Origin of the sequence: Pedosphaera parvula Ellin514, from assembly GCF_000172555.1 — a bacterium.
Taxonomy (GTDB): Bacteria; Verrucomicrobiota; Verrucomicrobiia; order Limisphaerales; family Pedosphaeraceae; genus Pedosphaera.
On the sequence record NZ_ABOX02000011.1, the window covers coordinates 1 to 57,671 of the forward strand.

The window sequence follows — 57,671 nt, forward strand, 5'->3', positions numbered from 1 at the left end:
TTGCGATTTTAAGCTCGCCACAAGTCTGCCAAAACAAGGTACCGTGTCAACAACAAAGTGCCATACACACGTATCATTCTTTCATCAACCCATCAGGATGTGTCGTTGGGTCACCCCTTTTCGGCTGGAAACCAACTGCCAGCTACCATCACGAGACAACAACAAGTTCGCATCCCCTTGCTCACAGAGCCATTGATAACCCCAAGCCGGCTCACAAAACGGCTCAAGCAACCCGTCGCCCCGATCCCATCCGTCCCCGGCGGCGGACCGCGATTTCTTGACGGACGCGCGGTTTTTGTCAATGTGCACAGACATGGCTTCGCAGAAAACCGTCAAACTCCTTTTCGCCCTTCTGGTCCTCGGAAACGTCCTGTTTGCAGCCGTTATTCTCCTGGGAGGCATCAAACCCTCGACCCCTACAAAATCCGTAATGCCAAATCCAAATGGCTTTGATAATTTCGTACAAGCCACCCATATCCTTCCAACTGCAAGTTATTCCGAATTTAACGACCTTTCCGTTGATCAACTTAGGACGTTAGTCAGTAATGCCACGCCCGCCCTCAATATCCTCCGCCAAGGACTCACCAACGAATCCAGATTTCCTGATGACTACTCCGTCGATTACATCCAAAAATACATGTCCACCATCATCTCCTTTAGACAGATGGGCCAGGCTCTTGTCGCCGAAGGCCGGCTGGCTGAACTCGAGGGCCGCGCCAATGAAGCCGCACAAGCGTACCTGAATACCATTCATTTCGGCCAAAAATCCAGCCAGGGAGGCGTTATGGTTTATAAAGGTGTGGGCACGGCCATCGAAGCCCTTGGGCGGGATCATCTCTGTCGTCTCATCAATTCGGTCGATGCCCAACACTCCCGCCAAATTGCCAGGAGCCTCGAAATGGTCGACTCTCAAGAACCACCGGTCGATGAAAATCTCCGACAGGAAAAAATCTGGTCGCTGAAGACCACCCGTTTGATCGATCGACTTAAGGATCTCTGGAATTACAAAGAGCAGAACGCAATTAAGAGCAATTTCGTCGCCAGAGTCCACTCCACCCAACTCCGCCGCCGCCAAACCATCCTGGACTTCGCCACCCGAGCCTACGAACTCGACCACGGCAAACTACCCCAATCCCCTTCCGACCTTGTCACCAACTATGTCATCGCCATTCCCAGAGACCCCATCACCGGAACTAACCTCTCGATCCCCACCTCCACGCGGTAGTGGGAAAGTCCAACATTCAGGTATGTCCCCTGTTTCTCTCTACTTTTCGGTTGATTGCCCATGCAAACCTCTGCAAATTATTTACACCAAGATGAAAAACTCGTCTCTTCCATCCCTTCTGCTTTGCCTTTCCCTTTTCTCCGTTTCCATCCAGGCTGCGCCGCCACAGGTCAAGCTCACAGGCATCATCAACATGCCCGATTACAAATCTGCCTTGCTGGAAATCACCGACACTATAGATCATACCGAGACTACAATTCTCACCGAAGGCCAGGCTGAATCATTCAGTCCAAAACTCCGTCTGGAAATCATTCAGGTCAATCCGGTCAAACGCACAGCGAAGCTCAACCTTACCGCCAACCAAACCAACTCCATCATCACTCTCGCCCTGGATAACGAGACCAAGTCGTCCGCCGATGCTCCCGCCATCCAATTCCGCAACGCCGACCTGAACCAGGTCCTGCGTCTCTATGCTAAATTCTCCAACCGCACCGTCCTGCACCCACCCCTCCCCTCCATTGAGATGAGTTGCAACGCCAACGCCACCAACGAAACCGACGCCGCCGAGGCCCTTGCCAAAGCACTTAATAAAAACGGATATACCAACATCCTCGACGGAACCAAATTCGTCATGGTACTGCGATCCGACCGTGCCTCTATGGCTCACCCCCGTTCTGCTGAAATCAAATCCTCTGCACCTGCGCCCGATCCCCCTAGTACTCGCACGAACATAATTCCAGCAGGAGAAATCAATTTTCCGGGCGTTGATCCCTACCAGGTCGCTCATATTTACGCCGAGCTGATAGGAGGCCGCAAATTCGACTTCAACACGCGGTTTCCACACTACGTTGACCTCATTCACTTCGTCAGCCAAACACCCCTCTCCAAGGAGGAAGTCATCTACGCCCTCGACACCCTCTTCGCCTGGCAAAACATAAAACTCATCCCCATCGGCAAAGACCTCGTCCAAGCCGTTGAAATTAAACCGGAGTAACCGCATCCCATTAAATTAAGAATGCAACTGCAGGATCCACGCATTTAAATCCCGAACCATTTAATAGGTTTTTTCGCGAATATGGCTGTACAGACAACACCAACAAAAGGCAATGAGGCAATCTGTCCGGTCCAAAGCGTTAGCAATCATCTGGATTGAAAGCACGACCAACTTACCAGCTTCCATCATGAGACAACAAAAGATTTGCCGCCCCTTTCTCACAGAGCCATTGATAACCTGAACTCGGTTCAAGAAACGGCTCCAGGCAATCAAACACCCGGTCCCATCCTTCACTTGCCAGCACCACCTCAAACCCATTCTTCCCGACACCAACAACTCCTCGATCGCTGTTTCCTCGCACAAACGCCAGTTCCACACCGCCAATCGACGTGACTGGGACAATATCCTTCAGCTTGAACCGTGAAACGGAACCATCAATCAAACGCATCACCGCAGCCCGGAGCTTCTGAATATCCGCACTGCTGAACTCATAAAGCCGAATCAACGGACAATCCTCCGAACCATTTTCCAGATATTCCAGTTTCACAAATTCTTTGTTTTAAATTTTCATGACCTTCATCACGGCACTTTGGAGAGCATTGAGGTAAATCTTAATCCTTCCTGATTCCAGGCATGCTTTAGTTCAGGAATGCCATACCAAACATTATGCCGCTTGAAAGTCGGAAAATCAGTGAGAAGAATCTGTTCTATTTCAGAATCCCGGTACCAGACCGGCTCCATTGGCAGCCGGCCTTTTGAATCCGGTTTCAAATGTTGAAACCGGGTGATAATCTTCCCTGCAAGCTCTCGGCTTGTATTCAGAGCAAAGGTAAAGTCAACCAGGTCGCAGTAAATCCTGTGTTCATGGCCCCAAAAGCATTCCTCCAGACTAAGCGCGGAACCGAGCCAGTTAACATAAAGATCTGATTTGCTGACTATCATCCCCCTACACCCGATCCAGGTATAAGGAATGTACCACCAGGAATCAGTTTCCTTGACCTTCCCAGCATCATATTTCAGCTGACCTTTAAAATTGTCTTTCGCGAACCTGCGACGAATCGCCTCCTCCGCATCAACCAATGAGTATTTGGCTTTCATTTAATAATATTTCAAAGCTTCCACGACTAATTCGTCCCTCCGTTTAGAGCCTTGAACTGCACCCACGTTGGTGCACTCACATTTCTCGCACGAGCCATCACCACTTCAGTCGTTTCAGTCCTGACCCACTCATCAATGCTCGCCTCCAATTTCCCGATAGCCGCAAAATCGATGACCGGTATTTCCTTGCTATCATCACATACTATACCCAACGCAGGTCCAAAACCTCCGTGACGACACTGTGCAATTAATTCGATCTCTAAACCAGCCGTCCAGGGAACAATGGTTGGGAGATTAAGCCGGATATATTCGAGACATTGGAGTATCAGGTCCTGATCCGGCCAAAGACTTTCCCAGAAAGTTGGCTCGATTAACGTATACCCTTTTGTACTCATGCTCGCCTCTTCACTATATATTCTCAACTTCTACAATCGCTTCAAACGATAAAATTTCGTGGGAGGCACAGCATTCGTATCCGTGACAAACGCATCAAACCCATTTCCCGAAATCGTCCCAATCGGCAGTTCAGCCCAACCACCGTCGATGAAATTGGTCGAGCATTCCACTCCATACTGCTCACCAGCAAAAGTCCGGAGACCGAAGGTCGCAGTATGGTTCGTTACTTGCAACGAAGTAAATTGCAGGCCCACTGGAATGGCCAAACTGTAACTGCGATACCGTGAGTTGCTGAAATCCACGCTACCACCGACTGCGATGAAGGCAACTTTGCCTAATACAACTGGAACATTCGTCTGCCCTTCGGAGTTTCCACCCCACGCGATAACTTGTCCATCTGCCCTCAAAGCGACGCTGTGATGTTTGCCAGCAGCGATCGCGACGATATTTGTCAATCCATTCAGCCCGGGAACGTCGCCCCAACTCACTACCGAACCGTCGGCCTTTAACGCAAGACTGTGAGCCCCACCGGCAGAAATGGCGATTACATTAGTGACGGTTGGAGGAACGTTGGTTTGACCGGCGCTATTGCTGCCCCAGGCGATGACGCTACCATCCTGTTTCAAGGCAAGTCCATGCGTACCGCCCGCCGCGATCGAAGTTACATTACTCAACCCTGCAATGACATTGGTTTGCCCGTTGAGACCAAGTCCCCACGCAACCACAGTGCCGTCGCCCTTTAGCGCCAGACTGAATCCACTGCTGTAATCCAATCCACCAGCAGCAATGCCAATAACATTCATCAACCCGGTTGGCACGTTGGTTTGGCCATTCTGATTCAATCCCCAGGCAGTCACGGAATGGTCGTTTCTGAGGGCCAGTGCATGGAAAGAACCGGCTGAGATGGCGGTAATATTGCTTAAACCGTTAGGTAAAGGCAGCAGGCCCCAACCGGCAACAGTTCCATTCTTCCTGAGTGCCAGGGTAAAGTTGCCACCACCTGCAGCTGTAACAACATCGTTCAACGCACCCGGTGCGTTTGCGGAGCCGAAATCATTGTTGCCCCATGCCACAATTTTTCCATCACTCGTAAGGGCAACGCAGTGGCTGAAGCCGGAGGCGATGGAGACCACGTTGCTCAAACCGGGAGGAACATTTGTCTGGCCCTTTGAATTGTCCCCCCATGCAACCACGGTGCCGTCCCTTTTCAATGCCAGACTGTTGGATCCACCAGCAGCGATGGCGATCACATTCGTCAGGCCGGACGGGACATTGGTTTGGCCGGATGCAGTGTTTCCCCACGCGATGACGGTGCCATCACTCTTGAGAACCAGATTGTGAGTTCCCCCGGCGCTGATGGCGATTACATTGCTTAAACCGGCCGGAACGGTTGCCATGTTAAACGAATTGTCCCCCCAGGCGAAAACCGAACCATCGTTCGCCAGTGCCATGGCGTGTCCCCCGCCATGGGTCCAACCTCCACCAGCAGAAATGGCGACAATGTTGCTCAGTCCTGTTTGGGAACCAATGCTGCCCCATGTAACGAGAGTTCCGTCACTTTTCAGCGCCAGGCTGAAATCCAGTCCGGCGGAAATCGAAACAACATTACTCAGTCCCGCCGGGACATTGGTTTGCCCAACGTAGCCGTATCCCCATGCCACCACGGTTCCATCACTTTTGAGAGCCAGCGAATGGCCAAAGGTGTCAACCGTGTAATCGCGTCCGCCGGCAACGGCAACAACATTGCTGAGGCCATTCGGAATGGCCACCTGCCCGGAATCATTGCACCCCCAACCGAGAACCGTGCCATCGTTCAGAATACCGAGGTTATGATGGCCCCCCGCGGCAATATTGGTGAATGATTTCCCCGGAGGCAGATAAGGCAATACAACAGTGCCCCAACTGACCACTTGTCCGGCAGGTAACCCGCTGGCAAATGCTGATTCTGAAAGAAACAAGCCGACGACGTACAACACGTGTGTAAGCAGGCGAACCCTTGTCATAAATTGAACAGTAAATCTGGAGCCGGCTTTGTAAACAAAATTCTCTTTCCATTCTGCATCACGCAACGCGTAAAACAATTCCACGACCACCATCCCTCTCCGAAGGATGTTATAGGCCCCTTCAAGTTTGGTTCCTCCACTGTCCGTGGATTAACAACCATTTGAATTTTTCACCCATGGATAAAGTCTATATGGTTGAACAGCTACGAGTTGCTGTTCTGTAAGGGTCGGGCCAGTCTCAGTTCGAGGCTGGCCTTTTGTTTCGCTGAACAAAGTGGGTCGAAAATCAGTCGCCTTTGAAGAATACCATAATACCTAACTTGCTTTGTTTCTGCTTCTTGGATAATTTTAAAAAGACTGTTTAAAATTGACTCGAAACGATGACAAACCAGCTTAAGCTCGCTCCAAAGCCGGGGTGCAAAATCATCCACAGTCTGCGTGACACACCTGCGGTGCTGCAAGCTCCAGACCTGAAGCCTGATTACCAATGAACGGCCCCCCCCAAAAGCAGGAGCAAGACGTTGAGCAGAGGATTGCCGAGCTCGTCGCCAAAATGCGCGAGACACAACAGGAGTTACAATCACTTACCGGTAGGCAGTCACTCGCCGTCGACGTCCTGCAAAACGAGGATCAGCAGCGAGAAGCAGAAGCAGCGCGGGAAAAATTGGGATGGAACGCAACTCTGCAGCGCATCGCTGGCAAGGCCGCACGCCTGGGTGGATGGGCGATCGAACTACCCGAATACAAACTCACCTGGTCGGATGAAACCTGCGTCATCCACGACTTGCCGCCCGGGTACCAGCCAACTTTTGAAGAGGGTGTCAGCATGTTTCCTGTCGAGTATCGGGACGAAGTCATCCGGCTTGTCAAAAATTGTGCACAGGAAGGCACGCCTTACGATTTCGAGGTTCCAAAAATGACCGCCAAGGGGCGGCGAATCTGGGTACGTTCCATGGGCGAAGCCGTACGTGATGCTGAGGGAAAAATTATCCGTCTGCAGGGAGCGTTTCAGGATATCACCGAGCGCAAACAGGCCGAGCTGGATTTGTGCAAGTCAAACCGGGCATTGCGGATGCTCAGTGCCTGCAGCGAAGCCCTCACCCGGATCTCTGATGAAAAGCAGCTACTCGCAGAAGTTTGCCGTCTGGCAGTGGAAATCGGAGGCTACCGCATGGCTTGGGTGGGCTATGCTCAAGATGATGAGTCTCGCTCCATCATCCCGATAACTCATGCGGGCGAGGAGCAAGGCTATTTGAGTGGGATTAAGACCAGTTGGTCCGAAGATAATATAACTGGCCGGGGACCCGCCGGACAGACCATTCGCAGCCGACAGGCCGTGGTCTATGAGGATATCACCAGTCATTCTGACTTTCTTCACTGGCGGGAAAACGCTCAAGCGTGCGGCTTTCGTGGCGTCATTTTTCTGCCCTTGCGCGATGAACACCGCGCGTTCGGTTTGCTCGGGCTTTATGCCGGCCAGGTTACCCAACCCGGGCGGGACGAGCTCAAACTGTTGCAGGAACTGGCCGATGATTTGGCTTTTGGCATCAACAGTCTGCGCGCGCGCGCAGAACACCGCATCGCCGAGCAAAAAATGGCACAGCAGGCGGCATTGCTTGATAAAGCCAGAGATGCAATTTTCGTCCGCGACCTCGCAAATCTGGTCTTGTTCTGGAATAAGGGCGCCGAGCGCGTTTATGGCTGGAACGCAGTTGAGGTACTCGGCCGCTCAACCAGCGAGTTTTTGTCTACCGACCAGCGCACTTTTTTGCCAGCCGTCCAGGCGTTGCTGCAAAAAGGCGAATGGGCTGGCGAACTTCAGAAGAAAACCAAAGCCGGTCATGTCATCACTGTGGACTGCCGTTGGACACTGGTGCGCGATGAGCGCCAGGAACCCAATTCAGTCCTCTGCATCGAAACGGACATTACCGAGAGGAAGCAACTGGAAGCCAACTTCCTCCGCGCTCAGCGTATGGAAAGCATCGGCACCCTGGCCGGTGGCATCGCGCACGATCTCAACAATGTGTTCGCGCCGATCCTGATGTCTGTCGCCCTTCTCCGGATGAATATGCCGGACGAGGAGTCAAAAGATTTGCTCCATACCTTGCAAACCAGCGCGCAGCGGGGAGCCGAGCTGGTGAAGCAAGTGCTTTCCTTCGCCCGCGGCGTCGAAGGCGAGCGCATCGAAGTCAATCCCGTCCATCTCATGCGTGAAATCTTGAACGTGGTGCGGGACACTTTCCCCAAATCCATCGTGTTTAATTTTTTGGATAAACAGGATCTCTGGAACGTGACGGGTGACCCCACCCAGCTGCATCAGGTTTTCCTGAATTTATGTGTCAATGCCCGTGATGCCATGCCCAATGGCGGCGATCTAACCCTAAAGTTGGAGAACGTTGTGCTGGACGCAACTTACGCCACAACGAACCCCGACTCCCGTCCCGGTGCCTATGTGGTCGTGCAAGTTGCAGACACAGGTGCCGGCATCCCTCCGGAGATTCGGGATAAAATCTTTGAGCCATTCTTCACCACGAAGGAATTCGGCAAGGGCACCGGCCTCGGCCTCTCCACCACCCTGGCGATTGTGAAAAGCCACGGCGGCTTCATCAAAGTTTGCAGCGAAGTTGGCCAAGGCACAAATTTCGAGGTCTATCTGCCCGCCAACACCACGGAGGCGGCGGCACATCAAGCCGCCGTTGAACCGACCAGGCTGCCGCTCGGCAATGGGGAGCTGATTCTGGTGGTAGACGATGAGGAAGGCCTTCGCAAAATTGCCCGGCGCACGCTGGAGCGTTTCGGTTACCGCGTCCTGCTGGCCGCCCATGGTGCGGAGGCCGTCGCCCTGTACGTCCAACATTCACAGGAAATCGCAGTTGTTCTAACCGACATGGCGATGCCAATCATGGATGGTCCCGCGCTGATCCTTGCTCTTAAGTCGCTGAATCCCCAGGCCCGCATCATCGGCTCCAGCGGCCTCACCTCCGCTGACGGCTTGGCCAAGGCGGTTGGTGCGGGCGTCAGCCATTTCGTGCCCAAACCTTATACCGCCGAACTCATGCTCAAGACTCTGCATGAGGCGTTGAACGAACGACCAGGCGGTAAAAAGAAATAGGATTTTTTAATGGGGCCATCGAACGGGTTGAAATTGCGCACCTAAGCCGGATCAAAGCATTATGAGGATTTGTCGGCAAAGCCCTCGCTCCGCCAGCCTTCACACAATCGCCCGGCCCAGCCCGATGCCCGTTGCTCCAGCCGGTACATCAGCTCCAACAAATCCATGACGCAACTCTGTCTTGCTTGTAGGATGTACCGACGCGTCTGATATTTTTAAAAATTTCATTGGCAATCGCTCATGAGCAAGTCGCGAAATTTCGCAAACAGCCTGATCGAAAAGATCACTCTACGCCCCGACGTAAGCCGGGCTCTGCGCTCGACCGTGGCGTTTACGATTCCGCTGATCGTTTGTCACTGGCTCGGTCGGCCCCAGGAGGCCGTCTTCATGGCCATGGTCGCGCAAAATCTATCGCTCCAGGATTTGCGCGGAGCTTATCCCGTCCGTTTTAGCATTCTGGCCGTGATGGCCCTTGTGGCCGCCGGTTCGACCCTGCTGGGCGTCCTGACCGCGAACAGCACCCTTTCCGCCACCTTGGCGATGGGAGCCATTGCCCTGCTCGGTGGTTGCTGGCGGCATCTGAGCGCTGATTACGGCCCCAGTGCCGCAATCTTTTCCACCCTCATGTTCCTGCTCGGTCTTTCCCAGCCCGGTGGCTGGCCTGTCGGTATTCATCTGCTCGGATTGGTGGCCCTCGGCGCTGCAATCGCCACGGTGATGCAGGTTGGTTTCTGGCTCTTCCGCCCACAACATCCCTCACGTTACGCCGTTGCAGAAACCTGGGTGGCCTTGTCCGATCTGATTGCCAGCATGCAACCCAGTGCAAAAACCAACGATCCTCTTCGCAACGAGCCCTTCGCCGCCCGCGAGCGGGAACTCAGGGTTTCTTTGGATCGCACGTTCCTGATTCTCGGTGCTGCGGAAAAACATCTTCAATCACCGCTCCTTAAGCATCTGGAGGCAATGCGGCGCGAGGTCGTGCATTTCGCGATGCGCATTCTAGCCCTCAACACCTCGCTCGAACCGATCATCAACCGACCGGACTTCGCACGAACCCTTCCCGTTCTAGACTCCGTTTTGAAGACTCTCAGCGAAACCACACGCTCAGTAGCTGTTACTCTCATTGTATATCGTCAGGAAAATTTCGCCGCCAGTCGGGTGCGCTTGCGGCGTTGTCAGCATCTCATCCGGGTACTCGATGAACAAATCGCGGCGATTTCGACAGACAGTGACATCAGCCAACTGCGCGTCAGCCTGGAGCAGATCGCCCGGGTTCTCCCCCGCGTTAGTGCTGCTCTGGGTGAAACCGTTGACCACAGCCCCGCGCGCCTGCGCTTTCCTTCAGCACTGCCCGAATTGAGCTCCCGCTCGATTCACTCCCTGGCAGGCTGGATCAATCCAGCGACGCAACTGGACCCCGTGTTGTTGCGCCATTCCGCCCGCATGGCCGTGCTGACCATGTTTGCTGTGGCACTCTACAAGGGATTTGCCATCCATCGCGGCTATTGGATTGCCTTTACGATTATGGTCGTGCTCCAGCCCGATTACGGTTCAACCCGCCAGCGTGCCGGGGCGCGCATAGGCGGCACAGTCACTGGCGTTATTCTGGCCAGCTTGCTGTTCTGGATCCAACTGCCGCTTTTCCTGCTCGATGGGATGGCAGCCTTGATGTCCTTCGGATTCGCTTACTTTTTAAGGCGCAAATACTGGGTCGCAATCTTCTTTGTCACCATAATGATTGTCATCCTCACCGATACCACGGGACCGGTTCATGCCGATTTCACCATCGCCCGACTCCTCTCCACCTTGCTCGGTGGCGCTCTCGCCTTGGTAGCTGCCCTGCTCTTCTGGCCAGATTGGGAGCGGGAAAAGTTTCCAGCCCTGCTGGCTGCGGCAGTCCGCGCCAACCGCAACTATATTGATGCCATGTCCGTCTGGTTGGGTGTGGCTGAGTCTACAAAGACCACTCCGCTAATGGCCAAACGACGGGCGGAAAATGCCAACCGCTTTGCCGCCGCCTCACTGGAACGGCTCCTGGGCGAGCCTGCCCGTCTCAATGAAAACCGGGAACGCGCCGCAGCGCTGGCCACCTACAACCAGCGGGTGACCCGCACACTCACCACCCTTGCGGTCCATCTGGAGGACGGCGCCAGAAGCAATGCTCCGGGCATCTCGGAAATCATTCGGCAGATCAACAACACGTTGGAAAGTCTGGCGCATGCCATCGAGAGTGGTCTCCAGGACTCTGCAATCGCTGAATTGACCTCGAACCTGCGGCAATTGGAATCAGTCGTTGCCAACGCCAACGTGGATGCTTCCAAAGAACTTGGCCTCACACCATCCCCCGAAAAGCTGATTTGGACTCAAATCGCTAAAACAGTTGCTGAGATTCAGGCCATGGTGCTGGCACTGGACATGCCCAACCACCAACAACTCGCGTCACTCGCTATTTAAAATGAACGACGCGGTAATAGCCCGGCCCTTGATGTCCGTCAACATGAATGAAAAGGTCTTGTCCTGTTTGACACTTTCGGGCATTCATATTCCGCACTCACTATAGTCAGATGGCCATTAATTTACGCTCCTTGAGCGCAGCGCCTTCGGACGCGGATGAGCAGGTATGGATGAACAAGAAACGAATATTTTGAAAGGACACTCATGAGCCAAAATCTTTTTCCAAAATTGCACAACGCCATGTGGCCCGGTCTCGTCGGCAAAGGCAGCCCCGGTGCTGAACCTTCCATCGATCTCGATACCATGCTTGACCTCACCGCCAAGGCCGAAGTCAACGGTGTCAAATTCGATGGCGTCGATCTCTTCCTCTTCGATCCCCACGTCAGCATTGATTCCAGCGATGACGATCTGAAAAAACTCGCCGACAAAATTCGCAAAAAGGGTTTCGTGGTCGGTTCTGTCGTCGCACCAGTTTGGCCTCCCACCGGCGGTGGTTCAGCCATGGGCGGTGATGAAGACCGTAAGAAATTTGTCGACCAGGTCAAGAAGGCTTGCCGCATCGCCAAAAAATTGCGTGATCTCGATATTCGTCCCTACGGCGTCGTTCGCATCGACTCCGCAGCCGGCGTCACCGATTGGGAAAAAGATCCCAAAGGCAACACGAAGAAGATCGCAAAAACTTTCAAGGAAGCTGCCAAGGTCGCCAAGGATCATGGCGAACGTCTCGCGGCCGAAGGCGAAATCTGCTGGGGCGGCATGCACAGTTGGAAATACATGGTTCAACTCCTCGAAGAAGTCGGTCAACCCAAGGTCGTCGGCTTCCAGGCAGACATGGCCCACACCCTTCTCTACACTCTCGGCTATAACGCCCCTGAACACCGTATTGTCCCCACTAAGTATCACTGGGAACCGGATCAATTCCATACGGCGATGAAGAAAATGACGAAGGCACTGCGCCCATGGACCATGGACTTCCACGTCGCTCAAAATGACGCCACGGTAAAAGGTTCTGGCTCACACGACAAAACCGGCCGCCACTGCCTTGCCACTGACCCCAACGGCAAATTAAACATTGCCCGCGATGCCGGCTACTGGATGCGCGACGATGCCGGCAAGGTCACCAAAAAGTTCAAGCACATCTGTTGGGACGGTTGCATGTTTCCCAATGAAGTCATGCATAAACAGGAAACCTGGAACAATATCCTGGCCTCCATGATTCAAGTCCGCGAAAACCACGGCTGGGCCTGAAGCCTCTGCCTTGCCACAAAAAGCACAAAAAAGCACAAAAAGTTATGAGTGACATCATGCGTCTGTGCGATGTGATAAGAGAAACGGGATATGCGATTCATCGTTATCACCGTAACGGCCACGTGGAAAAGATTTACGAGAACGCCTTGGTAAACCGCCTGCGGAAGCAAGGCCTCGAGGTGCAACAGCAACATCCATTACAAGTATTTGATGAAGATGGAGCCTTGTTGGGCAACTTTTCCGCAGATCTCCTTGTGGAAAACCAGTTAATCGTAGAATTGAAAGCAGTCCGCGCCGTCGTAGATGAACATGTGGCACAGTTATTGGGATACCTTCGTGCATCAAGAATCGAACACGGCTTGCTAATCAACTTCGGAGCAGGAAAATTCCAGATCAAAAAATACATCATCAACGACGTAATAGAAAAATTTTAATTTGTGCCTTTTGTGCCTTTTCGTGGCCATTTTTAATTTATGAAACCATTAAATGTAGGTCTTATCGGTTACGGCTTTATGGGCCGTACGCACTCCAATGCCTTCCGCAAGGTCAATAATTTCTTCGACCTGGAATATCAACCCGTCCTTAAGGCCATCTGCGCGCGTGACGGCGAAAAAGCCACTGCTTTCGCGAAGAAGTGGGGTTACGAATCTGTCGAAACCGATTGGCGCAAACTTATCGCCCGCGATGACATCGATCTCATCGATATTGCCACACCGAATAACACCCACGCCGAAATCGCCATGGCTGCTGCCAAAGCTGGCAAAATGATCCTCTGCGAGAAGCCGCTTTCCATGAATGGCCCCGAAGGCGAAAAGATGGTGGCTGCGATCAAAAAAGCCGGCGTGCCAAACATGGTTTGGTATAACTATCGCCGCGTCCCTGCCGTAACCCTCGCCAAACAACTCATCGATGAAGGAAAGCTCGGTCGCATCTTCCATTACCGCGCCAAGTTCCTCCAGGACTGGACCATCTCCAAAGACCTCCCTCAAGGCGGCGCCGGGCTCTGGCGTCTGGATGTCAAAGCCGCTGGCAGCGGTGTGACGGGCGATCTTCTGGCACACTGCATCGACACCGCCATCTGGCTCAACGGCAGCATCAACACTGTGACCGCGATGACGGAAACCTTCATCAAGGAACGCAAGCATACGCTTACCGGCAAGGTTCAAAAAGTTGGCATCGATGACGCCTGCGCATTCCTGGCCCGCTTCAACAACGGCTCGCTCGCCACGTTCGAATCGACTCGTTACGCCCGCGGTCACAAGGCGCTCTACACCTTCGAAATTAACGGTGAAAACGCCTCTATCGCCTGGGATCTCCACGATCTGCATCGCCTGCAATATTTTGATCACCGCGACGAAGGCCGTACTCGCGGCTGGCGTTCCATCCATGTGACCGATCCCGACCAGCCCTACATGAAGAACTGGTGGGTGCCCGGCCTCCAAATTGGTTACGAGCATACCTTCATTCATCAGGTGGCGGATTTCCTGAAGAGCCTGGAATCCACCAAGAGCGCCCATCCCGATTTCCGCGACGCCCTGGAAACCCAATACGTTTGCGACGCCGTTCTGAAGTCCGCCAAAACCGGCAAATGGGAAAAAGTGCCTAAACTGAAGTAAATGAGGTTCGAATACCGAAGTTTCCCCCTGAAACTACGGTATTTACCCCGACTGAATGTTTTTGACGGCGAAACCGTCTTGAATCATAATTGAGTCCGCAATTTAAAGCATATCAATACAATGAAATCTTTAACTCTCAGTGTAGCGATTACCTCCGTTCTCGCTTTCTCCCTCTTTTCGGCCTCGGCAGCTGAGGAAAAGGCAATGGATGCGAGCAAACTCCCCCCTGCCGCCACCAAGACAGGTGTGAGCTACGCCACGGATATCAAACCGCTCCTCGAAAAATCCTGCTTCAAGTGCCACGGCCCAGACAAGCAGAAATCCAAACTCCGCCTCGACAGCATCGAAGCTGCCATCAAAGGTGGCGAAAATGGCCCTGACATCATCGCAGGCAAAAGCGAGAAGAGCCTGCTGGTTTTTTCTGTGGCACACGCCGGCGACGAAGACGACTTCATGCCCCCACCCAAGAGCAAGGACACCCCTCAGCTCACCAAGGAGCAGGTCAGCCTCGTCCGGGCCTGGATCGACCAGGGCGCCAAGTAATCCGAATTTGAAATTCACGCCAACGCTTCCGATTCACGTCGGAAGCGTTTTTATTTCACTCCAGTTACCAACGGCTGCACCCACGCCGTCTCCAGATCGCCCTTCTGATAATAATTTTCCTTCAGCTTCGAAGAAATCACCTTGGCCCGGACATAAATTTCATCTCCCTTCAAATTATAACAGGGAGATGTGCCTTTTACTTCCGCCAGCACCATCCCAATCTCATCACTATACTTGCGCGTCGTTGGAAATGGATTGCCTCCCTTCAAAGGCAACGGTTCGCTCTTCGTATCATACCCTTTGCGAGTTCCAATGAATTGTGTCGTATACGTCACTCCTTCTTCCGGCTCAATCTCGATGGCAAGCTTATCCTTCTCGCGCCGAATCTCCTTCAACTTCACCCCGCTGCTCGCATAAAAATCCCCGGCTTCCATCGCCGCAATAATGCTCTCCGGGGTCAACTTCTCCGCATGCACCATTATCCATCCACGGCCTGGACGACTCTCTTTCTCCACCGTGCCCAGATAATGATGTGCATCATCCACCGCGGTGCACCAGATTGGTTCCATCCCCAGCTCCGCCAATCGTTTCGTTAGCACAATGTCATAGATTCTTTCCACACTGGCGTGGTCCTTGTCTCCATAGTTATGTACCACGGGATGGCCATTCCAAATCTCCATGAATCGCTCCCCCTTTACTCCCATGATATCCTCCGCCGTGAGCGCCCAACCGAAGTTCGGATGATTGATATGTGGAATCATCGGCTGGCCGGTGACCATTCGCTGCTCCAAAACCGCATTGACGTTATTCTGCAGCACCTCGGCCCGACTGCCTCCTGTCTGAGGCAGAACGACATCGCGTATGTTCGACACGCACATGTGAATTGGCAGAACTTTATACTGGGCGCTGATTTCTTCTCCCGGCACCAACAAAAACTTTCCCGGCTCCTCAAATTTTCCACGAAATTCCGCCAGGGTCTTCAATCTTACTGCAGTTTTTCCCGCCTCGGTTTTAAGCTCCACCCAGTTCGTCCCGAATTTTGCCACGTATCTTTCCAGGGCCACACTGCCTCCCCGGTTTGTATTTGCTCCAGTCCACCGCTGCCCGCTGAGGAGCACATTGTGATCGGAAAGCGCAAGGAAGTTGTAGCCATGCTCCTTGTACCAATCCACAATCATCTCCGGATAATCATTGCCGTCGCTCCAAAGCGAATGGGTATGAAGATTCCCCTTCAACCACTGCCCTTTCTCCTCTGCCGGAACATTTAATCCAGAGAGCAGAACGACCGCCAGGATCGCGCCAAATAAAAGAACTCTCGCATCTTTCATAAAATCATCACGGAACGAACATGCGGAAGTGATTACCCGATTTGACTGCTGCCTCCAATCAAATTGAGGCACCACCTTAAAGGCCCCCATGCCGCGTCAAAAAGGTCCTTCCGGCTCTGCCAACGGAGTCAAAGGTTGACGCTTTAATTGCCTCAATTTCTGTTGCTGCACCAAAATGGCGAGGCGCTCTTCATCGCCCAAACCCGGCTTGCCGCTTTCCTGTGCCAGCACAGCCATTTGCCTTTCGATGAATTGATTGCGTAGCCTTAACACGATGTCATTCATCTGCTGCGTTGGATTTGGAATGGGCCGCTCTTCTGATGATGCTTCAGTGATCAGGCTGCGCATCTCTTCGGACTCACAATCATTGAGAAAAGTCGCCACTCCCTGCCATGTTCCTTGTGCATGAACCGCCAGCCGCATCACGGCGATTTGCCGCACCGTCAGGTGTTGAATCCAGTTGGGATCCAGATGCGCGTGAATCCAATCCATTCCTTCCTCTTGAAGAAAAATCAGCTTTAAAAACCAATGCTCCGGAGTGTTCAAGGGAACTTTGCTTGGCTTTATCTCGATCGCTTCTTCAACTTCAAGTGGTGTGGCATTTTTGGATCGTGAGGCCTTCCTGAATTCAGCTCGCACAGCCTCGGGAGGAACTCCCAATCGAAACGCTGTTTTTTGAGCGTAGGTATCGATTAACACGACATTGCCCGTCTTGTAAACCGCCTCCGCCATTTCCTGCAGGATAATGAGTCGCCCCTTGTCGCTGGCAACATCATTCGTTTCACAAAGCCGGTTCAGGTAATAGTCGAAAAAACCGCTCGCCTTTTTCACCAACTCCTTAAAAGCCTCGCCCCCGTATTCCTTGATAAAACTATCAGGATCGTGTGGTGCAGGGACTACCGCCACACGGATGGCCAACCCGCTGGCGAGCAAACTATCGAGCGAACGCACCGCTGCATTCTGCCCCGCATTATCCGAATCAAAGCAGAGCACGACCTCCTCCGCATATCGTTTCAAAATACGCGCATGATCCGCCGTCAGCGCGGTCCCTTGCGGTGCCACCATGTTCTGCACGCCTGCCATATAGCAGGCGATCAAATCAAGCTGTCCTTCGCAAACAATCGCGGATTGTGCCTCCAGCAAGGCTCGCTTCGATTTATCCAATCCAAAGAAAACTTTGCCTTTGGTAAATATTGGCGTCTCCGGGGAGTTGACATATTTGGCAGTTTTTTGATCCCCTGAAAGCACCCGCCCGCTAAAACCAATCACCCGCCCCTGTTCATCACAAATCGGAAAAATCAACCTTCCTCGAAACCGATCGTAATAATGATCCGATCCTTCCTTGCGCAATATCAATCCCGATTGCTCCATGACCACCGGATCAAATCCTTTGCTCCTGGACCAGTTAACCGTGTCCTCCCAGACATCCGGCGCATAGCCCAGGCGAAACAGTTTAATCGCTTCTTCGGTAACACCGCGTTGTACAAGGTAATCACGGGCAATTTGTCCGGCTGCTTCATTGGCCAGCGCACTCTGCCACCGCTGGGTGATTTGCTCGTGGATTTGCAGGAGCACATCCTTTAAATGCCGACTCTGTTGCTGCGCGGGATTATTGTCCATTTCCAGAGGAATCTTGGCGCGTTCAGCCAGCCTTTTTACAGCATCCGGAAATGGAATGTTCTCGTACTCCTTGACGAAAGTAAAAACGTCGCCACCCTTATGACAACCGAAGCAATGAAAAATCTGCTTATGAGGATTGACGTTGAAACTGGGAGACTTTTCCTTGTGAAACGGACATAGCGCTACGAAGTTCGCCCCAGCCCGCTTCAATGGAAGATAGGAGCCAATGACATCTACAATATCACTGGCAGATCGAACTTGCTCTCTGGTTGCTTGCGAAAAAAAGCCGGTCATGGAACAAAACAAATCACTATTTCAACACAGTGATCTGTTCTATCCCTAAAACGTGCTTATGGCAAATCCTCTCTTCGCTTTAAGTTCTTGGTTTCTGGAGGAGTAGACTTAATCAGCAGAAACTCCGCATTCGTTTTCACCAACTTTCCCAAATAAGAGCTTTTAAAAACTTCCTGCTGGACCGTGGAAAGATCGGGAAAAAAGGTGCTGCCATAAACATCCCTTTGGAATGCGTCATACTGCGCGATCTCCTGTGGACTGTAAAATCTGGCGTTGAGGAGTGCCAGGCCAGCCATGAGTATGCATAGAAATCGGATCACCCCGCCTATCATCCCCAAATAATATTCACTCGCACCAAACATGTTGCTGCCCACCAATTTGCCTCCTGCACCTTTTTTCAGGACAGAAAAGATGCACTTAACCACGATGGCAATTGTTATATAAACAGCAATGTAGCTGGTCCAATGGGCAAACGGGCAGGAATCACTCAGCATATCTCCTAATCGCTTATAAAAGAGAGCCCCTACAGCCACAATGGCCATCCATTGAAACATCACCATCATTTCTCCTGACATACCGTGCTTCCGGCCTTTGTTGATGCCCAACAAGACCACGATTACCACGGCGATATCAAACCAGTTGATTGGAAGGTTCAGCAGATTCATATGCTCAATATTTGGACACTTTACTTGTGCCCATGATGTTGTAAGCAGGTTTCTGGCCAACTTTCGACTTACCCCCTCCGGCAGTCAGTCGGTTTAAGGATTATCCCGTAACCAGTAGCGGATGGCTGTGCCTTGGGAGTTCTGAGGATCCAGTTCCAGCACCTTCACATAGTGTGGTCGTGCCGCCTGCGGTTGATGCAACTGGTCGGCGTAAAGATTAGCCAGAACCAAATGGGCCGCTGCCACATTGTTCGCTGGTTCATTTGAACCGCACGCCAGCGCTTTTTCGAGTTCCTGGGCAGCATCAATGATGTAACCCGATTTCTTTAGCCCCAGTGAGAAGTTAAAACGCGCACTAAATGCGTCTGGCTTGATGGCTAGTGCGTTTTCATAGGCTTGTAACGACAAGCCCATCTCCCCCACCTCGTAGGCAGTCAGTCCGAGGCTGGATTGCGCTTCAAAGTAACTCGCGTCTGCTTGCACCGCGGATTGATACGAAGTTTCCGCATCCTTGGTGCGACGATCCCGCTGTGCTTGTGCACCTCGCGCTACCAATCGCTCTGCCTCAGTCCGATTTCCAGCTGTCGGTTTTTGACGGGACTTATAGCTGTACCGCGGGTATGAAACCGTGGCATAGGTTGGTGAAGTCGTTTTGGACACGGCTTCAAAATTGCTGGACACTTGCGTGGATGAATTCGTTTCCGGGCTTTCTCCGGCTGTTTGCGCCCTTCCCGTGCTGGCGCTCTTAGGTTCGTGCTTAAACAAATTCGCAGGATTCATTTTTTGCAGAAAACCATGTTTCTCCTGCTGCTTCGCCGTTAACGCTGGAACCGTTGCTGTTGCCTGCGTTCGCGCCGGAGCTTCTGGAACCGCTTCGGCAGACTGCCTTTGTGGTGAGGCTGTAACATCCTGCGCCGGTTTAACCGTGGGAGCTTCGGCCAATTTTACCACCTCAGGCTTTACCATCCTCTCAGGTTGTGATGCTGGCGGTACAGGAACAGTTTTATTGGTGGGAGGCGTATTTGCGACTTTTATGGAATTGGTGTTCACTTCAGACGTCCTGGCGGCGTTGGTAACCACATTCGCCACCCTCACCGGATTCGAGGCCACCGGTTTCAAATTGTTTGTTGCCGAATGCACAATTGCGGTTTGGACATTCGTTGCTGGATGTGCTGTGGGCGTGAGTTCCAGTTCCAGGTCTCTGGCCGCGCTGTTGGCAACTTCCCAATTTGCCGGCCGCGGCTTCAGGGCCAGGTATTCCCTATATTTTTGTAACGCAAGTGGCCGGTTATTTCGATACGTTTGCTCGACCACCGCCAGGTTCAGCAAAGCCGGAGCGTAATTTGGCTGCAGCCGCAAACAGGCATTCAAATAATTCTCCGCATCGGAAGGTCGATTTTTCTGCAGGTAAACAAGGGCAAGATCATTTAGCACTTCCGGGTTCTGTGGATTCATCCGTAGCGCTTCGTTAAAACTTTTCTCGGCAGCCGCTGTCTCACGCAGTCGGTGTTGCGCAGTCCCCAATTTCACCCAGCCGTCAACAACGTTATTCTGACGTAACGTGAACGCTGTCAGTTCATTCCTGGCGAAATCCGGCCGGTTTTGCTCCAAGTACAGGCAGCCCAGGTTGTAATGAACCATAACCAGATCATGGTTCAGCCCCAGCGCCTTTTGGTAAGCATCTACGGCGTTGGCTGGTTGTCCCCCGTACTGATAGGCCAAACCTAAATAGTTCCAGGCATTGGCATTGGTGGATAGCAGCGTGGTCGCCGTCTTTAACTTTTCAATCGCCTGCCCATATTTTCCTTCATCCAGCAGGCGTTTCCCATCCAGCAGCGCACGCGGCCCTGCCGGGGTACATCCTGTAAGGACAACCGCCGTAAACATGGCGACGAACACCCCAAGATAGCTCCCGAATCGCTTTTTGTTGGTTAGCATTCAATGCAGGTGGTAACATTCGCGCCTTGACGTGTCAAGAAACGCACGGTTTATAACGTTTATGTTTTGGTTATTTTCACGAATAGTCATATTTTTATCGATTCTGCTTTTGCTTTCTCAGGCACAGGCTCAAAATCTCTTTTCCTCTGCTGACAGAAAGACAACCAAAGCGCGCGTAGTCATAGTCCACGACCCCGAGGCCACCGAGTCTTTGCAGCCAATTCCGGAGAGAATTCGAAGCCTGCTCGATCAGGGGATTACCAATGTGACGGGTAAAGCCACCGTGAAGGCGGCCTGGCTGAGCCTTATCTCCACTCAGGATATCGTCGGTATCAAGGTCTACTCGACTCCCGGGCCGAACAGTGGCACTCGCCCAGCCGTGGTTGCTGCGGTTATTCAAACCCTTTTGGAAACCGGATTACCTGCCACAAACATTATCGTGTGGGATAAGCGTTCTGTGGATTTACGCCTTGCCGGTTTCTACGAATTTGAAAAGCGATTTGGCATTCGGGTTGCGAGCAGTGTTGAGTCCGGGTACGATGAAAAAACTTTTTACGAGACTGCCCTTATTGGGAATCTGAGCTGGAGCGATATGGAATTTGGCAAAAAAGGACCTGGCATTGGCCGGAAATCCTACGTTTCCAAGCTGGTCAGCCAGCAAATGACCAAAATCATCAACATTACTCCATTGATGCACCATAATCTGGCTGGTGTGTCCGGCAATCTCTACAGCCTCGCCCTCGGTAGTGTGGATAATGTTCTTCGCTTTGAAACGGACGCTGATAATCTATCCCGCGCCGTTCCGGAAATCTACGCGCTGCCTATCCTGGGTGATCGTGTGGTTCTAAACATCGTTGATTCACTCATCTGCCAATATGATGGCGAGGAAAAAGGACTGCTGCACTATTCATCAGTTCTGAATGAACTGCGGATCAGCAAAGATCCCGTGGCCCTGGATGTTCTCTCGCTCCGGGAAATTGATCGCCAACGGCAGTTGGCCGGAGTCCCCGTCCTCAAGACGAATCTGGAACTTTACGTCAATGCATCGCTTCTTGAGATCGGTATAAGCGATCTCAAGAAAATCGAGACGGACAGGCTTCACTAGTCCCCTGTTAGGGCAACAGCACCACGCGGTAGAACTTCTGATTGTTCACGCCGGAACTGTCCACCTTGGTAGCTGTGTTACTCGTCGCAATCACATCCCCTGAAACATCGCTCCAGTTTCCCGTTATGATTGTTTTGGATTGCAACCGGTATGTTCTCCCGACAGTTGCATCCCAACTGATCATCACGTTTCCGCCAATCATCGAAACATTGCGAACACTGGGAGGCATGCCTGCTGGTTGCGAGCAGGAGGTGCAGACTGACCGCGCAGTGGTGATGTTAAGAATCCATCCCTGGCTCATGCTACCACTGTCTCCGCTGGTCGAATCGTCCACGTACAATGACCAGATACCGTTAGGACTCAGTCCTTGAAAGACAGCCAAGGCGGATCCATACGGTCCCGCCGGCGCCGGCGTCACAAGATCTCCAAATCCCCCGCTCGTGGGCGTAAAGGTTCCCGATGTAAGCAGGCCGGATGTGGGTAACTGATTAGTCGCATCGTCATCAATGGTTAGATTCACTGCGGTGCTCGGAGAACTTCCGTTCCCGCTCAGCAAGAGCGCACTTTCGCCACTCGGGTGAACCAACAGGGCATCAATGTCGCCCGGGAAGGTATGCGTCAACCCACGCAGAGTAGCGGTTACTTTGCTCACCGCTCCAGTGATACCAGACACTGTAAGATTCAGGGGGTAAATGGTTGATTTGCCAATCGTGCCACTGCCGGGAATGCGTATGTACGAGAGGTTGGTAAAACTAAACGTTGTCGTAACCAGTTTGCCCAGTCTGAAGTTGGCTGACAAATCCCCCAGGTCGTTTGTTCCATCCCGGAAGTGCACTGTGGCTGTAATGTTTGAGCCGCAGGTGCCACTGGCCATGAAAGCAAACGATTTTGTAGCAGTGCCGCCTTTTCCCGGCACACTGCCATAAGTTTGTGGTGCACTCGGATTGAGCACCCCACTGTTGCTCTGCAAAGTTCCAATCAGATTGGTGGTATCCACACCACCTATGTTTTTAATATTGAAGTTTATGATTACCGCTTCATTCGGATCGATTGCATTATTTGTGACGTCACACACCTCCAACGCCAACGAAGTCCCGTCCAGGGTCAGGAAAGGTGTGTTTGCACCAGGAACCAGGTTGAAGTTGCCATGGGAAATATCGAAGAAAATATTACCTGCCGCTTCCACTCTGATCCTCGCCTGAGTACTCGCCAGGTTCGGCAGGAAAATATCTTCCGTCCCATCGTTGGGTGTGTTGGTGGCTAGAACAATAGGAAATGACAAACCTCCATTGGTAGAGAGCAAAATGTTTACATTGGCAGCATTGATCGGCGAAGTGGCAGTACCCGCAACGTCCCAGGTAACCGTCTGAAGCCCCGACCAGGTCACTCCTGCAGCAGGTGCTGTAACCTTGAACGGCCCTACGTTGGTAACGACCGTGACCTGCATACTTCCCGAGTCCACTCCTCCGCCCCCGGTGCGATTATCTCTGACAGACACACGAAACGTCATTGTCCTGCTTGTGGTTGGCAGTTTCTCTCCAAGGCTGCTCGTGCCGCTTAGAATACTGGAGAGCTTGGGGAAGATGCGAGATGGATTGTTTGTCGGATTGAAAGATCTGAAAATCGGGCTACTTCCGTTGTCTGGCGCGCTCAAAGCGAGTGCAGGACCAAGATCGAATTCCTCCCAGCAATAGGTTAGCGCATCACTGTCCGGGTCGGTTGCACTGGCCGTGAGCATAAAAGGTGTGTTCCCCGGAATTTTGAAGGAAGGCCCTGCGTTGACAATAGGCGAATGATTGCCTGTCGCAGTTGTGACTGCACAACTATTTCCACCGCCCGCAGCGGAATACGCAAATATTTCATCCAGGCTGATCACATGAAAATAAGGATCACTGTGCGGTTGCAAATCATCAGCACCACAGATACCCGCATAGGCCATGATGGTGCTCCCACTGCCCGGTTCATACGCGGTGCCTGTATTGCGGTTTCCCCCGCCACACGATCCTGCCACACTGTTGAACGGATGATTCGCTCCGAATTGGTGGCCCATTTCATGCGCCACGTAGTCGATATAAAAAGCATCACCAATGGGAGCGGACAAGCCAGTGACTCCCTGCGCCTTCCGGGAGCTATTACAAACAACCCCCAACCCCGCAATGCCACCACCACCTGTACTAAACACATGGCCAATGTCGTAATTCCCATTGCCGATCAGACTATCTACTTGTGTTTGATTCTGTCCCAGCATGACGCCACCATTATTGTCGGTATAGGGACTGGTAGCTGCACTGGTGCAAACGAGCAGATCATTATTTGGTATCAGGACTAACCGCACCGCCAGTTCCGTTTCGTAAACCCCATCCACGCGGTTGATCGCAGTTACAATGGCTGCCATGCCCGCCTGCACATTTGGCGGATTTGGCAAACTCTGGAATTTCACATATTCCACATCTGCCGCACAAGCCAGTCGGTAGGTGCGCAGTTGCGTTCCAGATGCGCGTTGAAGGGCTGTCGTCCCCGGCATGCTGGAGGTACTCGAACCGCCATCCGATTGCGTAAAGCATTGAAAGCCATTCGTATCCCTCGCGTAATCCCGCTTGTAGTAACACGTATAGAGATTTGTCTCTCCTTTGGCATACGGATCGATGTAAACCGCTCCACGCGGCGACAACAACTGGGCATGGAAACCAGCAGGAGTTAAATCCATTCTGACCGTGGCTTGAGGATCATCAATGCCATAACCCACATAGGTTTTAAGCTCTGGAAACTTCGCCGCCAATTCCGGAGCCATGATGGGAGACTCCTGAATCACAAAATGAGCCAGACTTCCATCCGGCATTGGCAAGGTCATGATATTGGTTGTCGTCACCACATAGCCAACTTGTTCCTTTGGTGCACGATTCAATACATTGTGCAAAGAACTGTGGTTCAAATTGAATGCTTTGAAAGCGGAAGGATGAATCCACACATCACCTGCTGCCTGACGGCTTTGCGGCGGATTCTGAACCAGTTGCCATACATCATCCCCCGCGGAATTCTGGGCTGATATCGTAGCTGCCATGCTGAAGAATCCCAGCATGCAGAGCATCCTTGTAAAAATAGATTTAGACATTTTTTTTGTACCTTTCCTTCTGTTGCAAGCCGGGAAAATTCCGCTCCTTATTTGGCAGCCAGGGCAGACTCAATCGCCGTGGTCAATTCTGTAGAATCAGGCTTTACCTTGGAGTCATAGCGCTGAAGGATTTTACCTTCCTTACTGATCAGAAATTTTCCAAAGTTCCACTTAACTTCTCCCGGCACTGGCGAAGCCTTGCCAGTGAGCGCGGCATATAGAGGATGTTGCTCTGGACCTTTCACATGCAGTTTCTCGAAAAGCGGGAACGTCACGCTATATTTGCTTGAGCAGAACTTCTTGATTTCCTCTGCAGTTCCTGGCTCCTGAAATCCAAAATCATTACAGGGAAAACCCAAAATCACAAAGCCCTTCTCCTCGTATTTCTTGTACGTGGCTTCCAATCCCTCGTATTGGGGCGTAAAACCGCAACGCGATGCCACATTGACTATCAACACAACCTTGCCCTTATAAGCTTTGAGCGAGGTATCCTTGCCGTCGATGTCTTTTAATGGTATGTCGTAAAGGGAGGATTGTGCCTGCGCAGAAACAACAACCCCAAAAAATAATAATGCCAGCAATAGAAAGGTGAATCTCACTCGTGCATTATGGAAAAAACTTCGCGGTTGTCAAACTTGACGTTTCGGAATGCTTTTATTTGCCACCACTTATTACGCATGCGTATTACAGCGCGCTTTTACCCCTTAAACATCGCCAGACACTTTGGCCGTTGTTCTTCATGAATGTTCCTTCCATTTACATAATCATAAAAGCGCCTTGAAATAAATTTGTCCAGCGTCTCGCGAGTTGCGTGTTCGCCTGCGGAAGGAATGCTTTGGGTTAATGGAAGACCGAGTTCAGCAGCGTCCAGTGGAATAGGTTCTGATTTAATCTTCGCGTAAGACTTCTGGATTTATCGGAAATGCGTAAATCCCAACGGAACCAATGGATGGCAATTTTCACGCTCCGAAGCTGGCACAACGGTCTTCGAAAACAAATCGAGCGCCGCCCTCCATATGTTAGCGAATAACGAACTCCATTGCCATTACCAGTCGCCCCACGAGAATATTCGGCGCGCATCCCAGTATCACGACTGCCAATGCCAATACAGATATGGCAATCCTACTCGAGATGGGGACTGAGGTGATTTGATGGTTCACATCTCCAGGAACCACATAGATCTGTTTCAAAACTTGTAGATAATAATACAGCGATACTGCACTCATCGCGATCGCCAGGATCACCAGCCATAACAATCCAAGATTTTTCACCGCTCCAGCCGCTGCGGTGAAGAGATAGAACTTTCCAAAGAATCCGGCCAATGGCGGAATGCCAGCCAGTGACAGCATAAAGACCAGCATGCATCCTGCAAGTAACGGCTCGCGTCTTCCAAAACCGGCAAAATCAGAAATCTCCGCCTTCCCACTTTTTTCTTCCACTACTGCCACCACACCAAAAGCACCCAGCACCGTCAGCCCATACGTGATGACGTAATAGATTAGCGAAGTCATGCCCTCTTGAGTATTGGCGAGCAAGCCCAACAACGCATAACCTGCGTGGGCAATCGCTGAATAGGCCAACAATCGTTTCACATTGCTCTGAACAATCGCGGCCAGGTTTCCCACCACCAGTGAGCAAGTGGCCACGATCGCAATTACTGGCATCCAGCCAACCGCATATTGGTGCCATGCAGCGTTGCCGGGTGCATGCTCGAACGCTTTCATCATCACCCGGGCAAAGATAAAGAAACTCGCCACCTTCGAACCCGAGGCAATCAACGCCGCACTGGGCGTCGGCGCCCCCTGATAGGCATCCGGTGCCCAAAGATGAAATGGCACCGCAGCGACCTTGAAACCAAAGCCAATCACGGTCATGACAATGGCCCCTAATAATAAAGGGTCCAGCTTCTGTCCCGATAAGTTCGCTGCAATTTCGAAGAAGCGCGTCGAACCGGATACACCGTAAACCAGGCTTATTCCGAAGAGGGTAAAAGCTGCCGACGTTCCACCGAACAGAAAGTATTTGAGCGCCGCTTCCGCCGATTGAATGTTCCGTTTGTTGAATGCAGTCAGCACGTAAAGCGATAAACTGGTCAGTTCCAAGGCAATGAAGACCATCAACAGGTCCTCCGCACTGATTAAAAACAGCATTCCAACCGTGGCCAGCAGAATAAGTGCAAGGTATTCCCCGATGTGATCGGTAAAATTTGACTCCATCGAGAGAATGGTCGTGAATATTGCCATGATCAAAACGGCGGTCTTCACCAACCGCACCAACAAATCATCCGTATACATTCCGACTAACAACGAATGAGTCCCACCGTCAAGCGCGGCATGAGGAGGCAAGTTCATGCTCAGCAACCAGGCAATTGCGGCAACGCAGCCCACTCCGGCCAGAGCCGCCCCGATCCTAAACCGATATCGGTGCGGCTTTTCTCGCATAACAAGTAAGTCACTCGCTAAAACGACCAGAGCTGTGATGCTCAATATGAATTCCGGAGCGACGAACTTCAGTATTTCGGAGTAGGAGTAGCTGAAACCGCTCACAGCCCTGCTCCTTTCCTCAGCCCCTCAAATAGCGGCGAATCAAAACTCGGCCCGATCAGATCCAGCAATAACTTTGGATAAATTCCAATTACTATCGTAATACCCAGGAGGATGGCCGCCCCCAACCGCTCAGGAACTGAGATGGTCGGTAAAGGATGGGTCGCTTCACCCGCTTCACCCTCGATGGCCGGCGTGGGATCGTTGAAGAATGACAACTGCAACACTCTCAATGTATAGGCAACTCCCACGAGCACCCCAAATCCTGCCAACACAGCATAGACCGGAAATGCTTTCCAGGCCCCAATGAGCACCTGCAGTTCCGCTGCAAAACCACTGAAGCCTGGCATGCCCATCGAGGCAAGACTGGCGAGGGCAAAGGTGCAGGCGGCAAACGGCAAAGCCTTGCTTAATCCCAGCTTTTTCAGCACGGGCAGCTCGCGCGTGTGCGTGCGGTCATAAACCATCCGTCCAACCACACCGAATAGCAGCCCGGCTATGATTCCGTGCGAGAACATCTGCAATACCGCCCCACTCCACCCAATGGTGTTCAACGTCAGCAAGCCCAACAGCACAAATCCCATGTGACTGACACTGGAATAGCCGATAACAAATTTGAAATCCTTCTGTACCAGCGCAACCATCGCCCCATAAACAATTCCAATCACCGCCAGCAACCCGATTACGTCCTTCCAAATCGCCAATCCTTGAGGGAACAACGTCATCGCCACCCTGAGTGCCCCATAAGCTCCCAATTTCATCACCACTCCCGCCAACAGCATCGATGCCGCCGTCGGTGCTGCAACGTGGCCCGTGGGTGCCCAGGTGTGAAAAGGCCAGAGTCCCGCGAGAATCGCGAAACCCACAAACACCAGCGGAAATGCCCAATGTTGAAATGATTCCGGAAAAGCATATTTCGCCAACTCCAGCAGATTCATGGTCTTGACGGGAGACATTACATAAGTCGCCACCAATCCAATCAATACCATCGCACTGCCAAGGAAGGAGTATAATGCCAGCTTCATCGCTCCATATTCCTTGTTTGTCGATCCCCAAATGGCGATGAGAAAATATTTCGGAATGATTGCCAGTTCGTAAAAGACGAAAAGCAGAAACAAATCAAAGCTCAGGAACACTCCATATACCCCGCCTATCAATGCGAGATAGAATGCAAAGAACTCCTTCGCTCGATGCTCAATGTTCCAGGAAAATAGAATCCCCACCACTGCGGCAATTCCCGTCAACAACACCAAGGTTAAACTGATCCCATCCGCTCCTAAAAAATATTCAATGCCCAACGATGGAACCCATGGCACCTTCGTTATGGTATCAATCTCAGTTGGAGCCTTGTGTTGAAGAATACCAGAGATCCCGCCCAACAACCCAAGCACCGCGGCCAGCAACGCAACCTTGCGCGCCGCGCGAACTGCCCCCGCCGGCAGCAGCAACAGTACGAACACCCCGATAAATGAAATGTAAATGGTCCAGGCCAGCATCGCGTCTTTCTAATACTTCATCAAATCCACCATCTGCATCACGGTCGTGTTGATTTTTCCAATCACAATCTGCGGATAAATTCCCATCACGAGCATAAGCGCCGTTGCAGGTAAAACCAACAAACACTCCTTCAATGTAAGATCCGGCAAGCCAGCCCACTTGGCATTGAGTGGTCCGTTAAAAACTCGTTGGATGATCGTGAGCAAAAAGATGGCCGTGACCAACAATCCGATGACCGACATTGCCGTCGCCCAGGTCACGATTGGAAAAGAACCTTTGAAGATCAGGAACTCGCCAATAAACCCATTCAGCCCGGGCAATCCCAGCGAAGCAAAAATGGAAATACCCATTAAGCCGCAAAAGACAGGAGCCACCCTGCGCAGTCCGCCAAATTGATCCAAATCACGCAATCCCCCGCTCCGTTGTTCCAGGAAACCTATGAAACAAAACAAAATGGAGGCAGTCAGTCCGTGATTGAACATTTGCAACATGACACCATTCATTGCCGCCGCCTTCTCCAGGTTCCAATGTGCGTCACTGCCAGTAAATTTCGCGAAGGCGAACACCCCCAGCAGGCAGTAACCGAGATGGTTGATGGAAGAATAGGCAAAGACTTTCTTTAGATCCTTTTGCACAAACGCTGAATAAGCCGAAAACACAATGGTAATTACCGCCAACCACAACAACGGAGTCATTATGATCCTCATCTGCTCGGGAAAAAACGGCATCAAAATGCGAATAAATCCATAGACGCCCATCTTCGACATAGCACCCGTCAGCAACATCGTTGTGCCTGTCGGTGCCTCAGCATAGGTCGTCGGCAACCATGTATGGAACGGGATCAACGGCACCTTTACTGCAAACCCTAGAAAGATACCTGCGAAGATGAAGAGCGGGAATTGCCGGCTATTCAAACCATAAACGCCAAGGTTCAGATTGAGCATGGACGCCAGTTCACCGGTATGTCCTTTCTCAGCCAACTGCACGAAATCAAACGTGTGGGCAGCCAAATAGATCGCCAAAAAGGATAGGAGCATCGCGACACTTCCAACCATGGTATAAACAAAAAATTGCGTCGCTGCCGCACTCCGATTCGGCCCGCCCCAAAGTTTGATCAAGAAGAATGCCGGCACCAGGCTGAGTTCCCAAAACAAAAACCAATGAAAACAATTGAGTGCGGTGAAGGTTCCTAACAAACCCGCCTCAAGAAATAACATCATCGCAAAATAAATCGGTACCTTCTCTGAAATCCTCCACGAACTCAGCATGGCCATCGGCGTCACCAGGGCGGTGAGCAGCACCATCAGCAGCCCCAGCCCATCCACACCAACAAAGTATTCTGCACTGAAGGAAGGTATCCATGGATGCCGCTCTACGAATTGGAGATCAATGGCACTCGAGTCAAAGTGTATCCACATCACCGCAACAAGCACCAGCGAAGCCAGACTGAATCCTAATCCCAGACATCGCGCCAACCGCTTGCGCTCCGCATCCAGCCCCACCAACATGATCGCGCCGATCAGCGGGATGAAGGTGATTGTGGAAATCAGGGGAAATCCGTTCATGATGATCTGCACCCCCAAATCAAAACCAGGACCAAAACGACGAGTGCAATACCGATCACTCGCAAATAATTTTGCACCTGGCCGTCCTGCAGCCGGGAAATCCATCCCCCGGCCTTTCGGATATCCCGGGAACCTTCATCAAAACCCAGGTTGATGACATAGTCGTCGACAAACTTGTTCAACCACGCCAGACCAATTACCAGAAAACTGACCGCCACCACGGCAAAGTTGAAGACCCAATAATCGACCGTGTCACAGAATTTGGCAAACCAGGCGTTGAACCGGATGATCGTGTAATCATAAAAATCATCCACATAGAATTTGTTTTGCAGCAGAGTATAAATGTCGGGTTGCACCCGCTCGAGAAAATCCTTTTCGTCCAGCGACGCCATTGGTTTGCGGCCATAAAGCCACCACCCAATATATATCCCGGTGAGTGCGACCACGCTTGATACTAAAAGTATCCAGCCTTCTTCGATATTCAAGAGGGACCGAAAATCCAGTTTGGATTCATCCCCGAGCAAAAATGATTGGAACCATGGCCAGGCAGGAGTTCCAAGGAATCCCAGCACGATGGCAAAGGCCGACAAAATAATCAAAGGCCACGTCATTACCGCCGGACTCTCGTGGGGCACCAATTCGGGCTCGAGGTTATGTTCATGACCTTCCGAGTCACCTGCGGTGTGGTTCGCAAAAGGCGCAGGCTTCGCACACGTGGTCGCTCCGCGATAACTTCCGAAGAACACATAACACACCTGCCGCGTCATATAGAAGGCAGTCAGCAGAGCTCCAATAATCCCCAGGTAATATGGACCTCGCGAAAGCGGCCAATCGTGTGCTGCGCTGAGGATGGCATCCTTGCTCCAGAAACCGGAGAAGAAAATTGGCACTCCCGATAATGCCATCATGCCAATTGCATATGTCGCAAAAGTTATCGGCATGAACCGTTTCAGGCCACCCATCCTGCGAATATCCTGTTCCTCGTGACATCCGTGAATGACCGAGCCAGCTCCCAGGAACAGCAGGGCTTTGAAAAAGGCGTGTGTAATCAAATGAAAAATCCCCACACTCACGCCTCCGGTGCCAAGTCCCATCATCATGAACCCAAGTTGTGAAACTGTGGAATAGGCAAGAATGCGTTTAATATCTGTCTGCGCCACGGCAATGCACGCGGCGAAAACAGCAGTAATTGCTCCCACCCAAGCCACCGCTGTTAAGGCAGCAGAACTTCCCATCACTCCAGCAGCACTCGGATTCAACAACGGATAAACACGCGCAATCAAAAACACACCTGCGGCCACCATCGTCGCCGCATGGATCAAGGCACTTACCGGTGTGGGACCTTCCATCGCATCCGGCAGCCAGACATGCAATGGCACTTGACCAGACTTCCCAATCGCTCCGCAAAAAATTAACAAACCAATCCCCGTGGTAACGGCCATGCCCCCGACTGTCGTCCTGCCAACCAATTCTCTCAGGACCGAGTTTTCCAAACAACCCTGGCCATGATCGTAAAAGAGCAGCGTGCCAGATTGTGAATACAAATAGAGGATTCCCAAAAAGAAAAGCACGTCTCCAATGCGGGTCGTAATAAATGCCTTTTTCGCCGCTGCCGCTGCGCTCGGCTTTTGATACCAGAAACCAATCAGTAAATACGATGCCAGGCCCACTAATTCCCAACACATGAAAAGCAGCAGCAGATTATTGGCGATCAATAAACCCAACATTGCCGCCGCGAACAGGGAAAGAAAACAAAAGAACCTTGTGAAATTTTCATCATGCGCCATGTAACCGACGCTATAGATAAAAATGAGCAGTCCAACAAAACTGACCATGACCAGCATAATTGCGGCCAGAGGATCCAGCACCCATCCCAACCGCAAGCTACTTTCACCGATTTGAAACCAATTGAAATTATATACCTCATGGAAGTTCGGTGCCGAGCTTGGGCGTCCCAAAGTGCTGGCAAATGCTATGCAGGACAAAAATAGCGCCCCAACCATGGAACCAATCGCCAATGCACTCGCGAATCGCCGATACGGCTGCTTCGTCAGCGCAGTCACTCCCGCCGCCATTAGCGGCAGAACCGGAATGAGCCATAGGTTTTGGGCAATCCAACTCATTTCATCCCTTGAGCGAATCCACCTTCGTCAAATCCACCGTTCTATAATGTCGATAGATGGCAATAATCAACGCCAAACCAACCGCCGCTTCTGCTGCGGCCACGGCAATCGAAAAAATGACGAACATCATCCCGGTCAACGCCTCCGGATTTGGACTGAAACGCCAGAAGGCAATGAAGTTCAAATTTGCGGCGTTTAACATTAGCTCGATGCCCACCAGGACCAGAATGGCGTTGCGCCGGATCAGCGCTCCTGCAAGGCCGATCGAGAACAACAAAGCTGAAAATATTAAGTAATAAGAAAGTGGCGCCATTGGTTAGCCGTTAGGTTTTCAAGTCTTTCATCAATTCTGATTGAGGAGTTGTTCCCGGGACCGGGTGTGAATCATTGCCGCGCAATTGTAAACCAGCTTTCGTCTTTTCATTCATCGCGATGATAACGGCCCCGATCGTTGCCACAGTAAGCAGTAATCCCATGGCTTCCAATGGCAGAACAAAGCGGGTCATAAGTTGATCACCAATCTGCTTCACCGTCGGTCCCGGCTTTTCTGGCCACCCACGTTGGGCTATGGGACTGGAAGCAATCAACCTGATCATTACACCAAAGACAGCTACTGCGATTGCAATTCCTACAATCCATGAACGGGAAATGACCGGTTGCGGGGCTTCGCTGCTGCGGGTTAGCAAAATGGCAAAGACGATTAAAATGGCGACAGCACCAATGTACACCAGGATTTGTGCAAATCCTACAAATTGCGCATCCAGTTGCAGATACATGGCTGCAAGCCCGGCGAAAGTAATCGCCAGACTTAACGCGCAGTGCACAAGATTGCGCAAGCTCATTGCGGCAATCCCACTTACCAGCGTCAACGCAGCTATGATGGCAAAAGTAATTCTCATTTAACTCGCAAACCGATATGTCCGATGTGTCACCTTTTTCTGTCCTACCAAAGAGCGCCCCAGCCAAATGTACGGAATCGCAATCATGGCGGCGCACAAAATCCATCGCCCGACACCTCCTGCTACAGTGTCCCAACCGGACGTGAAATGCCAAATGGCTGCAACAAATAAATTAATCAGTGACATCGGCAGCAAAAATTTCCAGGCAAAGTTCAGAAGCTGATCCACCCGGAGACGCGGCAGCGTGCCACGAATCCAGATGAAAACGAAAACCAATGCCAATAGCTTCAAGAAAAACCAGATGTATGATAGCCAACCTTCCAAAAAAGGCAGCGGTGCGTGCCACCCGCCTAAAAAGAGTGTTACTCCCAATCCACTCACTGCAAACATGCCCAGGTACTCGGCTAAAAAGAACAACGCGTATTTAAATCCGGAATACTCGGTCAAATGTCCCGCAATGATTTCCGATTCAGCTTCGGGAATATCAAAAGGGGAACGATTCGATTCCGCCAGCGATGAGATGAGGAAAATGATAAAGCCGGCAAAACCCCAAGGAGTGAATACAAACCAGCGTGGCAGGAAATGAAAGTGGTAACCACCTTGCTTTTCGACAATATCGACCAAGGACAGCGACCCCACGATCATGATCACGGAAACAGATGAAAGTATAAGCGGTATCTCATAACTGATCATTTGAGCAATGGCCCGCATTGCGCCCAGCAAGGAATATTTATTTCGACTCGACCATCCAGCCATGAAAACCGAAAGCTCCGTGGAAGCTCCCACCGCAAAGAAAAACAGAATTCCGGCATCCAGGTTGATCGGCACCATGTTCCGTCCGATTGGCAACACAGCATAAGCCAGCAGTGTCGGAACCAGCAGGACAACGGGCGCTAAAAAGTGCACAACCTTATCGGCGGAATGCGGAACAATGTCTTCCTTCGTCAACATCTTCAGGCCATCTGCCACAGGTTGAAAAAGTCCGACGGGACCAACCCTGTTGGGTCCGAGCCTGTTCTGTATGCGACCCAAGACTTTTCGCTCAAGCCAGGTGGTAAGTGCGAACAATCCTGCAAAAACCAAAATGATCGGCACGATGGATAACAGGACCGAGATGAGTGGCTGCAGCACATCAGGAAATACCGAAAGAAACTCGGCTTTCGAGTCAGGCTGGTCTGAAACCACCTTCCAAATCATCAAAAACAATCCCCTAAAAAAATCCCCAATCATTTTGATGGCGCTCGTTCAGGTGGTGATGTCCCGGGAGATGCAGTCGTTGCCGCAGTTGCAGCCGCCGCTTTGGCTTCAGCATCAGCCTGTGCCTTTGCGTCTGCCTTCACTTTCTCGGCCTCAAGGCGCTCATCGACCTCCGTTGCCTCGGTCGAATGAATCTTGTGATAGTATTGGTTTGATTTCGCGAGTTGTTGCTTATTGAGTAACAATCCTTGAAACCGGTCTTCAGTTGCGAGCTCAAACTTCGTATCCATCTTGATCGCTTCAAACGGACAAACCTCCACACAAATCTGGCAGCTCATGCAAACCGAAACATCAATATCAAATACTTTCGGCTGAATCTGCATCTTGCCCATGTAGTCGGGCTTCTTTACCGAGTCTTTGATGATGTAGATGCATTTCGGCGGACACTCCTTTTCACAAATCTGGCAGGCCACGCAACGAAGCCCCTTCATCGGGTCTTCACCGTCATAAACGAGAAACGGAAAATTGCGCGCATTTTCCTTGGGCGGAACTCTTTGCTCAGGATATTCGACCGTTACGAGGCGCTCAGGGTCATGATAGCTGCCGACGAAATTTCTCGCCGTCTCCACCATGCCTTTGATGATTCCTTCGCCGAGCATAAAATTTTTATCGATCCACTTCTCCCAATACAATATCCACACTACCCAGTATAACTACAACGTCCGCCACCGATTGCCCCAAACACATATCTTCCAGCACTGTTAGATTAATCAAGCTGGGCGGACGCACCCGATAACGGTATGGGTTGGGCGAACCATCGCTGATGAGATAAAAACCCAGTTCACCCTTTGGCCCTTCGATGCGACCGTAAGCTTCACCTGCTTTTGGGCGAAACCCGCGAATCTTCGCCTTGGGATCCATGATTGGCCCTGCAGGTATATCCCGCAAAGCTTGATCCAAAATCTTCACCGACTCCCGCATCTCCAGCACGCGAACCATGTAGCGATCATAAACGTCACCATGATCTCCAATCGGAACGCGAAAATTAAAGCGGTCGTAGATTCCGTATTTGTCAACTTTGCGAATATCATAATTGACACCACTGGCGCGCAACATCGGACCCGTGATGCTTGCGTTAATCGCTAATTCGGCTGGCAACACACCAACGCCCTGAGTCCGCGATACCAGAATTTCGTTTTCGGTGAGCAACTTCTCGAATTCGTCGAGAAAACGCGGGAAATTTTTCACCGCCTGCTTTGCCTGTGCCAGCCACTCCGCAGATGGATCAACCCTGCACCCACCAAAGCGCATGTAATTGCACATCATACGCGAGCCGCTGAGAGACTCAAAGAGGTCCAAAATCGTTTCCCGCTCGCGGAACGCATACATTAACGGCGTACCAAGTGCTCCCATATCTTGCAGCAGAAATCCCACCAGACAGGTGTGATTCACCAACCGGGTAAGTTCAGCGGTAATGATGCGAACGTATTCCGCCCGTTCAGGAGGCTGCAGTCCGGCCAACTTTTCCACGCTCAGCGCATACGCCCAGTTATTTGTCATGGAACAGAAATAATCCAGGCGATCGGTATAAGGCATCGACCCAAGATAAGTTGTGCTTTCGGCGATCTGTTCGTGATTACGATGCAGATAACCGAACACCGGCTTGAGCTTTACCACCTGCTCCCCATTAAGCACCACATCCATGCGAAAAACCCCATGGGTGGACGGATGCTGTGGTCCCATGGCAACCTCGAGCAATTCTCCATCAGCAGGGTTTTCCGCGCTTTTGGGCAACAATGTGTAATTGGGCTGCCCCGCACCTTCCGGCATTATCACCGGCGGAAAAGAGCCACTCGCAGCATCCAATTCATTTGTTGTGTCTGCTCTCATTACTTTGCATCTGCTGGATAATGTTCCTTCGCCCGCTCCAACACTTCGTCATGGGGCGTCGGCTCATACTCAAAATCGTCCGGTGCCACATAATCCTTGCGCATTGGATGATCCGCAAAGCCTTCCCACATCAACAGTCGGCGCAGATCGGGATGTCCATCAAAGACAATTCCGTAAAGATCGTAAATTTCCCGCTCCTGAAATTCTACCCCCCGCCATATTGGGGTCAGCGATGGGAGATGGACTCTGTCAATCCGATTCCCTGTGCGCAGGCGAAAGATCAATGGTCCATGCTTCAAAGACATCGAGTATAGATGATAGACTGCTTCAAGGTAGCCAGGCCTTTTCTTCTCTACAGACTCCTCAACTTCCTTTTCCACGCCGTCGACCAATCTCTTTACCTTCACTTTTTCCTTGAGCACCGCATCCAACCAATCCACACCGGTGACATTCGACGCGTAATCAAATCGTAACTGCGGATCAGCGCACAGAAACTTCGCGACCGCGAAGGCGTGCTCGTGATCGAGCAGAAGCGAGCGTTGATTGGATGGGCTGTCATTCGGAACAATTTCCAATCGAGCGCCCGGCACAGCAGCTTCGATCCGGCTTTTTATTTGTTCCAGGGAATCCATTGGTTATCGTTTCACTCTATCAGTGCTTATTTTCGGACAATTTCCATTGGTTTCCACACCGTCGGATTGTTCGCTGGCTCAAGATCATGCGCACCAAACTTGGGAACCGGAAATTCACTTGGGGCTTCTGGATCCAGGTGGCGTGGTCGATTTGGGCCCGTCAACTTCTGTGCATCGATCTTCCTTTGCAGCGCCATGAACGCCTCGATCAAAGCCTCCGGTCTTGGTGGACATCCGGGGATATGCACGTCGACAGGAATAAAACGATCAATTCCCTTCAGGACGTTATAGCCCTGTTTGAATGGCCCACCTGAAATCGCACAGGCTCCCATGGCTATCACGTACTTCGGTTCGGGCATCTGATTGTAAAGACGCACAACCTGCGGAGCCATCTTCTTGGTCACGGTGCCGGCAACAATCATCAGGTCGGCCTGTCGCGGCGACGGACGAAATACCTCCGCACCAAACCTTGCCAGGTCATAACGAGCCATCGTGGTTGCAATCATTTCAATCGCGCAGCAAGCCAGTCCAAATTGCATTGGCCAGACCGAGTTTTTCCGTCCCCAGTTGTACAACGCTTCCATGGAGGTCGTGAAGATCCCCTGCTTGCTCAATTCATTGCGCAGTCCTTCGTCCATGAATACTAGCTCAACTCACTTCCAACTCAAAACGCCTTTCTGCCAGGCCCAGACCAGCCCTTCCACCAACAGGAGCAAAAACACCACCATGGCGATGAAGGCACCAATCGGCAGACCGGTAAATGAAACCGCGAAAGGCAGCAAAAAAATTACCTCCACATCGAAAATAAGAAAAATAATCCCATAAAGATAATACTCTGACCTGAATTGCACCCATGCATCCCCTTTGGCTTCAAGACCGCATTCGTAAATAGCGTTCTTATCAGGTCCGGGCTTTTTTGGTGAAAATTTCTTTGACCAGACCCACGCGGTAAAGAGAGGTGCAACTGCAAAGAGAACTGCTGCGATGAGAAACACAGCAATGAGTAAGTAGGGATTATAATCGACAGCCATAAATACCGACCCACTTTGTTACTTTTTCACAAGCAACGGTAATTGTTGCAAATCAAGGAGTCAAGAGTCGCAGGTGCAATTCAACTTGTGACCGTGCAGCCCGGAACTATTGAGAATCTGTTCTGCGGAGACCTACGGAATGAGCGATGTCGTCAAACTCTTCCCGGCTGACTTCCTCAAGCTTTTTCCCTTTCTTAGTCAGCTTCTCATTAATTTTGATGACCTTCTCAGTCATGTCCTCATGAGTTTCCTGCCCGCCGCCAACGAGAGCAAAATTAGGGCCGGTCGTAATGCGTTTGTGGCCATCAGAATCCAACCCAACACCCAAAATCATGGCCTTCGGTGATTTGTTCTTCTTTGACGAATTCGCCATGTAAAAAAACGTAAAGCCTTATTTCAGAAAATACAAAGCGAAAAGTTTTCTTTGAAAACCCGGAGAAGGTTCTCTACGGGCGGAATTTAGGTGAACTCTCAGGTAAATGCGTGCGAACAACTACCTGGCACCAACTGTGCTCAAGCGATGAAAAGAACATGAGTGTCTCTCTGATTACAGGCTTCTCGAAGCCTCCATCAAAGAGTTATCGAACCAACACCCTGCTGCCCGGACGAAAGTTATGCTCGAGGATTAAAATGCGATATTTTGCCGAGTTGCTCCCAAACTTTTCTCTCTTCATCAGAAATTTTATCGGGGACTTCAACACGTGTTACCACGATCAAATCACCGTTCGTTCCCGAACGTTGCGGGAGACCACGTCCTCGAACACGAAACTTTTGCCCGCTTTGCGTCCCAGGTGGAATTTTGATATTTACTGTTCCATCAACCGTGGGAACTGAAAGATTCGTTCCCAACACCGCTTCCCAAGGCGCAAGATCCGCCTCATAAATGAGATTGTGGTCTTCCACCTTGAAATCCGGATGCTTGGATAACCGCACTTTCAAATACAGATCGCCCGGAGGACCGCCATTCAGCCCGGCTTCGCCCCGTCCCGGGATTCGCAGGCGTTGTCCTTCTGTCACTCCAGCGGGAATTTTTACCTGGTAGGTTTCGGTCTTGGTTACGTGCCCGCTGCCGGAGCAGGTTGGGCAGACGCGTCCATTTTTTTCGCCCGTACCTCCGCAGGTCTCGCACGGAACCGCCCGACGCAGTGAAATGGAACGAACCGAGCCGCGCATGGCTTCCTCGAGCGTCACCATGATCTCGCCCTCAACGTCCCGGCCTTTCTCCGCCAAATTCTCACCGGCGAATCCGCCACGCCCCCCAAATCCGCCACCGGCATCACCTCCACGGCCACCGCGCATTCGGGAGCCAAAAAGTTGCTCAAAGAAATCACTGAAGCCGGTGGTACCACCAAATTCAAAATCGTACTCCTGCCTTTGGCCAGCTCTGCCGCCTCCGCCAAAAGGCGTGCCTTGCTGCTGATACTGCCAGCCCGGCGGAGGACGGAATTCGGACCCCTGCTTCCAGTTGGGGCCAAGTTCGTCATACTTCTTGCGCTTGGCGGAATCGCTCAGCACCTCGTATGCTTCGTTGATTTCCTTGAATTTTTCCTCGGCTCCTTTTTTGGTCTTGGCCACGTCCGGGTGGTACTGGCGGGCGAGTTTGCGAAATGCTTTTTTTATCTCCTCGTCACTCGCACTGCGAGGAACTCCAAGAACTTCGTAATAATCTTTGAATTGCACGGCCATAATTTCCCAAAGCAATCTGCTGGACTTCGATTACGACATGAGTCGTATCAATTCTCCAGCAAAAACGTGCATTCAATTACGGATTTGTCAAAATCCCCGGTCTGGGTGCGGATGGTTGTTCACGATGTTCCCCATCAACGGCCTCCATTCCAATCAACTTCCTGAAAGTTTGGCCGTCCATGCTTTCGCGCTTCAGCAACTCCCGTGTCACCAACTCAAGTTGATCTCTGTGTTCATTAATAATTTGCTTGGCTTCTGTATAGGCACAATCAAGGAGTTGCTTCACTTCCCTATCGATTTCCTCGGCAGTCTTTTCACTACAGTCCAGTTGAAAGCTGCCATCACCACTATTCAAATAAAAAGGCCCATGCCTCTGTGCGGAACGTGCCAGCCCCAGTCGTTCATTCATTCCAAAAAGGCAGATCATTTGCCGGGCCATGGCCGTGACCCGTTCCAAATCGTTTTCTGCTCCCGTAGTGACTTCACCGAATACCACCTGTTCTGCCGCACGACCGCCCAATGCACCTCGTATGCGATCAATCAACTCCGAGCGAGTCATCAGGTACTGATCTTCCTCGGGAAGTTGCAAGGTATAACCCAAAGCAGCGCGCCCCCGTGGAATAATACTGATCTTGTGCACCGGATCAGCATGTTTGCTGTAAGCAGCAACCAGGGCATGGCCGGTTTCGTGGTAGGCCACCCGTCGTTTGATTTCCTCAGTCATCCTCCGGCTCTTGCGCTCCGGGCCTGCCACGACTTTTTCCACCGCTTCTTCCAAATCACGCTCTTCAATTCTGCGCGCATTTCGTCGGGCTGCCAAAAGCGCTGCCTCATTAACGGCATTGGCGAGGTCAGCACCGGAAAATCCAGGTGTTGACTTGGCAATCCTCCGCAGTTGCACATCGTCCGCCAGTGGGACCAGGCGCGTGTGCACCCGAAGAATAGCCTCTCTCCCCTCAATATCCGGTGCATCCACTATTACCTGCCGATCAAAGCGGCCCGGACGCAACAGCGCGCGATCAAGCACCTCAGGACGGTTCGTTGCGGCCAGCAGAATGACGCCGGTATTTGGCGCAAAGCCATCCATTTCCACCAGCAATGCATTCAACGTCTGTTCGCGTTCGTCGTTTACCGGTCCCACGTGTACACCACGTTCGCGTCCAATGGCATCCAACTCATCAATAAAGACAATGCACGGTGCCTGTGCCTTTGCCTGGACAAATAAGTCTCGCACCCGCGCAGCACCCACCCCCACGAACATCTCCACGAAGTCACTGCCGCTGATGGAAAAGAAAGGAACCTGGGCTTCACCTGCAACCGCCTTCGCCAACAATGTCTTGCCAGTTCCGGGAGGGCCTACCAACAAAACGCCCTTGGGAATTTTGGCTCCCAATGACTTGTAACGGTTCGGATTCTTTAGAAAATCCACCACTTCCTGCAGTTCATACTTTGCTTCATCGCATCCGGCAACGTCGTTGAACGTAACCCCCGTCTCCTTCTCAGCAACCAACCTGGCGCGACTCTTCCCGAAACTCAGAATGGATTGTCCAGCCCCTCCCGACCCCATCCGGCGGCTGATGAAAGACCAAATGACCACCATCAACCCAAGCGGTAAAATCCATGCAAGTAAAACCTGCGAAAGTATTCCAGGTCGTACTCCGGTAAAATTAACCTTGGCCGCCTCCAGTTCCTCAACCAGTTTGGGATCTTCCACCCGGATGGTTCTAAAATTGAATGGCTTATCGAGGCCCGCAGTCGCGTTTGTTTGATTTTGATTACTCTTTGGGACAGCAGTGGCTTTCGGCTGAATTCTGCCTTCAATGCTATCGGTTTTAACAACCGCTTCGGTTATGGCTCCAGACCGTAAATAATTTTTAAAATCGCTATACGAAATATTTTTGACAGATAAACCGGAAATAGTTCCCTGCCACATCCAAATAAAAAGGAACATCAATGGAAGATACCAAATAATTGCGGTCCATGCATTTCGAGGACTCTTGGGGTTTCCCTTCGGCAAAGGTGGTTTGTCGGGTTTCATGCCTTGAAATTGTTTGCATCTGCTTCCATGCTACTGCGAACAACCGTTTTAGCTGTTCTCTTTAACATAGTTCCCCGCTCGGAGATTTCAAACTCCAGTCCGCAGTTCCAGAAATTCCCCAATGAATCCGCACATCATCGCCAACCGCATTTGGCATGTGTTAACCACAGGTTTGACACCTTCCCACGTTTATTGTCTGATGCCGCTTCGTTTGGACAACTGAACTTATGATTCCTGATCATTACATGAAGCGTACGTCTTGGCGGCTTTGGCGTTTTTTGTCCATTATTTGCTTTTTTCTCTCAAATACCTGCTTCTGCCAGGCAAAGGTCATCCCTTGGCCTGTGATTGCAAAGTGGGGTGTTTTTGAGAAGGAATTCAGGAGTTCGGTTACCTATGCCAATCCTTTGCAGGACATCACGCTAAGCGTTGAATTTACCTCTCCGCAGGGTGAAAAAATTAAAACGTATGGTTTCTGGGATGGAGCACGTATCTGGAAGTTCCGCTTCTCTCCCGATCAAGCGGGCAAATGGACATATCAAACCTCTTGTTCCGATGCCGCCAATACCAACTTGAATAAGGTAATAGGCGAATTCCTCTGCGTTAAGACCACCCGCAAATCACGCTTTGATCTTCATGGGCCCATCCAATTGTCACACGATCAGGTTTGTCTCGAACACCAGGATCATACTCCGTTTCTGTGGTTGGCAGATATCGCCTGGAGCGGCGCACTGCTTTCGAAATCTACCGAGTGGGAAACGTACGCCGGACAACGGGCAAAACAGAGCTTCACGGCCGTTCAGTGGGTGGCTGCTCCCGGTAGGAATTCCAGAAATCAAAGCGTTTTCGAAAGCACCTCTACAACCCTCACCATCAACCTCAACCTCTTTCAGCAGCTCGATTCAAGGATCGAAACCCTCAACCGCGCAGGTCTGTTGAGCGCAATTCTTCCGCTGCGAGATTTAGAGGCGCAAGCCCCTGGCTTGGAAACCATTCCCGAGGAACAAGCGGTTCAGCTTCTCCGTTACATGGTCGCCCGCTGGGGAGCTTACAATGTGGCATGGATAATCATGTGCGAGGGCGATAATCTGAGCACTCAAGTGGCACGTTGGAAACGCGTCGGACGAAGTGTGTTCGCGAATCAGCACCACGCGCCGGTAATTTTGCACCCCGGAACAACTTACTGGGTGTTGGATGAATTCCGTGCTGAACCCTGGGTTGATGTTTTAAGTTACCAAAGTGGGCAGGAAGCGGACGACAACGCTCTGCAATGGCTTCTTGCTGGTCCATTGGCGATAGACTGGCAACGGGTTCCCTTGAAACCGTTCATTAATCTGGCCCCTTATTACGAGAACTCGTCTGCCCCAGCCTCTGTTACACAGACCTCCATGGTCCGCCGCCTCATTTATTGGAGCCTGCTCAATGCACCCACTGCCGGGGTCAGCTACGGTGCTGACGGAGTTTGGAATTGGCAAAAGGAGGCTGCAAATAAAAGACCAAACTCAAACGCTGGGTCTCCTGTCTGGCAAAAGAACCTCACAATGCCTGTTGCGGAACAAATGAAAATAGTTGGGCAAATTTTTAACTCCATCGAGTTCTGGCGGCTAAGACCCGCACCCGGGATGCTCGTCGTGCAACCGGGTGATGAACATCCGGCCCGACACATATCCGCTACGCAAAGCTCCCTCAAGGATTTATCGGTGATCTATATTCCGGAAGAACGCTCAGTCGATTTGAAAGCAACCACGATTCCAACCCCATTGAAAGCCACCTGGATTAATGCACGAACTGGCGATCGCATGGATGCTGTCGGATACGTAGCCGGACCAATCTGCCGGTTCATTACTCCTCAGCCCGGCGACTGGCTTTTGCTAATCCAACCAGATCCTTTACCATCAGCACATTGATAGCGATGACGGTGACGGCTTGTTTGAAATACCGTCATCTATTCCTTCCAGGAATTACCCGGAACAATCTTGCCTAAAACAACCGACCGTTTGGCTCCAGTAGCAGACGGTACGTTCGAAGGCCGATGGTTTAAGGTTTCATGCGCCAGGATGGCGAAGGCCAGCGCTTCCTTGGCTGCACTCGAATTGCCCAAATCGTCCTGCGTCAGAACAGTTACCGGAGAAATCAATTCCGCCAACATGTTTTGAAGTGTGGGATTTTTAGCTCCTCCCCCACCCAGGATGACTTGCATATCTTTAATCAGTTTGGCGGAAATCTTCGGGAAAATGAACTTTTGATAAGCTTGTGCTATACTGGCGGCAGTAAACATCGTGGCGGTGGCAATGATGTCTTCATCTTTCAGGCGCAGCTCGCGCGCCGCATTCAAAAGCGATTGCACAAAAGGCGCGCCAAACTCTTCACGACCGGTGGTTTTAGGTGGTTTGCGAGCGAGAAATGGATGGCGCAGTAATCGACTTAACAGTTTTTCAGAAACTTTTCCGCGAGCAGCCCAGGAGCCTCCACGATCATAGGTAAACCGCCCGGAACTCAAAGCCATTACTACAGCATCCATCACCATGTTACCAGGCCCCGTGTCGAAGGCTTGGACTTGATCCAATCTGGCATTGGGAGGCAGGTAGGTGAGATTCCCAATTCCTCCAATATTCTGCAAAATTCGCGGATGTTTTTTATCGGCATGAATTGCCCAATCGACATATGGAACCAATGGCGCCCCCTGTCCTCCGGCAGCCATATCGCGAACACGAAAATCAGCGACGGTAGTGATGCCAGTTCTTTCAGCGATGACTGCAGGCTCGGCAATTTGCAAGGTGGAGGGAGTTTTGGCACGCGGCAAATGATGGACAGTCTGACCATGAGACCCAATTGCGGCAATTTCCCCGGGTTTCAAGCCAGCTTTTTGAATCACTGCCAAAGCTGCGCGAGCGAAGTGTTCACCGAGTAGAAAATTTAGCTCACAGATTTCTGCGACCGTTCCATGCAGGCAGGCACATAGAATCCGTTCACGCAGTGCTTTGGGCCAGGGATACTGTACATGCGCCATCAATTGCGCCTTAAGTCCGCGCGCTGTGCCCGAAACACTTGCAACCACAGCATCAATCCCGTCAGTCGATGTGCCCGACATTAACCCGATGAAATGGCGAGCATTTCGTCGGCGCTGAATTCTTTTGCGCATGCCCTAAACTAGCGAACCGGCAAACCACGGACAAGAGATACCTTGGCTGACATTCCACCAGAAAAGAAGAGGACTTCCATCAAGCCGTTCTCTCAATCGTGAAGCCGATTTTCACTGTGACCTGCCAATGGTTTATTTTGTTATCTTCGATCTGGCCACGTGTTTCAACCACCTCGAACCAACGCATGTTTCGCACACTCTGCCCGGCAACTGTCACAGCATTGTTAACCGCATCCTCCAGGCTTGTGGAAGATGATCCGACAATTTCAATTTTCTTGTAAACATGGTCTGTCATGACATTCCTTTCCAAACATTGGACTCGTATCGGCTGGTGGTCAGCACTAATGCAGGTTCTGAATAAAGCGATCGGCCTCAGCTATGGAGGCGTTCATATCCGCCAGTAATTTGGTGATATCAGCCTGAATGTTGGCAGACTCACCCTGCAAAGATCCGATTGCTGCCGCATTCAGGTTGTGTTTGAGATACAATACTTGATCGTGAAATTGCGTTAAAACCGGATCCATGCTTCGTTCCGCCCGCTTTAATGCTTCATGCAGATCATCGTATCTCGCCCGTGTTTCTCGTAATTTGTCCCGACTGCCTTGCTGAAGGGTAGGAGAGGAGATTTGGTGAATTTCCTTTTCCCATTCTGTGAAGAGGTCCCCGGCGACCGTTTCCATCTGTTTGATCCGGTCATGAACCGCATTAGCACGCTCCACAGAACGCTCATAATCTCGATTCAGCACATTGTAGGTTTTTTCAAGATTGCCCCCCTGGTAGCCATACAATTCCTTCAGATGCGTCAAGGCGTTGGTGAACTGCTGACTGGCCGCCTTCTGGTCGTCGCGCGCTTCCAGCACCTTCTTTTTCAAAATGTCTCGTTTATAAACCCCGAAGGTTTCCATGGTTGAATAGTACGCACCGCGACAACCGCAAATGAGGAGCATGGAAAAGAGAATCCCCAGCCAAAGGCGATGCTTCATATTGCCCGCAAAGTAGCTCGGACTAACGCACAATGCAACCGACACAACAAAACCTTAAGAGTCTAACTGCCAGCGGGTAGGGACTTTCTCGCACGGGAAATTCGGCGCGATACGAAAGGGCTGGCATCGAGGTAGAATCGCCATGGCTTATCTGCTGCTTTGGTAATTCCTATTCGTGTGGTTGTCACGATTGGTCCCCGGTCATTTATGTACGCTTTCCGATCCGGATTTCGGGCGATGAATAGAGGAGACTCCGAATGGCATAAATCCGTTCCGTCCAGGTTGCGATCTATTTGCAAAGCCGTGCATAACTTGGCGGGTCCATTGGTCAAATGTTTACGATCTGCCACCGGGCGCTGTTGATGCATGAAATCCTCCCCAATTTCCGGCTCCAGAGCACGAATCAGCACTGCCTCCCCTACGCCTGGAGGCTGGCACACGGCATTGAAGCAGCAATGGTAGCCATAAATAAGATAGACGTAACCATGGCCTGGCGGCCCCCACATCGCTTTGTTGCGCTCCGTCTTTCCACCAAAAGCGTGACAGGCGGGATCATCGGTCAGGTAGGCTTCCACCTCCACAATTGGTCCTCCACACGGCCCGTGTGGGGTATTCCGAATGAGCCAGTGGCCCAGAAGTGCCGGTGCTACTTCATCTGCTGCCGGTTGATAAAAGGATCGAGGTAACGGCACAAATTTGCTCATGAGCTAAACAAGTTTAAATCGCTTTTCATTTAACTGTCGAGTTCCGCCATCCCCATCCCCCATGGCTGCGCCACTTTAAATTCCCTCCTATTTGAAGCATATTGTCGTTGCAATGATTTCTCCCTCAAAAGAGATTTGGACAATCGGCCATTCAACTCGAAGTCTGGCGGAATTTACCGCCCTCCTCAAACAAAACCAAATTGAATCATTGGCTGATATAAGGCGCTTTCCGGGCTCAAGGCGATATCCACAATTTGGGAGAGACCAGCTTGCTATGGGACTACAAAACGAAGGTATCGCTTATGAGCATTTTGAAAAACTTGGTGGTCGTCGTGCCCCAGTGCCCGACTCTCCAAATACCGCCTGGCGCAACACAGGGTTTCGCGGTTATGCGGATTACATGGTGACGGCGGCTTTCGATGAGGGAATTCGGCGCCTTATCATTTTGGCCGCGGCCAAACGCACTGTGATCATGTGCGCAGAAGCTGTATGGTGGCAATGTCACCGCTCCCTCATTGCCGACTACCTCAAAGCTTCAGGAATGGCTGTGTGGCACATCATTGGTGCTTCCAAAGTAGAATTGCATCCATACACGTCTCCAGCGCACCTTATTGATGGTCGTCTTTCCTACCGAAAGGAAGATTTCCAGCGGGAACTCCCATTGCTATGATTGGCTGCACCTTTCTCCCTTTCCAAACGTTTTTCAAGCATGGCCAAAACAGCGGCTTCCTGCGGACTCAATTCCTGTAGAGATTCGGAGAGGACCTTTCCTGCTTGTTGAGTCAATGTTTCCACCAGCGCGGCATCCATGTACAATTCCAGAATTGCAGGATGCACATAACATTTTCGGCAAATCGTCGGAGTATTCCCAAGGCGTTGAGAAACTGATTTAATGGCCTGTATAACGTTCTTTTTCGCCTCCACCTCGCTATCGCACTTTTTAAATTCCTGAAGCGCTTGAGCAGCCAGGATTGTCCCAGCCCAGGTGCGAAAGCATTTCGCGGTAAAGTCCTCACCAGTAATTTCCTTTAAATATGTGTTAACATCATCCGAATCGACCTGCTTTCTTTGACCGTCATCGTCAATGTATTGAAAAAGTTCCTGTCCGGGCAGGTCCTGCACTCCTTTGACGATTTTCGCCAATTTTCGATCGTGAATGTCAATCTCATGATTCTTGCCACTCTTGCCTTTAAAATGAAAATGAAGCTTTGATCCGGAAATATCCACATGCCGATCTTTCAAGGTAGTCAGCCCATAAGAACGATTCTCCTTCGCATACTCCTCGTTGCCTACGCGAATCAGGGTAACTTCCAAAAGCTTTACCACGGTGGCCAGCACCTTAGCCCGAGGAAATCCCGACAGCGCAAGATCCGCATCCACTCGCTGCCGAATTTGGGGCAAAGCTTTTGCAAAAGCTATCATTTGGGCATATTTGTTTTGATCGCGGATTTCCCGCCACTTCGGATGATAACGATGCTGTTTTCGCTTGCGCGCGTCACGTCCGGTAGCCTGCAGGTGGCCATTCGCGTAAGGACAGATCCAAACCTCGGTCCAAGCCGGTGGGATTGCCAGGGAATTGATCCGGTCCAAGGTTTTTTCATCCGTCACTCGTTTGCCTTCCGCATCGATGAAACGAAAATCATCGCCCGCTTTCTCTCTCGAAATCCCCGACGTATCATCAGTTACATACCGCAATCGAACAATTTTAGCGGATTCAACGGGATCCGGCATTGTAAGCAAAGCTCTATCAGACATATTGTGCGGTTCGGGATTTGGGAACTGTATCCCGGCCCTGCGCTGGTTGTCGCAAGGGGTAAGATTCGCTCCACCGCTAGTTTCAGACTGGTCACGATGTTGTCCGGTGATACCGCAGGAAAACGCCTTCGGATCTCCTGAGCATCCTGTTTTTCGTTCCACAAACCAACTATGATCCTACTCTCGGGCAGGTCGGTCGCCAAACGCTTCAGAAGATGCCGGGCATGAAGCGACCGAGAGGGAGCGACGGCGGAGATACAGACAACATTCGCCTTTTCATTCTTAATTAAGTCCGCCTTTTCTGAAATGAAGGCGGAAGCTGGGACCACCTTCACCGGAATGCCCCGCTCATCCAACAACTGAGACAACATTGTGGCTGCAATTTCATCCGCTTCGTTTCGCGCAGGCACACATAGAACTGGAAAGGCATTAATGACAGTTTCCGCGCCATGGTGATCTGCCGGCAGTGCGGAGCCACACGCATGCTCGCTTTCAAATCGTTCCTTGACCTCCTGGCTGTAATCGGCCAGGTCATCCACCAGGAACCGGACCGTCTGCACGATTTGTCTATGCTTAAGATCGTCCAGGGCTCCACGCTGGCGGTCTGCTTCAGCCAATGTTAAAGCGGGTATTACCATGTCATCATAAAGTTCAGCCAGCGATTTTTCCTTAAGATACTGCTCGCTGATTTCCGCAGCCTCCTCTTGATCCATGGCCAATAGGCGCTGATAAAACCTTGCAGGCGGGCTGAGAACGGGTTCATCACCCAAAAGGATATTTATGAAGCTCAGAGCTGGAATGTACCTTCCCATCGTGACCAGACAGACAGTCAGGGGTGTGGAAAGAAGCAATCCAACGGGCCCCCATAACCAGGTCCAGAACACCGCGGCGAAAAGCACCGCCAATGGCGTTATACCGGTGGATGTCCCGTACAGCCATGGTTCCAAAAGATTCGCGACCGTAAGCTCCAATGCTCCGAATAGCCCGATTGTGAGCAGCGGTTTGGTCCAACCGGGATCCACAGCCAGCCCAAGAGCGAAAGGCATTGTCACAGCGACCCAAATCCCCGCGTAGGGAATATAACGAAAAATTCCGGCCAGCAGTCCCCACAACAATGCGTTCGGAATTCCAATGAAATACAATCCTATCCCGGCCAAAATCCCATAAGTGGCGTTCACCATCAATTGCACACGGAGGTAACGGCTGACTCTCTGTCCGGCATCATCCAACAACTGCGTGGTTGTGTTCAATTTTCCGGTGCCAATCATTCGGATGAGTCGATCCCGCATGTCCTCCCGCTCCATCAGCATGAAGATCACAAAAAACACCACTACAAAAGCGTTGATGGCAATGCCCAAAAGTGAACCCATTATTTTTTGGATTACTTCCACCGGCGACAGTGTTCCCCCCTTGATCTCCACGGGAACAGGCTTTTGCGTGCCCGCTGGTTGGGGTTGCTGTGGCTGGATTCCGGGAGGCGGCGTTATGTCCTTCTGAAATTCAGCGATCGTCCGATTTATTCGACTGAACTTTCCCTCTTGTCCAATGTGAAAAGATAAGAGTTTTTTATGGATGTTCTCCTGGTATTGCGGCAGTTTGCGAATGACATCGGCCGTTTGAAAAAACATCAACGCGCCTATCGCTCCAACCAGGGAGAAGGATAACACAACAACCACCAACACCGAATGGAGGCGGCCAAAGTGCCAGCGCCGAAGATGGATAACAAGGGGACCAAGGAGAAAACTAAACAGCAATGCCAGGGCAAGGGGAACGAACACTTTCCGGGCGAAATAAAGTGCAGCGACCACAATGACCACGGCCAACATGGCCGCGCTTCCTGAAGAAGAAGAAGAAGAAGAAGAGGAGCGATTGGTCATTGGCGCTGGCTATTGGGTGCTTACTGCAACGCGAGTCATACGGATTCCACGGGCATTAGGATTGTAAACTGCAAATCAATCTAAGCTGATTCCAAGCCTTTACCAATGGGCTGAATACCTAAGACACCGGCGAAGCGCGGTGTGAGGCTCATGAGTCTGATGGGATACAATTACGCGCTCCGTTTCCGATCATTTTGAAGGACGTTTTATAAGGATGTGGCAAGCCATTAGCCCACTAGGCCATCAGGTCTTCCTGTATGGAAAGCCGGTCGTTCTTTGCCCTCACCTGTCGCACCCGTCTTTCGTGAGCAGCATGGTCGAGAAGTCGGCTAACCTCTCCATCTGGAATTTGAATAAAGTCCGAATACCAGGCCCCAACTGCATAAAAGGGTTCAGGAGTTAGCGCACAAATAACCGTATCAGCTTCGTTTCTCAGTTGGATACAGGTATCTGCCGAACCAATTGGCACTGCAATGTTAACAGATTTGGGTCCCCGCTTGCGAACGGCATGCACTGCCGCCCGCATGCTCGCGCCAGTAGCCAGACCATCATCAACCAGGATTACTGTGCGTCCCTCAATGGGGATGGCCTCACGGTTGCCGCGATAGATAAGCTCCCTGCGCTCCAACTCCTGCAATTTTTCCTGGGCCATCGCTTCGATCATGCGCTCGGAAATCCCCAGACGTTGAATGACTTCATCGTTAAGAACACGCACGCCGCCGGAAGCGACTGCACCCATGGCCAGTTCTTCATATCCAGGCACACCCATTTTCCGGACGAGAAAAACATCCATTGGGGCATTTAATAACCGAGCCACTTCGTAGGCAACCGGAACCCCGCCACGTGGTAGTGCCAAAACCAATACTGAGGGATCATCATTAAATTGCGTGAGTTTGGCTGCCAAAAATTGGCCGGCTTCATACCGATCCTGGAATTGGGCGGTTACAGTCATAAGGGATGGTGTTCGAGTGGATGCAGATGATTTACAAACCATTCTGAAGCAAGGCGGGATACTCGTTCCAATGCCCCGGTTTCTGTAAATAAGTGGGTGGCACCGGGTATGAGTTTCAAAATCTTTTCGCACTGAAGCCGTGCGTATGCCTCTTCGTTTAAGGTGATTACTGGCTGGTCATTACCCCCGACAATGAGCAGTGTTGCTGCAGTTACCTTTTCGAGAGCGCTCCCGGCAAGGTCGGGTCGCCCTCCCCTGGACACGATGGAGTTGATCTTGTCTCCGAGTTCAGCCCCTGCCACCAATGCCGCCGCCGCCCCGGTACTGGAGCCGAAGTAACCAATACTTAAATGTCGGGCAAACTCCTGCTCAAGAACCCAGTGTGTTGCCTCGGCCAGTCGGCTAGCCAGAAGATCAATATCAAACCGCAGATGCCGGGTATATGCCTCAAGTTCCTCCTCTTGCGCAGTGAGCAGGTCAAAAAGTAATGTCCCAATTCCCGCCTCGTTAAGAACCCGGGCCACGTAATGATTCCGGGGACTATGCCTGCTGCTGCCACTGCCGTGCGCGAACACCACAAGTCCCCTCGGCTCAGGCGGTATGGCCACTTCGCCTTCCAGTTGGACCGGTCCAACTGGAATAATTACCTGATTCGTTTGCATCTTGAACCTCCAGCTTTACATCCATCAATTAAATCTCGTTTCCATGTTCAGCAATTGCAGGCAAATCCCCATTTTTGCCTGATAAATACCCGTTGTACCAACATTTTTACTCTCGCCTATTTTCCGGGTGGTGCAACTGCGGCCGATGACAATTTCCATTTTTGAAGGTTACCAGGATCAATTGTCGATCTGCTTTTTTTGCTGGCTGATAGTTAATGGGATAGTAGCTTTCTTAAGGGTGAACTATGGAAAAGATTTTTGCATTGAATGAAGCGGAACTGGAAGAAACCTTCAGCCGTTCATCCGGCCCGGGTGGACAGAACGTGAACAAGGTGGCAACCCGTGTGACCTTGCGTCATCTCCCTACAAACGTAACGGTATCTGTCCAGGACTCGCGTTCCCAGTTCATGAACCGCCAACTCGCTCGCGAACGGCTGTTATTGGCACTACAGAACAGGCACCAGGAAGCAAAGGATGCTGAAAAGCATCGGCGGGCAAAATTACGCCGCCAGCAAGCCAGGCGGCCAACCGGGTTGAAGGAAAGAATCCTCGAATCTAAACACCGTCGCTCCAAAGTGAAACGCGATCGCAAATGGTCTTCTGATTAGATTTCCTAACCTAACCTTCTTTAGATTTCCTCTGCTGCTTGGAACCAACCCTCTTCTGAAGCTGATCTTATAGTTCTTCATCGCAGATTGCGTGGCACGGAAAATGGTTTAGTTCTCTCAAAATCCAACGTGTGGCGAGTGAGAGGGTATAGGGCTCGCAATCAGGAACGATGTTCCCCGCACGAGAAGGAAGGAAACATATGAAAATTAGCCCCGAACCACTTCATCCCTTGCGTAGCTGGCGCGAACTCTGGCAGCCAGAACCCATGTCCTTTATCCATGGAATCCCGGGAGCAAGCCTCGGCTCAAACCCTCATCTGCAAACAGCAAAAGCGCTCTGCTTTTCACTGGATAAGCCATTTGTTCACTCGCAACGTGCAACGCTGAACGAGCAGCTCTCATTCAAGCATTGGCGAGGCAGCCATTCAGCCTATGGGGCTTGTTTCCTGTAAGCTGCTGATGTTGATAAAGTTGTCAATGTATAATAAAAACTGCCTATCAAGGTTCGACAACTGTCCAAGATTGAGCCAATCGTCCTAAGTCACCATACCTCTAAGGCTTGCCCTAGTTTAAATTCTCTCCCAGGTAGCCATTGCCCAGCCGCAATTTTCGTTTCAGTCAGCACTTTTTCAACCATTTCCGTTCGACGCTTCGTAAGCTATTTGTGTCCAAGGCCACGACAGTCAATAATGTTTTGAACTGAACTGCTTTCTGAGTTTTTCTCCCACTTTATTTGGAACCCGCCATCAAAGCAGTCAGAGCGCATGGTTCCACCAGAGATTCGCCGACTGAACTGCCGGCTGGTTTGATCAAAAGGCCGCCAGGAATCAGGCATGCAGCATCACGGCACCGCAAAGAAAAACATTGAGGATTGTTACACATTGGGAGGATGTCAGGAATTTGTCCGCTCGGCTCATCGGTGCCTAAGGCTTGATAAATACCCCCACGAGATCCCCATGATCAAGCCGACGGCATGTGCTGTGTTCGCAATGTTTCCTATCATGCCACTAAGACAAAGGAAAAACCAAATAATCATCATAACCACCGTAGAGTTATGTAGGTACAGGCCTGAGCCCGGATCACGTTTACCTCGGATCCAAATATACCCCATTAAGCCATAAACAACGCCGGACATTCCTCCAAAGTCTGGACTGCTAGCGAGATACTGGCCAAGGTTTGAACCAGCGGCGAACACGACGATCAGAATCGCAAGGGTCAGACTGCTTTGCCGCCCTTCAATCATACTGCCAAGATCACGCAACCAAAGCATGTTGAAGAAAATATGAAGGAACCCGAAATGTATTAGCATGGGAGTGATTAGCCGCCACACCTCCCCATGTCGAATCTCTGGTAACCCCGCCTGCCAATGTATATAACCGCCAACTATTTCAAAGCGGGTAATAAACAGATCCATGATTGCCTGCTTGTTATCACCGCCTTTTGAAAAGATAAAAACAACCACGCTGGCGCAGATCAAAATAAACGTTAACGGTCCAAACCCGTAGGTGGTCAATGGCCGGAACAAATGCCTGCGCTCCTTCAATCTCTTTTCGTACGCGATCTGTTCCTTGCGCTTTTGCTCCCTTCGGTCTTCAGCTGCTGCGGCCGTGGCGCGAAATCTGGGCTCCTCTGGATTTTGCATGTACTGGACCAGGAGCGACTTTGCTTTGTCCAAATGCTCTTCGTTATGAATCCACACTGCCCACGAATCGTCCTTTTCCACTTCCACCTGATTATCTATCCCCAACGCGTACAGGTAGTCGCCAAAGGTCCGAGCCCTCGCTTCCCCTTCCAAATTCCCAATCATTCGCATAGCAGTAGGAGACTACTCTCAAAAATCAGAGCGTAAATAGGAAATCAGATCAAAGGTTAAATAGCCGGGCGATGAAATGGAAAAATAAACCCAGGTGCATTGCGCTTCACACTCTTAATGTTATCTTCGTCCTTGATGCACGCACCGAGGTTTCACCGTGATTACGGAGAGATTCAGACCATCGGCAGGTCCACGGGGACAACCTCGACATTTCGTCATCAGGGAGAAATCTCCAGATTATTCCGTCTCCCGCTTGTGTTTTACCTGCTTCTCTGGTTTAGTTCTGCCGACACTGGGTGATAGAGCATAAATATGGATGGCGAAACAAAGTCGACAGGGGTGCTTCATTGGTTAAAGGTCATTGTAGTTGGGCGCAATCCCAAGCGAACTGCCATTCGTCTTGCCATTCTAATCATCGGCAGTTTTATTATTTTTGGCTACGTCCTCTTTCCTGTTCGCATCTCCGGTATCAGCATGAACCCGACCTACGAGAATGGTAAGGTCAATTTCATCAATCGACTGGCTTATGTCTGGAGGGAACCTCGTCGCGGAGATATCGTCGGCATTCGCTATTCCGGAAAGCACCTGATGCTGATGAAACGGATCGTGGCACTGCCGGGAGAAACGGTTTCCTTTTCCAGAGGAGTTTTGCAGATCAATGGTCAGCCCATGCCGGAGTCGTATGTAAAACTGCGCAGCAAACTTTGGGACAGTGAAGGAGATCCCGAGTCTTGCAAAGTTACCACCTTGAAGGAGGACGAATATTACGTGGTGGGAGATAATCGGGAAATGGCTCCAAGGGACCATGACCATGGCATCGCTGAACGGAATCGTATCGTCGGAAAAGCGCTATTATGAAGATTGTTGTTCGTCTGGTTTTGTTGGTGGTTTTGGCTGCTTTGGGCTATTGGATTTACACTGTTCTTTTTCCACCAACAGAAGTTGTCATTCGCAAACGTCTCAACAAGATTGCAGAACTCGCTTCGTTTTCCTCCGGCCAGGGTAACATCATAAAAGTCGCCAATCTTGAGCGCCTTGGGACCTACTTTAAAGATAATGTCGAAGTGGTCGTGGATGTTCCCGGTTTTGGCCCCCATACTTTTAACCAAAAAGCCGAGTTGATGCAGGCTGCCGGAGCGGCCCGCTCAACCGTGCCAAGTCTAAACGCAAAGTTCATTGATATTAATGTGGACGTGGGCTCCGCAAAACATCTGGCGACCGCCGATCTGACGCTGGAAGCCAGCGTTGGCGGCCAAAAGGACGCCATCGTGCAGGAGCTGAAGTTCACCTTGGAGAATGTGAACGGCACCTGGCTGGTTGCGCGCATCGAAACTGTGAAGACCCTCAAATAGGAGCCTCTCTGCAAACGACCACCGAAGCCGCAGTCGAGCACCTCATGAAGGTGGATAAAACCCTCGCTGCCTTGATAAATCGCGTTGGCCCTTGTGCCTGGAAACCCACCAAACGACGAACTCCATTCGAAGCTCTGGTGCAGTCAGTGGCTTATCAACAGCTTAATGGTCTCGCAGCGGCAACCATTTTCGGCCGGTTCAAAGCACTCTATCCCAAAACTCGCTTTCCCACTCCGCAGGCCATCCTGGAAACCCCGGATGAACGGCTTCGCACCGCTGGGCTCTCACGCGCAAAGGTCGCCGCCATCAAGGACATTGCCGCCAAAACAGTCGAAGGCATCGTTCCCAACTCGCGCTCCATAGCTCGTTTGGACAATTCAACAATTATCTCCCAGCTTACGACCATTCGCGGCATCGGCACTTGGACCGTTGAAATGCTTCTCATTTTCAAATTGGGCCGACTCGATGTTTTACCAACGACGGACTATGCAGTGCGCAAGGGCTTCGCTGTCACCTACGGATGGAACGACCTGCCCAAACCCGCTGAACTCCTTAAACACGGTGAGATTTGGCGTCCTTATCGCACCGTTGCTTCATGGTATCTCTGGCGCTCCCTGGATATTCAGGTAACGCTGTAATCCCAAAATTCTTACCGCACCTCATCTTCGCTTCGCCCGGCGAGAAGAATAGCTCAATTTAAATTGCGGTCTCTCAAGCCGTTGAATCTGCGGCTTTGGTCTTTCGTACTTCGGCACTTCCTTTCTCGGCAGCTCCTTGCGCTCCGGACCTGCCAATCGAAAATCCACCTGCTTCTTAAATTTATCCACCTTGTGGATTTGCACCTCAACCTTGTCCCCAAGCTTAAACACCCTGCGACTGCGTCGCCCAATGAGCTGGTTACGATTTGAATCGAATTGGAAAAAGTCATCTGGAAGTGTGGAAAGCGGAACCACCCCGCTCATTCCCAAACCTGGCACATCCACAAAAAAACCAAAGTTTCTGACATCGGTCACCAATCCGGGATAACGCTGAGGCCGTCCCGAGTCGAGCTGACTTTGCAAATAGGCAAACAACTTCACATCCTTGCTGTCACGCTCCGCATCCGCTGAATTTCGCTCGGTATCAGAAATGTGTTCCGCCACGTTCCTGAGCGATTCGGCCGCCACTTTCTCTCTTCCCTTTTGGAAAAGCGAACGATGCACCACCAGATCCGCATAGCGCCGAATGGGTGATGTAAAATGCGTATACTTCGCTTTTGCCAAACCATAATGCCCCAGCGGCTCGACTGCATATCTCGCCCTCATCAATGATTTCAAAAAGCCAATCTTCAAGGCTGGCCCTATCGGCAGGGAATTGAGTTTCTGCAGCAGCTTTTGGACTTCATGCCGGTTGGTGAGATTGCCACACTGAATCTGGTGGCTCAGAACGTCCTCTCGAAATTCCTGCAAACGCTTGTCATCTGGTGGCTCATGAATGCGATAAACCGTTTGACGATCCAACGCCATCAGCTTGCCCGCCACGGCTTCATTCGCCAGCAACATGTACTCTTCAATGAGCTGATGGGAAATATCATTTTCCACCCTGTCAATGCGCAGGATCTTGCCCTGTTCATCCAGGCGAATTTTACTCTCGGGAAAATCGAGGTCCAGCGAACCCGCCTGCATACGTGCTCGTCGGAGCCGCTGCGCCATCGTATTCGCGTGGTGTAACATTTCCTCAATCGGTCCGGCGGGTTTGCGTTGCAACGCCTCCAGCACCTCCTCGTAAGTGAAACGCCGTTTCGAATGAATGACGGCAGGATAGAATCGGGACCTGATTACCTTGCCCTCAGCCGAAAGCAAAAATTCGACGCACTTCGTCAATCGCTCCACACCGGGCTTCAACGAACAGAGCTCGTTGCTCAAAGCCTCTGGCAACATCGGAATCACCCGGTCCACCAGGTACGTCGAGTTGCCACGTTTCTGGGCCTCC

The 57,671-nt window shown here is 51.3% G+C and carries 52 protein-coding genes (1 of these 52 running past the window's edge); 16 read left to right on the top strand and 36 right to left on the bottom strand.

Going from position 1 to position 57,671, the window contains the following annotated elements; all coding sequences use genetic code 11:
* Window positions 1-84: 84 nt before the first annotated feature.
* Window positions 85-315 (bottom strand): hypothetical protein, encoded by a 231-nt coding sequence (locus CFLAV_RS10540; protein WP_040547991.1) that lies wholly within the window; start codon window positions 313-315, stop codon window positions 85-87.
* On the opposite strand from CFLAV_RS10540, the gene CFLAV_RS10545 reads away from it, so the two are divergent.
* Both CFLAV_RS10545 and CFLAV_RS10550 read left to right on the top strand, forming a co-directional pair.
* The gene (locus CFLAV_RS10545) at window positions 314-1,225 is read left to right on the top strand and encodes a hypothetical protein (RefSeq protein WP_040547992.1); all 912 of its coding nucleotides are present in this window, start codon (window positions 314-316) and stop codon (window positions 1,223-1,225) included. The two genes, CFLAV_RS10540 and CFLAV_RS10545, sit on opposite strands and share 2 nt — an antisense overlap.
* A 91-nt stretch (window positions 1,226-1,316) precedes the next feature.
* Window positions 1,317-2,219: a hypothetical protein gene (locus tag CFLAV_RS10550; protein ID WP_150107359.1), complete on the top strand. Its 903-nt coding sequence runs from the start codon at window positions 1,317-1,319 to the stop codon at window positions 2,217-2,219.
* A gap of 172 nt (window positions 2,220-2,391) precedes the next feature.
* Here CFLAV_RS10550 and CFLAV_RS10555 read toward each other — a convergent pair whose 3' ends face one another.
* Genes CFLAV_RS10555 through CFLAV_RS10570 form a run of 4 tightly spaced genes read right to left on the bottom strand, consistent with a single transcriptional unit; the run spans window position 2,392 to window position 5,716 of the window.
* Window positions 2,392-2,766, bottom strand: a complete 375-nt coding sequence (locus tag CFLAV_RS10555; protein ID WP_007414698.1) for a hypothetical protein — start codon at window positions 2,764-2,766, stop codon at window positions 2,392-2,394.
* Window positions 2,767-2,798: 32 nt separating this feature from the next.
* Window positions 2,799-3,317, bottom strand: a complete 519-nt coding sequence (locus tag CFLAV_RS10560; RefSeq protein ID WP_007414699.1) for a hypothetical protein — start codon at window positions 3,315-3,317, stop codon at window positions 2,799-2,801.
* A gap of 26 nt (window positions 3,318-3,343) precedes the next feature.
* Window positions 3,344-3,712, bottom strand: a complete 369-nt coding sequence (locus CFLAV_RS10565) for a hypothetical protein (RefSeq protein WP_007414700.1) — start codon at window positions 3,710-3,712, stop codon at window positions 3,344-3,346.
* 30 nt (window positions 3,713-3,742) lie between these two features.
* Window positions 3,743-5,716, bottom strand: coding sequence for an RCC1 domain-containing protein (locus tag CFLAV_RS10570; protein WP_160164551.1), 1,974 nt, complete (start codon window positions 5,714-5,716; stop codon window positions 3,743-3,745).
* Between the two features lie 487 nt (window positions 5,717-6,203).
* Here CFLAV_RS10570 and CFLAV_RS32160 point away from each other — a divergent pair, with 487 nt between their 5' ends.
* From CFLAV_RS32160 to CFLAV_RS10600, 6 genes are all read left to right on the top strand, one after another.
* Window positions 6,204-8,828 (top strand): hybrid sensor histidine kinase/response regulator, encoded by a 2,625-nt coding sequence (locus CFLAV_RS32160; protein ID WP_007414702.1) that lies wholly within the window; start codon window positions 6,204-6,206, stop codon window positions 8,826-8,828.
* Between the two features lie 240 nt (window positions 8,829-9,068).
* Entirely contained in the window at window positions 9,069-11,282 is a 2,214-nt protein-coding gene (locus CFLAV_RS10580; RefSeq protein ID WP_007414703.1) for an FUSC family protein, read from the top strand.
* 204 nt (window positions 11,283-11,486) lie between these two features.
* Window positions 11,487-12,530, top strand: coding sequence for a sugar phosphate isomerase/epimerase family protein (locus tag CFLAV_RS10585; RefSeq protein WP_007414705.1), 1,044 nt, complete (start codon window positions 11,487-11,489; stop codon window positions 12,528-12,530).
* Window positions 12,531-12,574: 44 nt separating this feature from the next.
* A complete protein-coding gene (locus CFLAV_RS10590; protein ID WP_007414706.1) occupies window positions 12,575-12,964 on the top strand; it encodes a GxxExxY protein in 390 nt (129 codons plus the stop codon).
* Window positions 12,965-13,003: 39 nt separating this feature from the next.
* A complete protein-coding gene (locus CFLAV_RS10595; protein WP_007414707.1) occupies window positions 13,004-14,146 on the top strand; it encodes a Gfo/Idh/MocA family protein in 1,143 nt (380 codons plus the stop codon).
* A 120-nt stretch (window positions 14,147-14,266) separates the two neighbouring features.
* Complete coding sequence (locus CFLAV_RS10600) at window positions 14,267-14,689, top strand: c-type cytochrome domain-containing protein (RefSeq protein ID WP_007414708.1); 423 nt, start codon at window positions 14,267-14,269, stop codon at window positions 14,687-14,689.
* 50 nt (window positions 14,690-14,739) lie between these two features.
* Here the strand turns inward: CFLAV_RS10600 and CFLAV_RS10605 are convergent, their stop codons facing one another.
* The 4 genes from CFLAV_RS10605 to CFLAV_RS10620 form a co-directional block, all read right to left on the bottom strand.
* Window positions 14,740-16,017, bottom strand: a complete 1,278-nt coding sequence (locus tag CFLAV_RS10605; RefSeq protein WP_063816423.1) for a PHP domain-containing protein — start codon at window positions 16,015-16,017, stop codon at window positions 14,740-14,742.
* Between the two features lie 96 nt (window positions 16,018-16,113).
* Complete coding sequence (gene dnaG / locus CFLAV_RS10610; RefSeq protein ID WP_007414710.1) at window positions 16,114-17,931, bottom strand: DNA primase; 1,818 nt, start codon at window positions 17,929-17,931, stop codon at window positions 16,114-16,116.
* 56 nt (window positions 17,932-17,987) lie between these two features.
* Window positions 17,988-18,596 carry a CvpA family protein gene (locus CFLAV_RS10615; RefSeq protein ID WP_007414711.1) on the bottom strand — a complete coding sequence of 203 codons (609 nt, stop codon included), beginning with the start codon at window positions 18,594-18,596 and terminating at the stop codon, window positions 17,988-17,990.
* A 93-nt stretch (window positions 18,597-18,689) separates the two neighbouring features.
* Window positions 18,690-20,534, bottom strand: a complete 1,845-nt coding sequence (locus tag CFLAV_RS10620; RefSeq protein WP_007414712.1) for a tetratricopeptide repeat protein — start codon at window positions 20,532-20,534, stop codon at window positions 18,690-18,692.
* Between the two features lie 61 nt (window positions 20,535-20,595).
* On the opposite strand from CFLAV_RS10620, the gene CFLAV_RS10625 reads away from it, so the two are divergent.
* Window positions 20,596-21,639 (top strand): DUF362 domain-containing protein, encoded by a 1,044-nt coding sequence (locus CFLAV_RS10625; protein WP_007414713.1) that lies wholly within the window; start codon window positions 20,596-20,598, stop codon window positions 21,637-21,639.
* Between the two features lie 7 nt (window positions 21,640-21,646).
* Here the strand turns inward: CFLAV_RS10625 and CFLAV_RS32165 are convergent, their stop codons facing one another.
* The 17 genes from CFLAV_RS32165 to ftsH all read right to left on the bottom strand — a co-directional run bounded on the left by CFLAV_RS32165 (window position 21,647) and on the right by ftsH (window position 41,852).
* Window positions 21,647-24,751 carry a reprolysin-like metallopeptidase gene (locus tag CFLAV_RS32165; protein WP_083808853.1) on the bottom strand — a complete coding sequence of 1,035 codons (3,105 nt, stop codon included), beginning with the start codon at window positions 24,749-24,751 and terminating at the stop codon, window positions 21,647-21,649.
* 47 nt (window positions 24,752-24,798) lie between these two features.
* A complete protein-coding gene (locus CFLAV_RS10635) occupies window positions 24,799-25,350 on the bottom strand; it encodes a glutathione peroxidase (RefSeq protein WP_007414715.1) in 552 nt (183 codons plus the stop codon).
* A 420-nt stretch (window positions 25,351-25,770) separates the two neighbouring features.
* A complete protein-coding gene (locus tag CFLAV_RS10645) occupies window positions 25,771-27,297 on the bottom strand; it encodes an NADH-quinone oxidoreductase subunit N (protein ID WP_007414716.1) in 1,527 nt (508 codons plus the stop codon).
* Window positions 27,294-28,790, bottom strand: coding sequence for a complex I subunit 4 family protein (locus tag CFLAV_RS34570; protein WP_007414717.1), 1,497 nt, complete (start codon window positions 28,788-28,790; stop codon window positions 27,294-27,296). The genes CFLAV_RS10645 and CFLAV_RS34570 overlap by 4 nt, the downstream gene beginning before the upstream one ends.
* Before the next feature lie 9 nt (window positions 28,791-28,799).
* Window positions 28,800-30,356, bottom strand: a complete 1,557-nt coding sequence (locus tag CFLAV_RS34575) for a complex I subunit 4 family protein (protein WP_007414718.1) — start codon at window positions 30,354-30,356, stop codon at window positions 28,800-28,802.
* Window positions 30,353-32,479 carry an NADH-quinone oxidoreductase subunit L gene (gene nuoL / locus CFLAV_RS10660; protein ID WP_007414719.1) on the bottom strand — a complete coding sequence of 709 codons (2,127 nt, stop codon included), beginning with the start codon at window positions 32,477-32,479 and terminating at the stop codon, window positions 30,353-30,355. Before nuoL ends, CFLAV_RS34575 begins: the two co-directional genes overlap by 4 nt.
* A gap of 1 nt (window position 32,480) precedes the next feature.
* Window positions 32,481-32,792, bottom strand: coding sequence for an NADH-quinone oxidoreductase subunit NuoK (gene nuoK / locus CFLAV_RS10665; RefSeq protein ID WP_007414720.1), 312 nt, complete (start codon window positions 32,790-32,792; stop codon window positions 32,481-32,483).
* Window positions 32,793-32,802: 10 nt separating this feature from the next.
* Complete coding sequence (locus CFLAV_RS10670) at window positions 32,803-33,378, bottom strand: NADH-quinone oxidoreductase subunit J family protein (protein WP_007414721.1); 576 nt, start codon at window positions 33,376-33,378, stop codon at window positions 32,803-32,805.
* Window positions 33,379-34,608, bottom strand: coding sequence for an NADH-quinone oxidoreductase subunit NuoH (gene nuoH, locus CFLAV_RS10675; RefSeq protein ID WP_007414722.1), 1,230 nt, complete (start codon window positions 34,606-34,608; stop codon window positions 33,379-33,381).
* Entirely contained in the window at window positions 34,605-35,234 is a 630-nt protein-coding gene (locus CFLAV_RS10680; protein WP_007414723.1) for a 4Fe-4S dicluster domain-containing protein, read from the bottom strand. Before CFLAV_RS10680 ends, nuoH begins: the two co-directional genes overlap by 4 nt.
* A gap of 7 nt (window positions 35,235-35,241) precedes the next feature.
* On the bottom strand, window positions 35,242-36,318 hold the full coding sequence (locus tag CFLAV_RS10685; protein ID WP_040548049.1) for an NADH-quinone oxidoreductase subunit D: 1,077 nt from the start codon (window positions 36,316-36,318) through the stop codon (window positions 35,242-35,244).
* A gap of 146 nt (window positions 36,319-36,464) precedes the next feature.
* Window positions 36,465-37,097, bottom strand: a complete 633-nt coding sequence (locus tag CFLAV_RS10690; protein WP_007414725.1) for an NADH-quinone oxidoreductase subunit C — start codon at window positions 37,095-37,097, stop codon at window positions 36,465-36,467.
* 26 nt (window positions 37,098-37,123) lie between these two features.
* Window positions 37,124-37,735, bottom strand: a complete 612-nt coding sequence (locus CFLAV_RS10695) for an NADH-quinone oxidoreductase subunit B (RefSeq protein WP_007414726.1) — start codon at window positions 37,733-37,735, stop codon at window positions 37,124-37,126.
* A gap of 15 nt (window positions 37,736-37,750) precedes the next feature.
* Window positions 37,751-38,128 carry an NADH-quinone oxidoreductase subunit A gene (locus CFLAV_RS10700; RefSeq protein WP_007414727.1) on the bottom strand — a complete coding sequence of 126 codons (378 nt, stop codon included), beginning with the start codon at window positions 38,126-38,128 and terminating at the stop codon, window positions 37,751-37,753.
* 106 nt (window positions 38,129-38,234) lie between these two features.
* Complete coding sequence (locus tag CFLAV_RS10705; RefSeq protein ID WP_007414728.1) at window positions 38,235-38,501, bottom strand: hypothetical protein; 267 nt, start codon at window positions 38,499-38,501, stop codon at window positions 38,235-38,237.
* Window positions 38,502-38,740: 239 nt separating this feature from the next.
* The gene (locus CFLAV_RS10710) at window positions 38,741-39,814 is read right to left on the bottom strand and encodes a DnaJ C-terminal domain-containing protein (RefSeq protein WP_007414729.1); all 1,074 of its coding nucleotides are present in this window, start codon (window positions 39,812-39,814) and stop codon (window positions 38,741-38,743) included.
* 76 nt (window positions 39,815-39,890) lie between these two features.
* Window positions 39,891-41,852, bottom strand: a complete 1,962-nt coding sequence (gene ftsH / locus CFLAV_RS10715; RefSeq protein WP_007414730.1) for an ATP-dependent zinc metalloprotease FtsH — start codon at window positions 41,850-41,852, stop codon at window positions 39,891-39,893.
* A 245-nt stretch (window positions 41,853-42,097) separates the two neighbouring features.
* Here ftsH and CFLAV_RS10720 point away from each other — a divergent pair, with 245 nt between their 5' ends.
* Window positions 42,098-43,759, top strand: a complete 1,662-nt coding sequence (locus tag CFLAV_RS10720; protein WP_160164552.1) for a glycoside hydrolase family 140 protein — start codon at window positions 42,098-42,100, stop codon at window positions 43,757-43,759.
* A gap of 38 nt (window positions 43,760-43,797) precedes the next feature.
* Here CFLAV_RS10720 and CFLAV_RS10725 read toward each other — a convergent pair whose 3' ends face one another.
* The 4 genes from CFLAV_RS10725 to CFLAV_RS10740 all read right to left on the bottom strand — a co-directional run bounded on the left by CFLAV_RS10725 (window position 43,798) and on the right by CFLAV_RS10740 (window position 46,681).
* Complete coding sequence (locus tag CFLAV_RS10725) at window positions 43,798-44,994, bottom strand: anhydro-N-acetylmuramic acid kinase (RefSeq protein WP_040547998.1); 1,197 nt, start codon at window positions 44,992-44,994, stop codon at window positions 43,798-43,800.
* A 79-nt stretch (window positions 44,995-45,073) separates the two neighbouring features.
* Complete coding sequence (locus CFLAV_RS10730) at window positions 45,074-45,289, bottom strand: dodecin (RefSeq protein ID WP_007414733.1); 216 nt, start codon at window positions 45,287-45,289, stop codon at window positions 45,074-45,076.
* Between the two features lie 46 nt (window positions 45,290-45,335).
* Entirely contained in the window at window positions 45,336-45,977 is a 642-nt protein-coding gene (locus CFLAV_RS10735) for a DUF2959 domain-containing protein (protein WP_007414734.1), read from the bottom strand.
* Window positions 45,978-46,039: 62 nt separating this feature from the next.
* On the bottom strand, window positions 46,040-46,681 hold the full coding sequence (locus CFLAV_RS10740) for a DNA-3-methyladenine glycosylase (RefSeq protein ID WP_007414735.1): 642 nt from the start codon (window positions 46,679-46,681) through the stop codon (window positions 46,040-46,042).
* Between the two features lie 91 nt (window positions 46,682-46,772).
* On the opposite strand from CFLAV_RS10740, the gene CFLAV_RS10745 reads away from it, so the two are divergent.
* Window positions 46,773-47,351: a DUF488 family protein gene (locus CFLAV_RS10745; RefSeq protein WP_202796879.1), complete on the top strand. Its 579-nt coding sequence runs from the start codon at window positions 46,773-46,775 to the stop codon at window positions 47,349-47,351.
* Here CFLAV_RS10745 and CFLAV_RS10750 read toward each other — a convergent pair.
* The 4 genes from CFLAV_RS10750 to CFLAV_RS10765 all read right to left on the bottom strand — a co-directional run bounded on the left by CFLAV_RS10750 (window position 47,309) and on the right by CFLAV_RS10765 (window position 51,927).
* Complete coding sequence (locus CFLAV_RS10750; RefSeq protein ID WP_007414737.1) at window positions 47,309-48,412, bottom strand: DNA topoisomerase IB; 1,104 nt, start codon at window positions 48,410-48,412, stop codon at window positions 47,309-47,311. The two genes, CFLAV_RS10745 and CFLAV_RS10750, sit on opposite strands and share 43 nt — an antisense overlap.
* A complete protein-coding gene (locus CFLAV_RS10755) occupies window positions 48,364-50,313 on the bottom strand; it encodes an AI-2E family transporter (protein WP_083808855.1) in 1,950 nt (649 codons plus the stop codon). The genes CFLAV_RS10750 and CFLAV_RS10755 overlap by 49 nt, the downstream gene beginning before the upstream one ends.
* A 235-nt stretch (window positions 50,314-50,548) precedes the next feature.
* Window positions 50,549-51,265, bottom strand: a complete 717-nt coding sequence (locus CFLAV_RS10760) for a phosphoribosyltransferase (protein ID WP_007414739.1) — start codon at window positions 51,263-51,265, stop codon at window positions 50,549-50,551.
* The gene (locus CFLAV_RS10765; protein WP_007414740.1) at window positions 51,262-51,927 is read right to left on the bottom strand and encodes a dienelactone hydrolase family protein; all 666 of its coding nucleotides are present in this window, start codon (window positions 51,925-51,927) and stop codon (window positions 51,262-51,264) included. Before CFLAV_RS10765 ends, CFLAV_RS10760 begins: the two co-directional genes overlap by 4 nt.
* A 245-nt stretch (window positions 51,928-52,172) precedes the next feature.
* Between CFLAV_RS10765 and CFLAV_RS10770 the strand changes: the two genes are divergently transcribed.
* Window positions 52,173-52,535, top strand: coding sequence for a peptide chain release factor family protein (locus tag CFLAV_RS10770; RefSeq protein WP_007414742.1), 363 nt, complete (start codon window positions 52,173-52,175; stop codon window positions 52,533-52,535).
* A 200-nt stretch (window positions 52,536-52,735) separates the two neighbouring features.
* Window positions 52,736-52,987, top strand: coding sequence for a hypothetical protein (locus CFLAV_RS10775; RefSeq protein ID WP_007414743.1), 252 nt, complete (start codon window positions 52,736-52,738; stop codon window positions 52,985-52,987).
* 461 nt (window positions 52,988-53,448) lie between these two features.
* Here CFLAV_RS10775 and CFLAV_RS10780 read toward each other — a convergent pair whose 3' ends face one another.
* The gene (locus tag CFLAV_RS10780; RefSeq protein WP_050785698.1) at window positions 53,449-54,342 is read right to left on the bottom strand and encodes a rhomboid family intramembrane serine protease; all 894 of its coding nucleotides are present in this window, start codon (window positions 54,340-54,342) and stop codon (window positions 53,449-53,451) included.
* A 318-nt stretch (window positions 54,343-54,660) separates the two neighbouring features.
* Here CFLAV_RS10780 and lepB point away from each other — a divergent pair, with 318 nt between their 5' ends.
* The 3 genes from lepB to CFLAV_RS10795 are packed head-to-tail and all read left to right on the top strand — an operon-like array spanning window position 54,661 to window position 56,338.
* A complete protein-coding gene (lepB, locus tag CFLAV_RS10785) occupies window positions 54,661-55,206 on the top strand; it encodes a signal peptidase I (protein WP_007414745.1) in 546 nt (181 codons plus the stop codon).
* A complete protein-coding gene (locus CFLAV_RS10790; protein ID WP_007414746.1) occupies window positions 55,203-55,700 on the top strand; it encodes a hypothetical protein in 498 nt (165 codons plus the stop codon). Before lepB ends, CFLAV_RS10790 begins: the two co-directional genes overlap by 4 nt.
* Window positions 55,701-55,744: 44 nt before the next feature.
* Window positions 55,745-56,338 carry a DNA-3-methyladenine glycosylase family protein gene (locus CFLAV_RS10795; protein ID WP_007414747.1) on the top strand — a complete coding sequence of 198 codons (594 nt, stop codon included), beginning with the start codon at window positions 55,745-55,747 and terminating at the stop codon, window positions 56,336-56,338.
* Window positions 56,339-56,359: 21 nt separating this feature from the next.
* Here the strand turns inward: CFLAV_RS10795 and rnr are convergent, their stop codons facing one another.
* Window positions 56,360-57,671: the 3' portion of a ribonuclease R gene (gene rnr / locus CFLAV_RS10800; protein ID WP_007414748.1), read on the bottom strand. The gene runs 911 nt beyond the window's last position; 1,312 of the gene's 2,223 nt are visible here — the last part of the coding sequence; the start codon falls outside the window, past its right edge — the gene reads right to left on this strand; the stop codon is at window positions 56,360-56,362.

Coding starts and splice junctions, on each gene's coding strand:
- CFLAV_RS10545 (WP_040547992.1), top strand. CDS start 314: ATGGCTTCGCAGAAAACCGTCAAACTCCTTTTCGCCCTTCTGGTCCTC.
- CFLAV_RS10540 (WP_040547991.1), bottom strand. CDS start 315: ATGTCTGTGCACATTGACAAAAACCGCGCGTCCGTCAAGAAATCGCGG.
- CFLAV_RS10550 (WP_150107359.1), top strand. CDS start 1,317: ATGAAAAACTCGTCTCTTCCATCCCTTCTGCTTTGCCTTTCCCTTTTC.
- CFLAV_RS10560 (WP_007414699.1), bottom strand. CDS start 3,317: ATGAAAGCCAAATACTCATTGGTTGATGCGGAGGAGGCGATTCGTCGC.
- CFLAV_RS10565 (WP_007414700.1), bottom strand. CDS start 3,712: ATGAGTACAAAAGGGTATACGTTAATCGAGCCAACTTTCTGGGAAAGT.
- CFLAV_RS10570 (WP_160164551.1), bottom strand. CDS start 5,716: ATGACAAGGGTTCGCCTGCTTACACACGTGTTGTACGTCGTCGGCTTG.
- CFLAV_RS32160 (WP_007414702.1), top strand. CDS start 6,204: ATGAACGGCCCCCCCCAAAAGCAGGAGCAAGACGTTGAGCAGAGGATT.
- CFLAV_RS10580 (WP_007414703.1), top strand. CDS start 9,069: ATGAGCAAGTCGCGAAATTTCGCAAACAGCCTGATCGAAAAGATCACT.
- CFLAV_RS10585 (WP_007414705.1), top strand. CDS start 11,487: ATGAGCCAAAATCTTTTTCCAAAATTGCACAACGCCATGTGGCCCGGT.
- CFLAV_RS10590 (WP_007414706.1), top strand. CDS start 12,575: ATGAGTGACATCATGCGTCTGTGCGATGTGATAAGAGAAACGGGATAT.
- CFLAV_RS10595 (WP_007414707.1), top strand. CDS start 13,004: ATGAAACCATTAAATGTAGGTCTTATCGGTTACGGCTTTATGGGCCGT.
- CFLAV_RS10600 (WP_007414708.1), top strand. CDS start 14,267: ATGAAATCTTTAACTCTCAGTGTAGCGATTACCTCCGTTCTCGCTTTC.
- CFLAV_RS10605 (WP_063816423.1), bottom strand. CDS start 16,017: ATGAAAGATGCGAGAGTTCTTTTATTTGGCGCGATCCTGGCGGTCGTT.
- dnaG (WP_007414710.1), bottom strand. CDS start 17,931: ATGACCGGCTTTTTTTCGCAAGCAACCAGAGAGCAAGTTCGATCTGCC.
- CFLAV_RS10615 (WP_007414711.1), bottom strand. CDS start 18,596: ATGAATCTGCTGAACCTTCCAATCAACTGGTTTGATATCGCCGTGGTA.
- CFLAV_RS10620 (WP_007414712.1), bottom strand. CDS start 20,534: ATGCTAACCAACAAAAAGCGATTCGGGAGCTATCTTGGGGTGTTCGTC.
- CFLAV_RS10625 (WP_007414713.1), top strand. CDS start 20,596: ATGTTTTGGTTATTTTCACGAATAGTCATATTTTTATCGATTCTGCTT.
- CFLAV_RS32165 (WP_083808853.1), bottom strand. CDS start 24,751: ATGTCTAAATCTATTTTTACAAGGATGCTCTGCATGCTGGGATTCTTC.
- CFLAV_RS34570 (WP_007414717.1), bottom strand. CDS start 28,790: ATGCTGGCCTGGACCATTTACATTTCATTTATCGGGGTGTTCGTACTG.
- CFLAV_RS34575 (WP_007414718.1), bottom strand. CDS start 30,356: ATGAACGGATTTCCCCTGATTTCCACAATCACCTTCATCCCGCTGATC.
- nuoL (WP_007414719.1), bottom strand. CDS start 32,479: ATGAGTTGGATTGCCCAAAACCTATGGCTCATTCCGGTTCTGCCGCTA.
- nuoK (WP_007414720.1), bottom strand. CDS start 32,792: ATGGCGCCACTTTCTTATTACTTAATATTTTCAGCTTTGTTGTTCTCG.
- CFLAV_RS10670 (WP_007414721.1), bottom strand. CDS start 33,378: ATGAGAATTACTTTTGCCATCATAGCTGCGTTGACGCTGGTAAGTGGG.
- nuoH (WP_007414722.1), bottom strand. CDS start 34,608: ATGATTGGGGATTTTTTTAGGGGATTGTTTTTGATGATTTGGAAGGTG.
- CFLAV_RS10680 (WP_007414723.1), bottom strand. CDS start 35,234: ATGCTCGGCGAAGGAATCATCAAAGGCATGGTGGAGACGGCGAGAAAT.
- CFLAV_RS10685 (WP_040548049.1), bottom strand. CDS start 36,318: ATGGGACCACAGCATCCGTCCACCCATGGGGTTTTTCGCATGGATGTG.
- CFLAV_RS10690 (WP_007414725.1), bottom strand. CDS start 37,097: ATGGATTCCCTGGAACAAATAAAAAGCCGGATCGAAGCTGCTGTGCCG.
- CFLAV_RS10695 (WP_007414726.1), bottom strand. CDS start 37,735: ATGGACGAAGGACTGCGCAATGAATTGAGCAAGCAGGGGATCTTCACG.
- CFLAV_RS10700 (WP_007414727.1), bottom strand. CDS start 38,128: ATGGCTGTCGATTATAATCCCTACTTACTCATTGCTGTGTTTCTCATC.
- CFLAV_RS10705 (WP_007414728.1), bottom strand. CDS start 38,501: ATGGCGAATTCGTCAAAGAAGAACAAATCACCGAAGGCCATGATTTTG.
- CFLAV_RS10710 (WP_007414729.1), bottom strand. CDS start 39,814: ATGGCCGTGCAATTCAAAGATTATTACGAAGTTCTTGGAGTTCCTCGC.
- ftsH (WP_007414730.1), bottom strand. CDS start 41,852: ATGAAACCCGACAAACCACCTTTGCCGAAGGGAAACCCCAAGAGTCCT.
- CFLAV_RS10720 (WP_160164552.1), top strand. CDS start 42,098: ATGAAGCGTACGTCTTGGCGGCTTTGGCGTTTTTTGTCCATTATTTGC.
- CFLAV_RS10725 (WP_040547998.1), bottom strand. CDS start 44,994: ATGCGCAAAAGAATTCAGCGCCGACGAAATGCTCGCCATTTCATCGGG.
- CFLAV_RS10730 (WP_007414733.1), bottom strand. CDS start 45,289: ATGACAGACCATGTTTACAAGAAAATTGAAATTGTCGGATCATCTTCC.
- CFLAV_RS10735 (WP_007414734.1), bottom strand. CDS start 45,977: ATGAAGCATCGCCTTTGGCTGGGGATTCTCTTTTCCATGCTCCTCATT.
- CFLAV_RS10740 (WP_007414735.1), bottom strand. CDS start 46,681: ATGAGCAAATTTGTGCCGTTACCTCGATCCTTTTATCAACCGGCAGCA.
- CFLAV_RS10750 (WP_007414737.1), bottom strand. CDS start 48,412: ATGCCGGATCCCGTTGAATCCGCTAAAATTGTTCGATTGCGGTATGTA.
- CFLAV_RS10755 (WP_083808855.1), bottom strand. CDS start 50,313: ATGACCAATCGCTCCTCTTCTTCTTCTTCTTCTTCTTCAGGAAGCGCG.
- CFLAV_RS10760 (WP_007414739.1), bottom strand. CDS start 51,265: ATGACTGTAACCGCCCAATTCCAGGATCGGTATGAAGCCGGCCAATTT.
- CFLAV_RS10765 (WP_007414740.1), bottom strand. CDS start 51,927: ATGCAAACGAATCAGGTAATTATTCCAGTTGGACCGGTCCAACTGGAA.
- CFLAV_RS10770 (WP_007414742.1), top strand. CDS start 52,173: ATGGAAAAGATTTTTGCATTGAATGAAGCGGAACTGGAAGAAACCTTC.
- CFLAV_RS10775 (WP_007414743.1), top strand. CDS start 52,736: ATGAAAATTAGCCCCGAACCACTTCATCCCTTGCGTAGCTGGCGCGAA.
- CFLAV_RS10780 (WP_050785698.1), bottom strand. CDS start 54,342: ATGATTGGGAATTTGGAAGGGGAAGCGAGGGCTCGGACCTTTGGCGAC.
- lepB (WP_007414745.1), top strand. CDS start 54,661: ATGGATGGCGAAACAAAGTCGACAGGGGTGCTTCATTGGTTAAAGGTC.
- CFLAV_RS10790 (WP_007414746.1), top strand. CDS start 55,203: ATGAAGATTGTTGTTCGTCTGGTTTTGTTGGTGGTTTTGGCTGCTTTG.
- CFLAV_RS10795 (WP_007414747.1), top strand. CDS start 55,745: ATGAAGGTGGATAAAACCCTCGCTGCCTTGATAAATCGCGTTGGCCCT.